This window comes from Clostridium niameyense (genome assembly GCF_001243045.1).
In the GTDB taxonomy this organism is placed as follows: domain Bacteria; phylum Bacillota; class Clostridia; order Clostridiales; family Clostridiaceae; genus Clostridium_F; species Clostridium_F niameyense.
Map to the genome: position 1 here is coordinate 1,026,718 of NZ_LN849007.1, position 57,671 is coordinate 1,084,388.

Here is a 57,671-nt window from a genome sequence, read left to right on the forward strand (position 1 = left end):
TATTTCAATGTAAATGAGGGGGTATATGTATATAAATTATTAAGAAAGAATAAGTGGAAGTATATAAAAGTTAGCGCAACGGATATGATTATTAATATATATCCTAAAATTGGGTGGATTATTCAAGGATTTATTTATGCAATATCATTGCTTATAATTGCATCTGAAGATAAAGATAAATTTATAGAATATTTCTATAAAATATTTAAATAAAAAGTGAGGTGAGTACATGACAGAAGAACAACAAAACAGATACTTACTATTTAAATATCTAGTGAATGAGTTTACTGTTGCTGGTGCGGATGATTCAGAAGAAAAAGCTGAAGAACTTATTTTAAATAATTCTAGCAATTTATTTGGTTATCATGGACTAGCCTGGCAACTCGGAAAATTAAATATGGAGTTTTTCTGCCTGTACTTCTTACAAAATACCTTTTTACCAAAGGACGATAATACTGCAGCACCTATAGCTAAAGTACATAAAGATATATGGAGGGATATAGAAAACTCCATTATTGGAGAAGGTTCTAACCAAATAGGGCGTATATTACCACGTGGTACTGGTAAATCTGTTTTTGGTACTTTTGCTGGGACTATATGGTCACATTGTTATAAGCACAAAAAATATACTTTAATATGCTCAGACATAGGAAGTACTGCCGAAAAATTTATAAGTGATATTAAAAATACATTATTAGAAAATGAATATATTAAAAAGGCCTTTGGAACAATCCTCGATGATAAGGACAAAAGATATAAATGTAATAGTACTCAACTGGAATTAACTAATAAAACTTTCATAGAAGCTATTTCAAGTGCCAGCCCCATGAGAGGACGTAAATATGATAACTGCCGTCCTGATCTAATTATTTTAGATGATTACCAAAGTGAGGATGATGTAAGGACAGAACAGGCTAGGGAGAATAAGTGGAAGAGATATAGTGATGATGTTAAATATGCAAGTCAGAAAGCAGTTATAAGAAATGGGAAAACAATTAAAAAAGGTACAACTTTTATAGCACTGGGAACACTCCAACATAAGGAGTGTTTTTATTCTAGGTTAAGAAATTTACCTACGTGGAAATTTAAACATGAAAAGGGTGTTTTAATTGATGATATAGATACTTATTTTACTACTGGTTTGTGGGGTGAATTTAAGGCTATATTATATAATTTTAAAAATGAAAATAGACTAGAAGATGCAAAAGAGTTCTATTGGGAACACCAGGAGAAAATGAAATTTTCGCTGTTGTGGGGAGAGTTTTGGGATTGCCTAGATATGGCACTTAGTTATTATGAAAATCCAAGTAGCTTTAAGCAAGAAGTTCAAGGTGATGTAAATTCTATAGGTGAAAAATGGTTTAAGGGAGTACGTACTGAAACGCGTACTGAAATAGAAAATCATACGTTTACTAAAACTATGCTACTTATTGATCCGGCTTCTGGTGGGGGAAAAAGAAATGACTATAGCGCTTTCTTAGTTGGTTCCATGGGTGATAATGATTTAAAATATGCACGTAAGGCTGAACTTGCTAAAATTAATGCTAGAACTGATTTTGATAAGTATGTTGACCACGCCATTGAATTGTTAATAGAGTATCCGGATATAACCCATCTTTATATAGAAAAAAATACTTTTAATGGTGCCGATGCTAATGCTATTGAAAATAAAATTAAAGATAATACAGTACTAAGGAATAGAAATATTACTATAATTAATGAGCACCAAAAGAAAAATAAAGATGATAAGATTTCCACTCTTATTCCTTACATTAATAAAGGTCAAATTATTTTTGCCGAGGAAGATGAAGAATTTATAAATCAAGTGTTGGATTTCAGAGGGCAAAAATATAGTGTGCATGATGATGCTCCGGATATAACTGCTGAGTTTGGCATAAGGATAGAAAATATAGAAATAGTTGAAAATATACAGTTATTAGATAAAAAATTATTTTTCTAGGGGGTTGTAAAATGAAGTATAGAAAGAAACCTGTAGAGGTTGAAGCTTTTAAATATAAGATAGATAAAGTGCCTAAATGGTTTAAAAATCAAATAGACAGATTAATCATTGAAAATGAAAGAAATTGTATTATAAAAACTTTAGATGGAGATATGGCTGCTAATTATGGTGATTATATTATAAAAGGTGTAAATGGAGAGTTTTATCCCCGTAAGCCAGATATATTTGAAAAGACTTATGAAAAAGTACAATAAAATTATTAAATTGCGATTAGGTAGGTGATTAAAATAATAAATATAGATTTACTTAAAAAAGCTTATGATGAATATACAAGTAATAAAGCTACTTATGATAAAATGTATGCTTATTATAAGGGTAATACTGATGCTATTAATAATTACCAGATGGTTACAGAACGTAGTAATAATAAAATAAATACCAACTTTATTAAGAAGTTTATTAAGGAAGAAGTTTCTTATAGTGTTGGTAATGATGTAACTTATATTTCTAAGAGTGGTAATGAAAATATAGTTAATGACATAGACTATTACCTTGACCACTGGAGCGAAGGACATGACAGTAATTTAGCAAAGAATATGCTCATATATAGTTTAGCTTATGAACTATATTATATAGATAAAGAAGGGCAATTTTCCAGTAAAATAATAAGTCCAAGAGAAGGGTATGCTGCTATAGATGATTTTAGTAACATATCTTTTTTTATGCACATTTTTAAATTAAGTTTTGATGATACAAACTATATTGATGTGTATACAGATAGGGAAATTTACCACTTTAATGATAAATTTGAGGAAATTAAACCACTAACAAAGCACATATTTGGACAAGTTCCAGTTGGAATATGTCAATTAAGTGATGAAGGTAAGGATGATACATTATTTAAGGATTTAAAAGGACTTCAAGACGCTTATGAAACAAATTTATCTGATATATCCAATGAGATCAGTGATTTTAGAAACGCTTATATGGTGCTTACTGGAGTGACTATAAATGAAGATGATATTCCTAAAATGAAAAAACTAGGCGTTATGCAAATTAAGGATAAAAACGGTACTGCCGCATGGCTTATAAAAAATATTAATGATACTTTTATTCAAAATACCCTTAACACCATGGAAGATAAGATGTATCAATTAAGTTCACACATTAATCATAATGAAAAAATGCAAAGTAATTTAAGTTCTTTGGCACTTAGAGCAAGGCTCATAGCACTAGAAGAAAAATGTAAATTAAACCAAAAATCCATTGCTGATTGTATTAAAATAAGATTAAAATTCTTATTTACTTATTTAGAGGTAATAAAAAATATAACTTATGACTTTAGAGATATTAAAATTAAATTTACACCTAATATACCACAAGACGACCTTATGACGGCGCAAGTAATTAGCCAGCTTGGAGATAAGCTATCTACTGAAACTGGATTGAGTTTATTGAGTTTTATTGAAAATCCTAAAAATGAACTTAATAAATTAAAAACTGAAAATGAAGAAAATGATATAGGTGAAAGATTACTTGATGGTGATGTAGATGAATAAGTTATATAAGGATTTATATTTACAGTTTGAAAAAGAAGGTTATAAAACCGCTGAAAAAAAATCTAAAAATATTTACAAGCAGCAGAAGAAAGATAGAGAAGAATTATTAAATAAAGTAGCTAGAGTTATTTTAACTTATACTGTGATAGAAGAAGTTTTGTCTATTGGAGATAAAGAGAAGAAAACTCTAACTAAAGAATTTAATAGTATTATAAGTGAAATTTGTACTGGTGAATACAAGACTGAAAAAACTATAACTAAAAATGTCCTTAATACTGTTACTAAAGATAAATATTATAAGGATACCTATTTATCTAATATTGGAATAGACTTCAATCTTAAAAAACTTACTGATAAACAGATTGAAAGAATAGTTAATGAAAAAATAGAGGGGAAAGTTTGGAGCAACAGATTATGGAAGAATAAAAGGCAATTAGAGAAAGAGTTAAAAAAAGAAATAAATAATTTTATGAATGGTAAAACAACAATTAATAAGATAGAGAAAAATATTAAAACTAAGTTTAACCAAAATGCCTATAATACAAAGAGATTAGTTGAAACAGAAGTGTGTAGATGCCAAAGTTTGGTTAATGATGTATTTGCAGAAGAACATAATGTGACTAACCAAATGTTTATGGCTACTTTGGATAATCGTACTTCTGAAATATGTAGAGGTTATGATGGTATGGTGTTTGATATTAACGATTCCAATAAACCAGTGCCACCATTACATCCTTTTTGTAGAAGTTGTTTGGTCAATATTCCAACAGATGATTGGAAGCCAAAACTAAGAAAAGATAATGTTACAAAAGAATATATTCCTTATGTGAATTATAAGGAATGGGTTAAGAAAAATAATATATAAATGAGGTGAGAATAATGGATATTAAGTTAGGAATTAATAATACATTTACTACAGAAAATGGTGAGAAATTAATTTGTTATGAGAATAGTAAAAGATTTGCTTTTCTATGTCCATATAAACTACTTAGTGACAACGAAGTTGAATTATATATTGCTCAAACTAGAGTATATTGTCTTGAGGAAGGAGATACAACAGTTGAGGCTATTGAAACAATGTTAGTATCTAATAAATAATAAATATAAAACGTGTTAGTAGTCTTAAATAGGTTACTAGGACAAATGGAGGGAATGAAATGTTAAAAAAAGAATTGTTGGAACTTGTAAAAGATATTAAGGAAGATGAAAATATAGATGAAATATTAGCTACTTCTGAATTGGCAACTAAGTTTGGTGGTTTAGATATGTTTAAGCAGAAAATAAATACTGATAAAGATTTTAAATCTTTTGTAGATAGTTTAAAAGACCAGCACTTAAATAAAGGATTAGAAACTTGGAAACAAAATAATCTTCAAAAATTAATAGATGAAAAAATAAAAGAATTATATCCAGAAGATGATCCTAAGGATACAGAATTAAAAAAATTACAACAAGAAATGGAGAATATGAAAAAAGAGAAAATAAAAGAGCAGTTAACCAATAAAGCTCTTAAAATAGCTACTGAAAAAGGTCTACCTACTGATTTGGTAGATTATTTTATTGGACAAGATGAAGAAAGCACAAATAAAAATTTAGAAACTTTAGAAAAAGTATTTACTGATAAGTTAGAAACTACAGTAAAGGAAAGATTAAAAGATAATAGTTACACACCACCAAGTGGAGGAAGTGATCCAGAAGGTGGCTTAGATTTTATATCTGTAATAAAAGAAAATCAAGTAAAAAGAGATTAAAGGAGAGATGTATAAATGACAGATACAACATTTTTAAAGGACAATTTAACTGGTTTTGTACCAGTAGAACAAATGAAAGGAATCATGAAAGACGTGGCTAGAGGTTCTTCTATACTTAGATTATCTAAGGTTGAGTCTATGACAAGTGACAAGAAGAAATTTTCTATAATGACAGATGGTCCTGGTGCTTACTGGGTAGGAGAAACTGAAAGAATTAAGACTTCTAAAGCAGAATGGATATTCCCAGAAATGGAAGCTAAGAAATTAGCAGTTATTATCCCAGTAACAAAAGAAAAATTAAATGATACAACTATAAATGTATTTGGAGAAATGCGCTCAGCAATAGCAGAAGCTTTTTATAAAGCAATAGATAGTGCTTGCTTATTTGGTACTAATTCACCTTTTACCAAATCAATTTATAGTATTGCTAATAATTCTGGTAATAAAATTGCACTAGGAACTAATAAAACCTTAGATTTAGATATATCTGATGTTATGGCATTAGTTGAAGATGCTGGATTGGAGGTTAATGGCTTTGCAGCACATTATGGACTTAGAAATTCTCTTAGAAAATTAAGAGATACAAATGGAAATGCGCTATTCGTTCCAGGAGTAGGACAAAATGAGTTATATTCTAATCCTATTGAGTTCGTTCGTAACGGTGCTTTTGATAAGCTTAAAGCTGAATTAATAGGTGGTAACTGGGCATATTCTCTAGTTGGTATGAGGGCGGGAATTGAGTACGAAATACTTAAAGAAGCCACATTACAAAGTGTTACTATGGGCGATGGTAAAGCGTTATCTTTAGCAGAAAATGACATGGTAGCAATCAAGGCAACTATGAGATTAGGATTTTTACCTATAAAAGATAAAGCTTTCGCTTTATTAACACCTAAGGTTAGTGTGTAATTGAATAGTGGGGGATTAAATTCTCCTACTTTTTTTTTTATTTTAAGGAGGGGTTGAATTGAAAAAATATACTAATGGTAAAAGGGAAATTATAGCTACTGAAAGAGCTTTTGAGATTTTATATAAAGACCAAGGATTTAAGGAAATTGAAGAACACGAGGAAACTACTCAAGGAGATGAAGAAATTAATTTAGAAGATTTAACAGTGAAAGAGTTAAAAGAAAAATGTGAGGAACTAAGATTGGAGGATTATAAAAACTTAAAGAAAGAAGAATTAATTGAGTTACTTAAGGGTGTGAATTAGAATGTTAGAAGATTTACAAATTTTAATACCCAATGCTGATACTGCTATTTTAAATATCTATATTAGAAAAGCTATAACTCTAATACAAAACTATCTTAACAATCAAAATTTTACTTTTGATTATATCCAAACTAATTTCCAAGATGCAATTATTGATATAGTTGTTAATGCTTATAATTTTAAGGATAATAAAAATATTAAGTCTATGACACAAGGTGCTAGAAGTATAACATATAGCGATAATACTGCTTTTGCAATAACCGATAGTGTTGCTAACTTATTGCCAATGCCCTACATAAGGATGTGTTAATATGTTTTATAACAAAGAGATTGAAATATGGAAAAAAGGTACTTCTAGTAAAAATTCTTTTGGGCAAGTTGTGAATTTACCATCAATACATATTAAAAATCTTATGGTAGATATTCAACCATATTCTAGTGAAGAAGCTAAAAAGGATTATGGATTTACTATAGAATGTACTAAGAGAATGTTTTGTAATATAGGGAACATAAATATTAACACCAACATTATAAAATATAAAAATAAATCTTATGAAATTACTAAAATAATTGAATGGGATGATTATTTGGAAGTGATGTTAAATGAAATATGAAGCACATTTTGAAGAAGTTGAAAAATGTCTTACTGAAAATATATTTAAGGCACTAACTGATATTGGCAATTTAGTGAAAGCAGAGTCAAAATTGAGATGTCCTGTTGAAACAGGTATTTTAAGGCGTTCAGTTGGATATAGGACAAATAAAGAAGATGCTTATGTTGTAGTAGGAACTAATGTAGATTATTCACCATATGTTCATAATGGAACTAGTAGGCAAAAGGCACAACCATTTTTAAAAGATGCTATTATGCAAAATATAAATGAAATTAATAGTATAATTAAAGATAATTTATCTAAAGTAGGTGATAAATAATGAAAGAATTAATGGAATGGTTATATAGATACCTTACATTATATGGAGATGTATATTTTGAGGATTTACAAAGGGATGAAGAAGGAAAAGCTAATATAGATGATATAAAAATAGTCTATAATATCTCTAATGTATTAAAGATTACAGATAATAAATGTAGAAATGATATACCACTTACAATAGATATTTGGGGTAGGAATGACCAAGTAATAGAAATAGAAAATATAATTGAAAAATTAGAATTGTTAGAAAATGAAGTTTATCGTAGTGATAAGCTTTTTTTAATTATCAGTAAAGATAATTTGTTTAGGGTAAATATGAAAGATGAAGATAAAAACATAAGACGAGTACAAGTACATTTTATAATAAGAAAATTTAAATAGAAAGGATTGATTAAATGAAAACTATAACTGGATTTAATGAAAATACAGCAAAGAATTTAATGGTTGATGCAGGGGCAGTATTTGTTAATTTTGATATAGAAAAAGACACAATAGAAACTGCCAAAGGTAAATTAATAGGAGCAACAAGCGGAGGAAATGAATTTGAAGCTAAACCAAAGTTCCGACAAATAAAAGTTGATGGAGTCAAGGGCAAAGTTAAAGGATTAAATTTGCTTGAAAGTTGGGAGGTGAAATTAAAAACTCATCTATTAGAATTTAAAAAGGAAACCTTTGAATATGCGCTTGCAGGTGCTAAAGTAACAGATGCAACTATACAGACAGATAAAAAATATAAGAAAATAGAAGGTAAAAATCATATATCTGAAAGTGATTATATAGATAATATTACTTATGCAGGTAATATAAGTGGAAGTAATGAACCAGTAATAATTCAAATTTTTAATGCTTTAAACAATGAGGGTTTAAAAGTTAAAACTAAAGATGCTGATGATATAGTAGCAGAATTAGAATTTGAAGGATATTATTCCGTTGATAAATTAGATAATCCACCTTTTGCTATTTATTATCCGGATAGAATGGTTGAAAAATAAGATAGATTAATTTCTATCTTATTTTATTAAAAAAAAAGAATAAGAAGTACAAATATAAGGATAACTAAATTCTAAATACAAAAATTTTAATAGAAAGAAGGATATTAATATGGAAATAAAATTACAAACAAGTGATATGTTTAAATTATTAAAAATAACTAAAAAAACAGGAATGTTTGAAAATATAAAAGGTTTATTTAAAAATGTACAAGGTAAGAGTAAAGAAGAATTAGAAAAAATACAAACAGAGGTTGGTATGGATATTATAATAGGAATTTTATCTGGATTAGATAATGCTGAAAATGAAATATATCAATTAGTGGGTGGTTGTACTGGAAAGAAAGCTAAAGAAGTTGAAGAACAAGATCCAATGATAACTATGGAAGTAATACAAGAAATATTAAAGAGTGAAGTGTTTAAAAGTTTTTTATCTTTTTTCTCCAAGTAGATGAATTTGAAATTTTAGACTTATTACTTAGGAGATATGGAAGTATTGATTATATAATGTCTTTAGATGTTGAAGATGGTATAAATTTGATTACTAAGGCTATTGAAGGTGATAACAAAGATAAACTATATATGCAATATGTACAAATGGTTTGTTGGATGTATAAAGATAATTATATAAGTTTTGAGGAATTTTATAATAATAGTGTAAGAAAAATGACAACTAAAAAAGTAACTAAAGAAGAAGCATATAAAAATGCTGAAAATATATTGAAAACAATTTTTAAGAGTTAGTTTAGGTAGCTAACTCTTTTTATTTTACCTAGGAATGGGGTGAATATATGGAAATATTTAAATTGTTTGGGAGCATATTTATTAAAGACAAAGCTACTAAACCACTTGAAGAGATTGGAAAGAAAACAGACGAAACAAAAAGAAAAGTTGAAATGAGCGAAAAAACATTTGGTAAAGTATCTGATGGACTTAATAAAGTCGGTGGCAACATGATGAAATTCGTTACTGTACCTCTTACAGCGTTGGGAACTGGTGCTATAAAGGCTAGTTCTGATTTTAGTGGCGGTATGGCAAAAGTAAGTACAATTGCAGATACAACTAAAGTTCCTATAAATAAATTATCTGAAGGTGCTTTAAAACTTTCTAAAGATTTTGGAGTTGGTGCTACAGAAATAACTGAATCTATGTACCAAGCTATGTCTGCAAGTGTTCCAACTGAAAAGGCAATTGGATTCGTGGCAGTTGCAACCAAAGCAGCTAAAGGTGGTTTTACAGACACATCCACAGCCGTTGATGGTTTATCTACAGTTTTAAACTCTTATGGCATGGAAGCTGATAAGGCTGATAAAATAGCTAATCAAATGTTAATTACACAAAATAAAGGTAAAACAACATTTGGAGAATTAGCTAGTTCTGTAGGTAAGGTTACACCAATAGCATCACAATTGGGAGTTACTACAGAGGAATTATTCTCTAGTTTAGCTAGTACAACTGCACAAGGTTTAGCAACTTCTGAATCTGTTACAGCACTTAAATCAGCTATGTCTAACGTTATAAAACCTTCTAGTGATGCTAGTAAAACGGCACAACAATTAGGAATAGATTTTAGTGCAAGTGCTTTAAAATCTAAAGGTTGGTCTAAATTTTTAAGCGAGATAAAAGAAAAAACAGGTGGAAATACAGAAGTTATGGGCAAATTATTTGGTAGTACAGAAGCTTTGAACGCTGTATTAATGTTAACTTCTGATAATGGTATGAATATTTACAATGACACAATGAAAGAAATGAAAACTAATACTCATGCTTTGGATGATGCTTTTAATAAAATGTCTAATACACCTGGGGAAAAATTTAAAAAGGCATTAAATAGTATGAAAGTTGCGGCAATACAATTTGGAGATGTATTAGCACCTGCTTTTGCTAAAGTAACAAATGTAATAAATAATTTTGGAAATAAATTAAGTAATATGACACCACAACAAAAGAAATTTATTATTGAAATGAGCAAAATGGCAGTAGGAATTAGCACATTTGTTTTTGCGGCAGGAAAAATAATGAGTGCTGTTATATTCTTTAATAATTTTAAAAAGGCAGTAAAAGGTATAACTATAGCAGGAAAAGCATTAAGTATGGGGACTGTAGGATGGGTAGCTATAATTGTAGCAGGAGTTGCCATGTTGGCTGTTTTTATAATTAGTCATTGGGATCAAATTAAATCTGTAACTATAATAGTATGGAATGCTATTAAGAGTGTTGTAACTACAGTAGTAAATGCTATTAAAAGTGTCATAACTACAGTATTTGGTGCTATTAAAACAGTAATATCCACTATATGGAATGGAATAAAAACAATTATAACAGTTGCAGTAATGGCTATAAAATTTGTTATAGAAACTACGTTTACATTATTGGTAACTATAATTAGGGTACCTTTAGAAATTATAAAGTCCATAATACAAACAGTATGGAATTATATAGGAGATTATATTAAAACCAAAGTCGAGGCTATTAAAGCCGTAGTTAGTGCAATGTGGAATGCTATTAAAGGTGTGACATTGGTAGTGTTTAATGCAATTAAATCTTATTTTACTATGATATGGAATGCCTACAAAATGATATTTACAACAGTATTAAATGCTATATTAAGTGTAGTAGTTCCAATATGGAATAAGATTAAATCTGTTACTACCACAGTATTTAATGCTATTAAAGGTGTTACTAGTTCTGTATGGAATAGTATTAAGAGCGTTATAGGTGGAGTAGTTGAAAATATTAAAGTTAGAGTGTTGGCAGTATGGAACGCTATAAAATATAAAACTCAATCTACTTGGAATAATATAAAAGAATCTATGATAAGACCAGTAAATGCAGCTAAAGAAAAAATAAGTAATATTATAAATACTATAAAAGGATTCTTTAATAATTTAAAGTTAAAACTACCTAAAATTCAAATGCCTAAAATGCCACATTTCAAAATTACGGGTGAATTTAGTTTAGAAAAGAAAAGTGTACCACATATTGGTGTGGATTGGTATAGTGAGGGTGGTATATTCACACAACCAACTGTATTTGGTGGTATAGGTGTAGGAGATTTAAATCATGGATTTGGAAACAATGCCGAAGCAGTATTACCACTTAATGTATTATGGGACAAACTAGATAAAAACTTTAATAATTTGGTACAAAATTTAAATAATAATAGTAGTAATAAGGGTATCAATCAAAATGTTACTATTAATTCTCCAAAAGCTTTAAATCCATCTGAAATAGCAAGAGAAAATAAAAGAATACTACAAGAATTAGCATTGCAATTATAGAAGGGAGTGGTATCATGTATGCTAAATTTATAAATTCTTTAGGAGCAGAAATCGAATTTACTGATACTGCTCCATTAATTTTACAAGAAATAGATATAAGTAATAGTGTTAACATATATAATTCTAAAGGTATGTGTCAAGATGGTAGTAAATATAATGGCAATACTTTAGATGTCAAGGATATAACAGTACAAGTTGCTTTAAATGCTAGTAATCCAATTGAATTAGATATGTTAAAGGATAAAATAAATATTATATTTAATCCTAAACTAAATGAGGGTTATTTAATTTATAAAGGTAAGAAAATTAAATGTATTATTAATAAACTACCTTATTACAATGAAAATGTTAATAATATATATTGTGAATGTTTAATACACTTAACTGCATATAATCCATTTTGGAATGACATAGAAGATAGTAAAAAACAAATAGCACTTTGGAAAGGTGATTTTCACTTTCCGCTTATAATACCACAAGGAAAAGGTATTATTATGGGACACAGGGAACCTTCTTTAATAGTTAATGTTGAAAATAAAGGGCAAGTAAAAACAGGTATGATAATAGAATTTTATGCTAGAGGTACTCTTAAAAATCCAAGCTTATTTAATGTGAATACTAGAGAGTTTATAAAAATAAATAAGTCTATGGTTGCGGGAGAAAAGATTATTATTAATACTAACTATGGAAAAAAGAAAATATTAAGTATTAGTAATGGAATTGAAACAGACATATTAAACTACTTGGATATTATAGGTGGTGGAGATACCTTTCTACAATTAAATGTAGGAGATAACCTTTTCCGTTATAATGCAGATGAAAACTTAGATAACTTAGAAGTTAATATCTATTACAACAATAATTATTTGGGGGTGTAGAAGTATGGAATTATATATATTTAACAGAGATTTAGAATTAAAAGGTATATTAGATACTTTTACATCTTTAAGGTGGATCAGAAAATATCATAAGAGTGGGGAATTTGAGTTACATTGTGATTTAAATTCCAATACTTTAAATTTATTACAACGTGAAAATATCGTCTATAAAAAAGATGATACAGAAGCAGGATACATAGAAACTAGACAATTAAAAATAGGGTTAGATGGACAAGAATACTTAGAAGTTAAAGGTAAATTTTTAATGAGTTATTTAAGTAGACGTATTATTTGGGGAAGAGTTAATTTTAATGGTAAGACAGAAGAATTAATGAGAAAACTTATTAATGATAATGCTATAAATCCAACTAATGGCAATAGAAAAATAAATAATTTAATTTCAGGAGAAATAAAAGGATTTAATGAAGATATAAAATATCAAAATAGTTTTGGTAATATATTAGATCAACTGGAAAATATATCTAATACTTCTAATTTAGGTTATAGAAATTTACTAGATATAAAAAGTAGAAAAATAGTGTTTGATATTTACAAAGGTGTTGATAGAACTATTGAAAATGGTACTATAGCACCTTGTATTTTTAGTAGAGATTTTGAAAATATACTTGAACAGGAATATACAGATAGTTTAAATAATTATAGAAATACAGTTTTAATTGCAGGAGCAGGTGAGGGTAAAGATAGAAAAATAACATTTATAGAAGAAGGGAATGGTTTAGATAGATATGAGTTATATGTAGATGCTAGGGATTTACAGAATACTGAACAAGTAGAAAAAAAGGATAGTGAGGGGAATATAAATACAGAAGATGTGTTAATCCCAGATAGTAAGTATATGCCTATGCTAATTCAACGTGGTAAAGAAAAATTAAGTGAGTGTTATAAAATACAGACATTTAATTCTAAGATAAACACTAACGGAAATAATATATATAAAAAAGATTATGATCTTGGTGATATAGTAACCGTAATAGATAAGAAGTGGGGAATACAACTAAATACTAGAATTACAGAAATAGAAGAAGTTTATGAAGAAAAGGGATTAGAAATTAATATTGTTTTTGGTAATGATATTCCTACGATTATAGATAAAATTAAACAGAAAGTGAGGTAGTGACATATGGAAAGAAGTAGTTTTTTTAATGCGGTATTAGATAGTAGTGGAGTACCAGACACAGTTTATTTAGCGGAAGATTTTGCTAGATACTTTGCTACTTTTATAGGAAATGGTGTATTTCCGAACCCCGCTACAGGATTACAAGTAGTAGCAATAAATAATGATATGCAAATAATAATCAAATCTGGATACGCATGGATAAACGGCTATATGTATGAAAATACAGACGATTACATATTTAAATTAGATGCAGCTGATGGAGTATTAGATAGAATAGATAGAGTAGTTTTAAGACTAGATTTTTTAGAGAGAAAAATAAAAGTAGGAATTAAAAAGGGTGAATGGAGTAGCAACGCAAAAGCTAAAGATTTACAAAGAGATAATGATGTATTTGAATTAGCACTTGCAGATGTAAAAATATCTAAAGGTGCTATTTCTATATCACAAGCAGACATAACTGATTTACGATTAAATAAAAATTTATGTGGTATAGTACATGGTACTGTGGATCAAGTAGATACAACTGCAATATTTGATCAATATAAATCGTGGTATGAACAAACCAAAGCTAAATATGAAAAGAATATGTTATCTTGGACTACTCAAAAGAAACAAGAGTTTGAGGATTGGTTTGATAAAACTAGTAAAGAATTACTCCAAGAATGGACAGAATGGTTTAGTAAAACCAAAGTATGGGAGCAACAATGGTTAGATTGGTTTAAGAATACAGAAACTTGGGAAAAAGAATTTAATAAGTGGTTTGAAGATATTAAAAAGATATTAGATGACAATGTAGCTGCTAAACTAACAACACAAGTTTTAGAATTGCAATCCAAAACTAAAACTTTAGAAAGTCAATTACAAACTGTAGAAGGTAAAATAGTAGATATTGATAATAAATTAGATACTAAAGCCGACAAATACATCATTGATAATATAAGCAAAGATAAATATAAAATAGGTATTGACAATGGATTAATTTATATAGAGGAGGTAATAAATGATGTCTAAGATATTTATAGCAGATAAGAAAACATTAGATATTGTAAACAATACAACTTGTAAAACAAATGCTGTTACTAATAGCGTTAAAGAAGATACTAATAATATTTTAAATAGTATAAAATGCAGTAGTGGAAGTTATAATCCTTTAAATTATAAAACCTTTACCATGGCTTATAAACAAGCACCACGTAAGTTAGGTTTAAATAATATATTAACATTAGAAGGGGAAGGGTATTTATCTAATTTTATATATAATAGAAACGGGGTAACAAGTTATGGTACGTTAACAATTACAGTTGATGATAATATTATATATAAGCAAGTTAATTCAGTAGGCAAAGAGTGTATTGGAATTGTCAAAGCATCTGATATATGCAGTTTACCGATGTATGATAAAGTTAAAGCTTTTGTTCTAGATCAACCGATTGATACATCATTTTCTGACTTACCATATGATTCCACTAAAGATAATAATTCATCAGGTATAACTGTTATAACAAACGATCTATATTTTAAGAAATCACTTAAAATAGAATTAGATCGTAAAAATATAGATTATAATTTTTATTGGGCATTCCAAGGAGGTATAAAAGGATAATGAAACAGTATATTAAAGGTGATCATATAATAGTAGAATTTGATAACGGTTCAAAATTTCAATATTTACAAAGTGAAAAAAGTGAAGATGCTATTAAAGATATTGTGGAAAATACTCCACCCAATCCTATATTAGAATTACAAAAGCAAGTAAATACTTTAGGACAGGAATTAGCACAAGCCAAAGTAGAAAACATAAAAAAGGATAATATAATAAATACTTTAGGACAGGAATTAGCACAAATTAAAATACAATTAGTAGGAGGTGATCAATAATGAAATTTTGGACATTAGCATGGGAATATAAATGGGTTACTTTAGAACAATTAAGAATAGTGGTTAAAACAGAAATTAATAAGTTTGGAGAAATAACACCAGAAGAATTTAAAAGTATTACAGGACAAGAGTTTATTGCACCGTAGAAAAATAAGGCAACACAATTAAACAATTTATAAAGGCAAAGTAGGGACTAGGGATAGTCTTTTTATTTTGCCTATTTTTGTAATAAGAAAGAAGGTTAAAAAATGAATAAGGAAAATATTTTTAATGGAATTGTAGCAGCCATAGGTACATGGTTTACTTATGTTTTTGGTGCATGGGATACTCCTTTAGCGGCATTAGTAGGATTTATGCTTGTAGATTATGCAACAGGAATGGTTGCATCTTATATAACCGATAAGCTTAATAGTAAAATAGGATTTAAAGGTATTTTAAGAAAGTGCCTAATTCTACTAGTTCTTATTTTAGGAGTATTATTGGATAGGTTGCTTAACGATGGAACATGGGTATTTCGTACACTTATTTGCTACTTCTACATAGCAAATGAAGGATTAAGTATCATAGAAAATGTAGGTAAATGTGGTGTTAATTATCCACCAGCATTGAAAAATGCACTAGAGCAGCTACAAGAAAAAGAAATACATAAAGAGCAGAGCAAATAGTTCTGTTCTTTTTTAATTAAATTTATAGGAGGTACATAAATGGGATTAGTATCTAAGGAATGTATAGATTTTGTTAAGAAATTTGAAGGATTTTATCCTAAACCTTATTATGATATAGTTGGAGTTAAAACCTTAGGTTATGGAATGACAGGAAAAGAAATAGAGGGACTATCTAGTGTTACAGAAGCACAGGCAAGTACCATGCTAGAAAACTTATTAAACAATAAATATGCAGCACCAATTAAAAGGGATTTAGATAATCGAGGAATAAGTTTAAAACAAAATGAATTTGATGCGTTAGTAAGCATGGCCTACAATGTTGGTGTTGGTGGGGTATTAGATTCTACTCTTTACAGAAATATATGTAATGGGGTTAGAGATAAGAGTACTATTACATCTAACTTCGAGATGTGGAGCATGGCAGGAGGAAAACAAGTCTATGGATTATTACGTAGACGTAGAGAAGAAGCTGCAATGTTTTTTGGAGATGGTAATGTAGCAACTGATAATAGTACCGGGGGAAGTTATTATAATGTAAAAGAAGTACAAGAAATGCTTATAAAAATAGGTTATCCTTGTGGAAATTATGGTGCAGACGGAAGTTGGGGCAATTCTACTAAAGCAGCAGTAGAATGTTTCCAAAGAGACTGTAATTTAAAAGTAGATGGCTGGGTTGGGGGCGATACTTATAGAAAAATAAAAGAGGAATATAATAAAAAATTAGCGATAAATAAAGAAGTTAAACAAAAAGTTAAGGAGGAATATGATATGGATAAAATAATATTATATTATGGAGATATGGATGCATTATCAGCTTTATTAGTAGGACAAAAGAATAGTTGCCCTGTGATGAAAGAATCTGATTTCGAAAAGAGTGGACTAAAAGCTAAAAAAGTAATAAGAATAGGTGGCCCTAATGGAGATGCAACAGGAAAAGATAGATTTAAAACATTCAAAGCAGCAGCAAATTTAGTTTAATTATATAGATTGTTTGTTAGAGGTAGTTACTATAAGGTAATTACCTATTTTTTTATTTTTTGAAGGAATTTTAAATATACCTATGATTATAAATTTACAAAAGTGTAAAATTTGTTATAATTAAATTATATTACCAAGGAGGGGATTTATATGAAAAAAATATTATCTATATTAATGGTGTTAACATTAACATTTGGACTAGTTGCTTGTGGTTCTAAAACTACAGATAATAAACCAAAAGAAACTAAACAAGAAATAGCTGAAGATGATAAAGAAACCAAACAAGAAATAGATAAAGATAAGAAGGAAGATCTTAAAAATAAAATAAAAGATGCTTTGAAGGATAGAGAAGTCGTATCTATAGATATATTAACATTTAATAATGGTGAACCCAAAGCATCTGTACAATTAAAAGGTAACATATTAAAATCAGACATTAAAAAAGATGAAGCTATTGAACTATGTAAAAAAATTGGAGAAAAAATTAAACCAATTTGTTCAAAATATGATATAGAGCTAATAGATAAGGACAATCAACTTATAATTTTATGTGATCAAGATGGAAATACTAATGAATAAATAAATAAAAACTCTAAAGGTTAATCCTTTAGAGTTTTTATTTATACTTTTCTATTACTTTTATTATATCTATTATTAAATCTTTATTCTTTTTATTTTCTAAATTAAAAAAATTAATTATAAGGGAATTAAAATTATAATAGGGTATAGTAAATATAAATTCAATCATTACATAACTAAAACTAAAAACAACTTAATAATAATTTATGGTGTAGAATGTAATAATAAAAGTAAAATTTTGCATAGAGCAATTAAGGGAGTTTCTTAATAATAAATAATTAATTTCCAAATATAAGAAATTTTAAAGGTATACTTGGGCATAATGCTAAATATACCTTTAAAATTTTTGCCGTCAAAAATACGGCAAAAATTATTTTCTAAAATATAGAGATTTTTTCTAATAATATATTTAAAATATTCCTTAAAACCACTGATATAACTACATTATATTAATAATTTATAATATGTTATTTTAAAATTTAGATTCTAAGACAGGATACAGATATTATTCAGCAAAACAAATTCCGAGATTAAATAGGATAATGGCATTAAAAGACTTGGGACTTTCATTAAATCAAATAAATAATGTAATTGATAATGAAATGTCTAGAGAGATTATGATTTCAATGTTGGAAGAAAAGCGAAAAGAAATTAATAACATAATAAAGTATGAAAAAAGAAGATTAATAAGATTAGAAAATCTTATTGCAAGAGTTAATGAGGAGGAAACTTTTATGTTAAAATATGATGTGGTTTTAAAACAAGCTGAAAGTAGAAAGGTAGCTTTTTTAAGGGATGTAATAGAGGATTATAGTAAACAACATGACTTATGGAAAGAACTTATGGCATATCTTCAAAAAAATAAAGTAAATATAGTTGGAACATGTATGTCAATGTATTATGATGAAGGTTATAAAGAAAATGATGTAGATGTAGAAGTTATGTCAGGTATAGACAAGGACATAAGGGAAACAGATAGGATTAAGGTAAAAGAAGTTTCAAAAATAGAAACAGCAGCATGCACAGTACACAAAGGAAATTATGAGGATATAAGTATGGCTTATAATGTTTTGCTTAAATGGATTGAAGAAAATCAATATAAAGTAGTAGGTCCTAATAGAGAGATGTATTTAGAGGGACCTTGGTCAACTAAAAATCCTGAAGAATACATTACAGAAATACAAATACCTGTTGCAAAAATTTAAAATATCATATAAAAAAATAGAGCACTGAATTTATCAGTGCTCTTGAGGAAATCGCGTGAAGAAAAAAGAATTTACATTAACATTATAAACAATAGTTTAAGTTTTTATGCAAAATTTTATAGCAAATAAAATATATAATGAATATAATAAAATGATATAACTATAAAACTTTGTTAATCTATATTAATAAATATGTGTCTTTTAAATAAGAGGGAATGGGATTTATGAAGTTTTTAAAAGAATTTTTACAAATAAAAAAGATAATAGCTTTAATGTTAACTATAGTATTCTGTGTTTTATCTTTTAAAGGAGAGATTTCTTCATCTGAGTTTCTAACTATTTTTAGTATGATTATTTCATTTTATTTTGGACAAAGTTCTGTAAGACAAGCAGCTAAAGAAGGAAGAGACATAAAAAAATAAAAATAGATAATAAATTATAATAATTAAAATTTTATATAAAATAGAGATTAGACTTCTCATACTGTATTTTTATACATTGTGAGAAGTTCTTTTTTATATTTGAGGAGGTGTTAATACAACCTAAATATTAAGAAATAAGTAGTTTCATTTTATATAGAAAAATTTATATATGTGTTATGTAGTTTAAGTATATTAATTTCAAAAGATTATAGTTTAATAGTAATTTTAAAATTCTTTAGATTTTCTTTATTTTATATTTCTTTTAACTTTAGTTTTATTGTGTATATTAAATTTATAGGAATAATTTAGCACATATTAAATTAAAGAGGTGGAAAGCATGAAGGTTCTTGAAGTTGAAAATGTTTATAAAAAAATTAGAAAGAAGGATATTATAAAAGGAATTAAATTTTCTATAGAATCTGGAGAAATATTTGGATTTTTAGGGCCTAATGGAGCAGGAAAAACAACTACTATAAGAATGTTAGTAGGACTTATAACCCCTAGTTATGGAAGTATTAAAATAATGGGACATGATATACAAAAGGAAAAGGTAGAAGCCTTAAAAAATGTAGGATGTATAGTTGAAAATCCAGATATGTATAATGATTTAACAGGAATGCAAAATCTAAAGTTTTATGGAGATTTATACGGAAATATTAGTTTAAAGAGAATAGATGAAGTTGTAGAGATTATAGGATTAAAAGATAGAATTAATGATAAAGTTAAAAATTATTCTTTAGGAATGAAACAAAGATTAGGACTTGGACAAGCTATAATGTCAAAACCTAAATTATTAATACTGGATGAGCCTACAAATGGATTAGATCCTATAGGAATTCTTGAATTTAGAGACATAATTAAAAATATAGCAAAAGAATATAACACTACAGTTTTTATATCCTCTCATATTTTATCTGAAATTGAACAAATTTGTGATAGTTTTGCAATTATAAATGAAGGCGTTATACAAACTATAGAAAAAGTTTCAAAAGAAGAAGATACTGTTATAGAAAAATTAGAAATTCGTACTAATGAATTAAAAAAGATGGAAAAAGTATTTTCTAAATTAAGTTATGTAAATAATATTGTTGTGGATAATAAAAGAGCTTTTATTGAGATAAAATATGGAAATTTTTCTGAAGTTATAAAAGAGATAGGAAAAAGTGATATAGAGGTAGATGACATACACAAAATTCATGACAATCTTGAAAATAAATTCATGAAAATATTAAAGGGAGGTATTTAAGGTATGAACCTTGTAAAAAATGAAATAAAGAAGATTATACTATCTAAAAAATACATAATTGCCATGAGTATATTTCTTATATTATACTCTGGAGTTACTTTTTTAATTTGTAGGGATACTATGAATTTGAAGCCTGAAATATTACTAAATAAAAATAAAACATATATGGAGTATTTAAAAAAGGAAAAGAAAAGTGGAGGTGCTTCACAAAAAAGAAAGGCGGAGATAGATAATACTATAACGGAAATAGAAATGCATAATGAAAGTTTACGGTTTGAAGTGAAAAATAAAAATATAAATTGGAGAAAAAGATTAATTAAACAAAATAAGGACTTAAATAAACAGTTGAATTTAGAGAGAGAGAAAGATAATGTTAGAAAAGTAGCTACATATAATCAAGAGGTAAAAACTAATGAATATTATTTAAAGCATAATATAGAACCTACATTAAACTATGAAATAACTGCTTTTAATATAATGCCTAAGGTGAATATTTTTGTTGGATTATTAATAATTTCAGTAATAATTGCAATAATAGTTTCTGATTCTGTATCAGGAGAATTCAACTCATCTACTATAAAGCTTCTATTAACGAAACCAGTTTCAAGAGAGCAGGTATTATTTTCTAAATTTTTAGCATCAATTATAACTTGTGTTTTATCTTTTATGATAGTGGAGGTTTTAGTATTTATAATTTTAGGTATGGTATTTAAATTTGGTTCTTTTAAGGAGCCTATAGTTTTTTATAGCAATTATATTAAGGATAGGGATATGATTGCAAAAACTGGATTTGGTGTATTGCCAGATTTAAATAGTTTAAAAATATGTTCTATTATGAAATTAACTGTTTTAAGTGAGCTTTTTAATATATTATTTATTACTTGTATGGTATCTTTATGTATTTTATTTTCTACTTTAGCTAAAAAGAGCTCTACATCTATTAGTATAAGTGTCATATTGTTTTCTATAATATCTGTATTAACCACATCTCAACTAGATGGTGGCGCAAAGAAGAATGGGATACTAGGAGCATTTATGCCTTATTTATTTTCAAGTTATAGTAGTGGAGAATTTATAGTTACTAGAGAAATAGTAAAGAAGCTAGGGGTGGATTTTGTTAATGTACCTTTTATTATAGGCATTCTTATAGCGTGGACAGTAGTTTGTTATGCAGTGTCCAACTTTATCTTCACGCGAAAGGATATACTATCTTAACAATAAGTATATTAGGGAAAAATAAAGCCTATTTTAAATTATAATAAATCACTATAAGTAGCTGCTTTAAAATAAATTATTACACAAAAATTTTTAAAAATGTATCTAAATATATTATAAATGCTTAAGTTTTTAAATTAAATTGTGTTATAAAACAAAAAAGAGCTATCTCATATTGCGTTTTTATGTATTGTGAGATAGCTCTTTATTTTTTATAAATCTTTAAAGAATCTTTAAAATTGTATATTAACATAAAAGTAACAAATAACAGGAGGGGTTCGTATGGAGAAATTAATTTTAGAAACTAAAGATTTAATTAAAAATTTTAATAGGGTTAATGCTGTAAATAAGGTTAACTTAAAAATTAAACAAAACTCTGTGTATGGTTTGTTAGGACCAAATGGTGCTGGAAAATCTACAACTTTAAAAATGATTACAGGACTTTTGAGGAAAACATCAGGAGAAATTTTATTTAATGGACATTCTTGGTCTAGAAAAGATCTTAATGAAATTGGAGCATTAATAGAAAATCCTGCATTATATGAAAACTTAACAGCAAGAGAAAATTTGAAGGTATACACTACTTATTTAGGATTAAAAGAAGATAGAATAGATGAGGTCTTAAAAATTGTTAATTTGGTTAATACAGGAAATAAAAAGGTTTCACAATTTTCTATGGGAATGAAACAAAGACTAGGGATTGCAATTGCTTTAATTAATTCTCCTAAGTTATTAATATTAGATGAGCCAACTAATGGATTAGATCCTATAGGTGTAAGGGAGTTAAGGGATCTAATTAAAAGATTTCCTAAAGAGGGGATTACAGTAATTGTATCTAGTCACATTCTATCTGAAATTGAATTGATTTGCGATCATATAGGAATTATTAATAATGGAGTTTTAGGCTATGAAGGAGAAATTAACCCAGAAGAAAATTTAGAAAAATTATTTATGAAAATAGTTGAAGAAACAAGGGGGCTATAATAACTATGAAAAAATATATTATCTGTGAGAATCTTAAATTAAAAGGTAATTTTATTAAGAAAATGATTTTTATTACACCTTTGTTAACTGCAGTTATGGCATTTTTATTTGGTGGGGCTTTAAATATGCAAAATATGATTTTTTATTGGTGGTATACTTTTTTCTTACCAGGAATTATGGCTGTTTCTGCTGCACTTATGAATAAAAATGAGAAAAAGGCTAGTAATTATCATGGAGTATATTTGCTTCCTATAAATTTAAAAAAGGTATGGATTAGCAAAAATATAGTTTTAGCTATATATTTATTTTTAACAGAAATAATTGTATTTTTAATGATTTTACTTTCTAAAGGATTAGGATTTAAAGGACTAAAGTTTTCAACAGGGCAAATGATTTTAGGTTGCATATTAATATGGTTTGGTACTCTTCCTCAAATACCTATATTATTACATGTAGGTAAGAAACTTGGATTTGCAGTTATGGTGTTTATTAATGTTGTTTTAAATTTCGTAATACCACCTTTTTTTGCAGATAAATCTATATGGTATCTGTTTCCTCATTGTTATTCTGGTAAATTAATGAAAGAGGTTATAGGATTAAATATTAATGGACTATGTATTACTCCAAATATAAATAAAGGAATTAATACAATGATTATTACATTTATTATTATCCTAATATTAGTTGCAATTTCTTTATATTTTACAGCTAAAGACTTTTCAAAACAGGAGGTAAAATAATATGGATACATTTATTAATGGATTTAAAGCTAATTTTATAAAGCAGAAACATTCTAAGATTTCATTAATTCATATAATCTTACCATTAATAGGAGCACTTATATTTTCATTGTTTTTTTATAATTATCCACAATTTAGTAATGAAAAAAAATTGCAAGTTATAATTGAAATCGCAACTTCAATATTCCCACTTTTAATAGGAATTGTAACTACCATTTTCCTGAATATAGAAGAAAAAAACGGTAGATATAGATGGTTTTTATCTGTAGGAACATCAAGAACTGTTAATTTTTGTTCTTTTATACTATATATTTTATTTTGGGGGAGTATTTCTTCATTTATACTATGGTCATTTACCTTAATAGGTCTTGTATGGCAAGGAGTATTTATAGAAGAAGCAGTAAGATTATTTTTTAAACTTATGGTATTTTTTATGATAGGAAATATATTTACTTATATTTTTCATGTGATTATAAGTATGCGTTTTGGAATGGGAATATCTTTAATATTAAGTATTTTTGAAAGTGTTTTTGTAGTATTTATAGGCAATATGAATAATTTGGATAAATGGGAGGCTTGGAAGTTCTTACCCCACGCTTTTTCAGTGAAAATATCCCAAATTACCTTGTGGAAAGACTTTGGACAAAGTATAAATGTAAGTTGTATTACTTCTTGGATTATGATATTAGCGTATACTATTATATTGTTAATTTTCTCCATATTGTGGATAAATAGATGGGAAGGTAAAAGAAGTGAATAAAAATTGTAAATTATTTTTCTCAGAAATATATGGTATAATTGATTGAAATGAAGGTATCTTCAATGGAAAATAACGTTTATGATATTATATTGATATAACAAGAATTATTAATATCTAAAAATTTTAATAAGAAAATAATAGTTAGAAAAACAATGGTTATTAAGGTTTTAATATAATAATTAGGGGTGGTCTTTTGGCAAAAATATTAGCAATTGATGATGAAAAAAACATTCTAACATTAATTAAAAATGCATTAAAAAAAGATGGACATGAGGTAGTGTGCATAAGTGAACCTATAAAGTTAAAATTAAACGAAATAAAAAAATATGATTTAGTACTTCTAGATGTAATGATGCCAGACATAGATGGATTTACATTATGTGAAAAAATCAGAAATATAACAGATGCACCTATAATATTTTTAACGGCTAAAACTTTAGAAAATGATATTTTAAAGGGGTTAAGTATTGGTGGAGATGACTATCTTTTAAAACCTTTTAATATAAAGGAACTTAGAGCAAGAATTGTAGCACATCTCAGACGAGAAAATAGGGAAAAAAAGAATGCTATTTTAGTATCAGGGGTTCTTATTGACTTGAATGGTAAGGAGATATTTATAAAAGATGATAAGGTTTATTTAACCAAAACAGAATATGAAATTTGTGAATTTTTAGCTAGAAATAAAGGTGTTGTTTTTACAAAGGAACAGATATATACACAAATATTTGGTTATGACGGAGAAAGTGATAATATAACTATAGCTGTTCATATTAAAAACATTAGAGGAAAGTTTGAAAAGTTTAATGTTTCTCCTATTGAAACTATATGGGGAATAGGTTATAGATGGGAGTAAAATAATGAAAGATATAAAAAAAGAGAAGAGCTTAAAACAGGTTTTTATAAGCTGTATTTTAACTTTAGTTTTGACTATTGGTATATCTATCATTATACCTTTAATAATATTTGCTGTATTCATAAATAAGGAAATAATTTTGCCAGCTAATTATTATGAATTAAAGGCAAAAAATATTGAAAAAAGGTTAAAGAATTTTACTGTAATTAAAGATGAGGATATACCTAAAGAGTTATCTTATGTAATTTTTGATAAGAAAATGAATATAACTTCTACTAATTTAAATAATAAGGAGATTAAAGAGACCATAGAATATATTAGAGGAAATAGAGAGGGAAGGGTAAATTGTTATATTTATATTCAAACTTCTAATAATTCCTGTGTATTACAATATTCTATTAAACCTAAATACAAGAATAGAACATTAAATAGGTTATTACCTAATCCTATGACATTAATATTTATTATTATTATATTAAATATTTTAATTTCTTGTATAATTACTATAATTATATTTTCTAAAAAATTAAAAGAAGAATTATTACCACTTTTAAATACTACCAGGCAAATAAACATACAAAATTTAGATTTTGTGGTGGAGAAATCTAAAATAAAGGAGTTTAATGAAATTTTAGACTCTATAATAGATATGAGAGAAGAATTAAAAGATACATTAAAAAAGAAATGGGAAGAAGATAAAATAAAGAACCAGCAATTATCTGCATTATCTCATGATATAAAAACTCCGCTTACAATTATTAAAGGAAATACCCAGTTACTTTTAGAAAGTGATTCCATAGAGGAAGGAAAGGAATATGGAAATTTCGTTTTAGATGGGGCTACTGAAATAGAGCAATATATAAATATATTAACTACCTCATTGAAGGCAGAACGTAATTTAGGGGTACAAAAGAATAAAATATATACAAAGGATTTTATTAAGAAAGTAGAGAAATCAGCATATTCTTTATTTCAAACTAAGAAAATAATCTTAAAAGTTAATTATAAGGATATTCCAGAAGTTATTGAAGGTGATGAAACTTATATTTATAGGGCAGTAACTAATATTTTAAGCAATGCTTTCGATTATTCAAAAGCAAATGGAAATGTGTATTTACATATTTATTCTAAAGATAATTACTTGTATTTTAAAATAATAGATGAAGGTACAGGTTTTACTAGTGAAGGAATAAAATGTGCTAGTAAAATATTTTATCAAGAAGATAAAAGTAGATCTAAAAATAATCATTATGGAATAGGGTTATATTTAGCTGCCTTAGTTGCAAAAGAGCATGGCGGGGATTTAATTTTAAATAATTCTAATAAAACCTTAGGAGCAGAGGTTACATTTAAAATGAAAATAAAATAGTTATGGTTTATATATAACTAGGTTAATGTTGTTTAAAATTTTATTATAAGTTTGGACTTCTCTACTACAGAGGAGTTTATTTTTATGTAATTTATTTGTTATAATTATATAGGTTACAAAAGGAGGATATATATGGTATATAAAATATTAATAGTAGATGATGATAAACCTATAGTAGAGTTTTTAAATATATTTTTAACCAAAGAGGGTTATGAAGTGGAAACGGCTTATAACGGTAGAGAAGCATTAGAAAAAATAAATAATGAAAAATTTAATCTAATTTTAATGGATATAATGATGCCTAAAATGGATGGATTTGAGGCTATTAAAAAGATAAGAGAAATTATGGACATACCTATTATATTTTTAACAGCTAAAGATAGCCAACAGGATAAAATTAAAGGTTTCATATCCGGTTGTGATGATTATATAACTAAACCCTTTGATTTAGTTGAACTTTCCTTAAGAGTAGGAGTACTTCTTAAGAGAAGCTCAAAGTTAGAAGTTGTATCAAATAAGAATATTATAAAAATAAAAGACTTAAAGATTAATGTAAAAGAACATACGCTACATAAAGATCATAAAGAAATAAAACTTACCCCAAAAGAATTTGATATTTTACTATTACTTTCAAAAAATAAAGGTAGAATTTTTTCTTCTAATGAAATATATGAGAGGGTTTGGGAACAGGAGTTTTTAGAAAATGATAATAGCTTACTTACTCATATTAGAAATTTAAGAGAGAAGCTTGAGGATACAGTGAAAAATTCTAAGTATATTAAAACTGTTTGGGGAGTAGGTTATAAAATTGAAAAAGAAGTTTAAAACTCATTTAGTAGGAGAACTTATAGCAATTTTTATTATATCATTAATACTTACAACTATTAGTATATCTATGACCTTTAAAAGTTTAAATATTTCTGCTTTTAATATTAATAAAATATTATTTCCAAAGCATTATGAGAAGGACTATATAATTGGACGTTATAAAAGATTTGTTGGAGATAATGTAGAACAAATTATAAAGAAAAATACAAAAGAGATTAAAGTGCCACATAAAATGGATAATATACTTAAAGAAAAAATCCCTTATACTTTTAATGGCAAAACTTTAGTGTTTATTGTTAATTCTAAGGGGCAGATATTAAGTTCTAACATTGACAAGGATTTATATGGTATAAAAAGTTTTAAAATAAATGAAGGCTTGGCACTTAAAAGATATGACAAAATGTTACTAAATATTAAGGAAACAAAGAAAATAAGTGATGATTTATATATGATAATTTTAAATGACTCTGTTATAGATGGAGAAATTACTATAATTTATATAGAAATAATTATATTTATGATTATAGCTGCCATATTGGCCAAAGGAAGATTAAAGTACATTATAGATATTGAAAAAGATGTAAATAAGCTTTATGAGTCAGATTTTCAAGAAACTATAGCTTTAAAATACAATAATGAACTTACCTCCTTAGCTATTTCTTTAAATGATATGGCCACAAAAATAAAAAAGAACAAAAAAAATGAAGAAGAGTTCTTATTAAATATATCTCATGATTTAAGAACACCATTAACTTCTATATTAGGTTTTTTAAATCTTTTGAAGAATAAAAAATATGAAAAATCGGAGGAAAAAGAAAAATATATTAATATTGTAGAAGATCAATGCTTGTATTTGAAAACTCTTATAGAGGAGTTTTTCGATTTTTCAAAACTAAAATGGAAAAATGTTAAATTGAATAAAAATAATATAAAGTTACAGGAATTTATACGTCAAATAAGTGATGGTTTTTATCCTCAATTAAAAGAATACAATATTAAGTTAACCATGAATTTTACTAAAGAACCTTTATATATACAGGTTGATATTGATAAATTTATGAGGGTAATAGAAAATTTATTTTCTAATGCTATAAAATATAGCAAAGAGGATACGGAAATAATTTTAAATTTATATAAACATAAACAAATAATACTTATAGAATTTTGGAATATTCCTAAAGAAGATATAAATAAAGGGGAATTGAAATATTTGTTTAAAAGGTTTTATAAAAAAGATTCTTCTCGTGGTAGTAAAGGAGCGGGACTTGGACTTGCTATAGCTTTAGAAATAATAAAGCTTCATAAAGGCAGTATAGAGGCGAAGATAGAAAATAAAAAACTAGGAATTATAATAAAATTATAAAAATATATGTGTTTTATGAAGAAATATAAATTAAATAATATTTTTTTGTTAATAAAACTCTTAGTGTATAGATTAGATAAATAGTCTAAAAGCACTAAGAGTTTTTAAGTTTAAAGATTACTCTCTATATAATTTAGCGCATAATTTTTTAATAGAGGGGTTATTAAGTTAGAGAAAATAAAATTAGACAACAGTTTAATAAAAAATAGTGCACTATAAATTTATAGTTTAAATTATATGGGAGTGATGCTTATGGAAAGCAACGGAAAGGATAATATAAGAGGAATAGATATTTCTAGTTGGCAAACAGGAATAAATTATAGAAAAGTCAAGGAATTTGGAGATGTAGTTATAATAAAGGCTACAGAGGGAGTAGATTATGTAGATAGCATGCTAGAGAAACACTATGAAGGTGCAAAATCTGCTGGACTTAAAGTAGGATTTTATCATTTTTTTAGTGATAAAACAAATCCCATAGAGCAAGCAAAGGATTTTTGGAATGCTATTAAGAATAAAAAATTTGAAGTAATACCTGTATTAGATATAGAAACTTCAAAAAGGTCTAAAAAAGAAGTAACAGATAGATGTATATTATTTTTAAATGAAATGAAAAGACTTAGTGGATTTGATTGTATAATATACACTTATACTAACTTTGCAAGAACTAAATTAGATACAAGACTTTCAAAATATTTATTATGGATTGCGGAATATGGTGTAAATTGGCCCGGAAGCAATGGTATTTGGACAAGCTGGGTAGGATTTCAATATACAGACAAGGCCAAGGTACCCGGAGTACCAAACTTGTGTGATGCGAATAAATTTACAGAAGGCATTTATATAAATGGGGGGAGAAAAAAAGTGAAATATATAGTTATTTATAATAATGGTGCAGATCAAAGAGCAGCAGAATATTTAGCAGATTTTTTAAGCTGTCCTACTATAAGTAATAGTAGAGCATTTGATTATTCCACTGTAGAGCATGTATATGCTGTAGGATATACAAAGGAACATTATACAAGTTATGTAGAAAAGGTTATATCTGGAGATGGAAGATATTCAACCTTAGAGGCTGTATTAAAATATATTAGAGAAAATAGTTAATAGGGAAGTGAATTTTATGAAAAATTTAGTATTATATAATAATTCTATAGATGAAAGAGCAGCAAAATATTTAGCAGATTTCTTGCAATGTCCTTGTATGTTTAATTTTACAGATAGTAAATATGATGATGCGGAGAATTTATATGGCATAGGAGGAGGAAACTTTCCTTACAAAGCAATAGTTCTAAAAGGTTCAGATAGATATGCTACAGCACAAGCGGTTTTAAACTATATAAATAAATAAAAATAATTTTGTATACAGGAAATAAGATAGATGTTTGTAATCTATCTTATTTTTTTATTAAGAAATGATTTAATATTCAATGTAAATATTTTAATAAACAAACCACGTGACTTAAATTAAAAAAAGACAACAAAATACTTATTTTGTAAATATAAAAAAATTTTTTTAAGAATATTTAAATTTGTTTGAAAAATAACATAAAATGATGTATAATAAAAACATAAATATTAAATTTGTGTTAACTCAATATTAATTCAATGTTAATTTAGTGAGAAATCCATATTAGGTTGATGAAGAATTAAATTATTATTAGATTTAGTTAAAGTAATTATTAATCTAATTCGGAACTAAAGGAGGTTGGAATGTTAAAAAATAGACAATCCCTAAGATGTAACATAAATATTTTTGTGGTCAATTGTAAATTTACATTTAAAAATTATATAAATTATATGAAAATTAAGGAGGGAATACAAAATGAGATTCACTAAGAAATTTTTAAAATCATTATCAAGAGTAATATTAAGTGTTATTATTATAACTGGATTAACAAGTAATTATAATTTTAACGATACTATGAACAAAACTTTATTGGCAAATGCAAAAAATGAAAATAATCCTTCAGTTAAAAATAATAGTGATGAAATAGATAAGAATATTTATGGATTAACTTATGATCCAAATACTATATTATCATCTAACGGAGAAAAAGTTGGAAGCTTTATACCTGCAGAAAGTTTTGAAAACCCAGGAAAATTTATTGTAGTAAAACGTGAAAAGAAAAGTATCTCAGATGCAACTTCAGATATTTCTGTTATAGATTCAATGAATGATAGAACTTATCCTGGTGCTATACAACTTGCAAATAGAGATCTTGTAGATAATAAACCAAATTTAGTTTCATGCGAAAGAAAACCTATTACTATAAGTATTGATTTACCTGGTATGAGTAAGGACGGAAAAAAAGTTGTAAAATCACCTACTTATTCATCAGTTAACGCAGCAATAAATTCAATACTTGAAAAATGGAACACAAATTATTCATCTAAGTATACTATACCTACAAGAGTAAATTATTCTGATACTATGGTATATAGTAAATCCCAATTATCTACAATGCTTGGATGCAACTTTAAAACTTTAAGTAAATCTTTAAATATAGATTTTGATTCTATATACAAAGGTGAAAAGAAGGTTATGCTTTTATCCTATAAACAAATTTTTTATACAGTAAGTGTAGATGCACCAAATAAACCATCAGATTTATTTGGAGATAGTGTAACTTTCAATCAATTAGCTTCAAAAGGAGTAAATAAGGACAATCCTCCTGCATATGTTTCAAATGTTGCATATGGTAGAACAATTTATGTAAAATTGGAAACAACTTCCAAGAGTGCAAATGTTAAAGCAGCCTTTAAGGCACTAATAAATAACCAAGATATAAGCAGCAATGCAGAATATAAGGATATATTAAATCAAAGTTCTTTCACAGCAACTGTTTTAGGTGGAGGAGCGGAAGAACACAACAAGATAATAACTAAAGACTTTAACGAAATAAGAAATATTATAAAAAATAATTCGGTTTATAGTGCTAAAAATCCAGGATACCCAATTTCCTATACAACTACTTTCTTAAAAGATAATAAAATAGCAACCGTAAATAATAAAACAGAATATATAGAAACAACTTCAACAGAATATACAAATGGTAAAATAGTACTTGATCATAGTGGAGCTTATGTAGCTCAATTTGAAGTAACTTGGGATGAAGTAAGTTATGACAAAGATGGTAAAGAAATAATTGAACATAAAGCTTGGTCAGGAAATGATAAAGATAGAACAGCTCATTTCAACACAGAAATATATCTAAAAGGAAATGCTAGAAATATATGTGTAAAAGCATGGGAATGCACAGGACTTGCTTGGGAATGGTGGAGAACTGTTATAGATGAAAAAAATATACCATTAGTAAAAGAAAGAGTAATTTCAATATGGGGAACAACTTTATATCCTAAGACTTCTAATGAGGTTAAAGAATAAACTAAAATTTAAAATAATATAATTTTTAAATGTAATATAAGATTAGGCTTGTTTTTTAAGATATTTAAGCATCTTAAAAAGACAAGCCTAATTTTTTCAAATTAATAATATTAAAAGATTTTTAATTGATAATATAGTTTTACAAAATAAAGTATATTGAAGTAATCTATAAGAAAAATAAAATCATAATATAGTAATTAAAGTAAAATAGTATTTAAAAATTATATTGATGTGTGAAAAGAAATGTCAGATTATCCATTGCGATTAGGATAATTGAAAATTAAACATAATTGGTATATTATATATATAAATAAAATGCTTAAAATAAGTTCTATTTTTGGAGGTGAGCTGATGCATAATATAGTAGATTCTTCAGAAAATTATCTAGAAGCAATTTATAGAATTAAATTAAATCAACAATGTGTTAGATCAATAGACGTTGCTAACTTTTTAGACCTTAGTAAAGCTTCTGTAAGTAGAGCAATGAAAAAATTAAAGGATAGTAAATTAATAGATATAAATAATGATGCTTTTATAGAATTAACTGAGGAAGGAAAGAAAATTGCAACATCAATATATGAAAAACATATGTTTCTTAGGCAGTTTTTTATTAAAATTGGAGTTGATGAAGCAGTAGCTGACAAAGATGCCTGCAAAGTGGAACATGTTATTTCAGAAGAAAGTTTTGAAAAAATGAAAAAATACTTTAACCCATAATATTAAGAAATAAAACTTTATGATAAAAGAATTATAGTTTATCATAAGGTTTTTTACATATAAAATTAGGAATTAGTTTATTGATAATAATTATTATATATGTATAGTATCTCATTTTTATCAAATATCTATAAATCAAGGATTTGATGAATAAAGGAGAAGTTTTAGGTTTATAGCAAAATTTATAGTTACGAAGGAGTTAAAGTTTTGGAAAAGACGTTAATAAAAAACATAGTAAAGTTGGCAGCACCAATATTTTTAGAAACCTTACTTATAATGTTATTAGGATTTGGGGATATCCTTGTATTAGGACATTATTCTGACAATGCAGCTATAGCAGTAAATACGGCGAATCAACCTATAAACATATTGAATATAGTTTTTACACTTGTAGCTAGTGCAGCCTCTGTTTTAATATCTCAAGCGCTTGGAGCTAAAAATAAAAAACGAGTTTCTTAAATAGCTATAGTTTCTTTAATATTTACTTTTATATTAGGAATTTTTTGCACTCTATTCTTTTGTTTTCTGGGAAAAGAAATTCTTATGCTTATAGGGCTTAAAAAGGAATTATTAGAATATGGACAAACTTATATATTAGTTGTAGGTGGATTTTTATTTCTTCAAGGAATAATATCTGCATGTACTGCAATAGTAAGAACTCATGGTAAACCTAAGCTCTCTCTTAACATTACATTTTTTATGGTAATATTGAATCTTTTATTAGACTATGTTCTAGTTTACGGAATTGCTATATTTCCGTCTTTAGGAGTAGCTGGAGCTGCAATTGCAACAATCATTAGTAGATTCATTGGGGCAGTACTTTTATTTATATATACGTTTAAAAATATTGAAAAACTATCTTCTTTTAAAATTATCAAACATTTTCCTAAAAACATATTAAGGGAATTGATGAGTATAGGAATTCCCTCAGCGTTGGAATATTTAAGTTATAATATAGTACAAATTATATTAACATCTTTAATATTACGATATTTATCAAAAGAAGCCATAGCTGCTAGAACTTACATTTTCCAATTGACTATGTTTGTATATGTATTTTGCCTGTCTATATCTCAGGCAAATCAAATATTAATTGGTTATTCAGTTGGAGAAAAAAATTATGATATTGCAGATAAAACTTGTATGTTATCTATGAAATTATCATTAATTATTACTATGATAATGAGCTTAATAGCTATAGCATTTAGGTATAAATTAATAGCTATATTTACAGTGGATGAAAAAGTTATTTTAATAGGAGCCGGAATTTTAATAGCGGATATTGCCATAGAGTTTGGGAGAACTTTTAATTTGATATTTATAAGTGGACTTAGAGGAGCTAGTGATGTGATTTTTCCAGTAGTTATGGCTTTAATATCTATGTGGGGAATTTCATTAGGTTTAGCAATAGTTAGTATACATAATGGATGGGGAATTATAGGTATATGGATAAGTGTAGCACTAGATGAATGTTTTAGAGGATTTTGTATGCTAAGTAGATGGAAAAGTAAAAAGTGGATTAGTAAAACGGCTTAAGAAAGTAAGATTATAAATATTTAAGTATTTAATTATATGAAAAATAAAAAAGATTTTGAATAAAAAGCATCTACTTAGTAGATGCTTTTTTAAATTATGGGAAGGTAACATTTTATTGAAATTAATTACTAAAGATGGTATAATGATAATTGATTTCAATTGAAAATGAAGAGTGTTAAAAAGCTAAAAATATTTTTTAAATCATAAAAAAGTCAAGTTCATATAAATAAAGTGAAAATTAATATGTCTAAAAAAACTATGTGGAATGTGTTGACATTGTTGGTGTAAAATGTTAACGTATAATTGTAAGTACTTAGTGAACGTTTTCAAATCAAGTTTTAGATTATGAAGGTTCATCATTATTTGTATTTTTTTTCACAATTATTCGGCCGAATAGTTAATATTTAAAAATTATGATGAGGGGTGTTAAGTATGGAAAATTTAAAGACAATGTATATTGATTTACCTACTATGGCGCAATACTTAAAATCAGTTGGTGCGGAAAAGGTTATGGAACGTCTTGTACCATATTTAGAAGAAGATTATAAACGTTGGGAAGATTTTGATAAAACTCCAAGAACAGCACATCATACGGATATCGGTGTTTTAGAATTAATGCCTATAGGTGATTCAAAAACTTATTCATTTAAATATGTAAATGGTCACCCACAAAATCCTAAACATAACTTTTTAACAGTAATGGGTATAGGTCTTTTAGCAGATGTATCAACTGGATTTCCATTGCTTTTAGGGGAATTGACATTAACAACTGCTCTTCGTACAGCAGCTAATTCAGTAATGGCTGCAAAATATTTAGCTAAACCTAATTCTAAGAAAATGGCACTAATCGGAAATGGTTGCCAAAGTGAGTTCCAAGCACTTGCTTTTCATCACATATTAGGCATAGAAGAAATTTATTGTTATGATGTAGATCCAGCTGCTACTGACAAATTGATGGACAATCTAAAACATGTAAAAAATCTTAAATTAATAAAATGTAATAGTACAAAAGAAGCTTGTAAGGGTGTTGATATTATAACAACTGTTACTGCAGACAAGAGAAACGCTATAGTTATCACACCAGATATGGTTGAACCTGGTGTGCATATAAATGGCGTTGGAGGAGATTGCCCTGGAAAAACAGAACTGGATTCTGATGTTCTTCGTATGGGAGATGTTTATGTTGAGTTTGAACCTCAAAGTCGTATAGAAGGAGAAATTCAACATATGGATAAAGACTTTAAAGTAATAGAAATTTGGAATGTAATTAAAACAGGAAAGCCTATAGACAGAAAACCTGATGAAATTACTATTTTTGATTCAGTAGGTTTTGCTATAGAAGACTTTTCAGTTTTAAGATTAATGTATGATATTGCAAAAGAAGAAAATGTAGGGGTTCCACAAACTCTTGTACCAAAATTAGAAAATCCTAAGGATTTATATAGTATGCTAAGATAAAAAAATAACAATTAAAAATCCGGGTAATTAATTATATACCCGGATTTTTTTGTGCTCATTATAATAATGTTTTCTAAATTTCAGTAAATATTTAGATGATTCTTATAATAAATCTTATTAAGTTAAAGAATTATAAGTTGAATAAAAAACTATAAAAACATAATATATTATACTATGAAAGATAATTTATATAATTAAAAATTAAAATATAATAAAAGGAGGATAGTATGAAAGAGTCTTTTTTTTGCAAAGAATGGATACAGAAAAATAATATTAAAATTGAAAAACATAAGGATTATTCTATTATAAAGTATATCTGTGATGATGATGGCTATGGTAGAGTTATAAGCTATAATTTATTTACAGGTATTAATATAATATTTATGGACTTTCATACATTACAATCTTTTAATGAAACAATATTAAATAATGAAATTATAGAAATAAGACATTCTAATAAAGGAAGAGTAGAATTTGAATTTGGTGATAGGGGAGTATTTTATCTAAAAGAAGATGAATTTTGTATAAATAAAGCAAAAAATTTACCAGTAAAATATTCATTTCCATTTGCCTATAATAGTGGAGTAAGTTTAGTTATAGATAGGTCAATAATCAATGAAAAAACTCAACAAGTATTGAGTTTATTTGGAATAAATATTAAACAATTATGTAGTAATTTAGATTTAAATTTACAAAACTTTATATGTAAAACTCCTTCTCAATTAACTCATGTATTTAGTGAGCTGTATACTGCTAAAAACTCTAAGGATATTGATTATTTTAAAATAAAAAGTATTGAAATTTTACATTTCGTTTCTAAATTAAAGAATGTAGATAGATTTGCTACAACATATTGTGTTAGGAAACATATTAATATAGTTAAAAAAATTCGAGATAAATTGGTGTATAATCTTGAGGAAAAAGTTTCTATAGAAGAACTTGTTGAAGCAGAGGATATTAGCTATACAACCTTTAGTACTGTGTACAAGCAAATCTATGGTAAAAATCCTTATACATATTTAAAAGAGTATAAGATGAATTATGCAGCTATTAAACTTAAAGAAAGTGATATGAATATAAGTCAAATAGCATTATCTTTAGGTTATAGCAATGCTAGTAAGTTTACCAAAGCATTTAAAGATATTTTTGGAATTTTGCCAAAAGACTATAGAAAGAAAATAATAAATTGAAAATGATGTTTTAAATAAAATTATATAAAATATTAAGATTATTTTAAGACTGCTTAACTCTAAAAATATTAATTTATAAATTAATATTTTTATAAAATAGTTTTGGGCTATTTTACAAATAAAAATATTTTTATGGAGTAGAAAAAAAAGATAATAAGAAGTATCATATAAAAAAGAGTTGACTATAGCTAACTTAATTGATGGATTTATTTGTGAATATTATAGAAAAATATTTTATATTTTGAGAATGAAGAAGAATTGTTATATGAGCGAAGGGGGATATAAATGTTTCAACCTGGAAAATTAATAAAAGATTTAGATACAGTAAAGGAAACGGATTCTATAATGTATTGTTTTCCTTACGCAGGGGCAGGAGCAAGTACATTTCGTAATTGGAATAAAGCTTTAAACTCAATTTTAAAAGTATGTCCAATACAATTACCAGGAAGAGAAGAAAGAATATTAGAAAAACCTTATCTAGATATGGAAAAATTAGCAGATGATATTGCCCAATTAATTCTTCATACATCTAATAAATTTTTTTTGTTTGGTCATAGCATGGGAACAAAAATTGCTTATGAAGTTGAAAAAAGATTAGAGGCAAAAGGAAGGATTACAGAACTTTTAATAGTGTCAGGTGGTAGAGTTCCACATATATCAGAGCCACATCCAATATATAATTTACCAGATAAAGAATTTGAAGAAGGCTTAATTAGATTCGATGGAATGCCAAAAGAAATTATAAAAAATAGACAACTGTTTCAGTTTTTTCTACCTATAATTAGAGCGGATTTTATATTAGATGAAAGTTATAATTCTACAAACACAAAACCTTTAAAATGTCCTATTTTATCATTAGGAGGAAATGAAGATAAAGATGGGAATTTGGAGGAGATAAAAAAGTGGGCGTATTATACTGAGAATGATTTTAATTATCGTATATTTAAAGGTAAACATTTTTTTATAAAACAACAAGAAAAAGAAGTGCTTATGGAAATTAAGAAGAAAATAGTAGGGTTATAAAAGTGTTAATTAAATATTATTACAATGACAATTTAAAAAATATAGGAAAGCTTTGTTTATCAGATTGTGAAATTCATATTTGGATAATCAATTGGAAACTTTTAATTAAATGGTCATTAAGTTTACAGCATATATTAACGGAAAAAGAACAACGATATATATTAAAATTTAGAAATTATTGTGATAGAATGCGGAGTCTTACAGGTAAAGTAATTTCTAAAATGTTGTTATCTCAATATATTGGGATAAAATATAGTGAAATAGATATAAAAATTGGAACATTCGGTAAACCAAGTTTGTTTATAGGAGCTAATAAAGATAATATTCACTATAACATATCACATTCAGGAGAATTTGTGGTACTTACATTTACTAAATTAGAATGTATTGGTATTGATATTGAACTTATTAGAAATATTGATAATTTTGAGGAAGTGGCATTAAGTTGTTATACAAAAGAGGAATGTAATGAGATTATAAAAAATAGAGATTATAAAATTTTTTTTAAATATTGGACAGCTAAAGAGGCCTATGTAAAAGCTTTAGGGTTAGGATTAAATAAGGATTTTAAGTCTTTTTCAATAAGAGAAAATAAGATTATAGAAAAGGGACAAATATTACCTAGGTGGAAAATATTCAAGCTAAAAGTTCATGATCAATATTCAGCTCACATAGTTGTAAAGCTATAAACCATAAGGGGAGGGTATTTTGAATTCAATAAATTGTTATAATAAAAAGATTTATCCCAATAGGCAATATACAATAATATCATGGCTTTATAAAGTAATAGGAGATAATAAGGACAATATTGCGATTGTTGATGGAGATGAGTGTATAAGTTATGAAACCTTACAGAAAAAAATAGAACAGTATGCTAAGTTTTTCTTGCGAATAGGTATTAGAGCTAAAAATAATGTAGTATTACAAATACCAAATAGCAAAGAATATGCATTTTCATTATTTGCATTGGTAAAAATAGGTGCAGTACCTGTAATTACAAATTCTCAATTTAGAGAAAAAGAAATAATAGGAATTATTAAAAAAACAGCAGCAGTAGCATATGTTTATTGTGGAAAATTTAGTGAAATTCCTTATAGGGAACTAGCAACTAAAGTAAAGAAAAAATACTGCAATGTAATTTTATGTTCAACAGATAATATAGAAAATGAAAAAGATGGTATATGCAAATCTTATAATGCAAGTGTTAATGAAACTGCTATTTTAATGATGTCTGGGGGAACAACAGGTTTTCCTAAAATAATTCCTATAAGTCATAGTATGATTTTTTTACATCTTTTCTGCTACATAAAAAGATTTAATTTAACTTCTGATGATGTTTACCTTGCAGCATTGCCCTTAACACATAAACTTGGCCTGTATTCACCAGGTTTCCTTAATATATTGTTTATAGGGGGAAAATCGGTAATATGTAGGGTAGGAAGTTGTGATGAACATTTTTCTATAATAGAAAATCAAAAAGTAACAGTTACATCAATAGTACCTACAATAGCTCGAATATGGATTGATTTTTTAGAATATGATAAAAGTTATGATTTATCAAGTATTAGGTTGGTTTCTATTGGAGGTTCAATGATAGATTCAGAAACGATATCAAGATTTATTAATAAAATTCATTGTAATGTTGGAATTATATATGGTACTACAGAAGGATTTTCAATGTATGGAATGTACAATAGAAATAGCAAAAGTATTTATAATGCTTATAAATATTTAATATCAGGATATGAAGATGTGAAAATTATTAAAGATAATGGTGCAATAGCAAAAGAAAATGAATGTGGTGAATTAGTCATAAGGGGACCTTATACAATTAAGAATTATTATAATTTATCAGATAATTTGGGTGATAAGTTTACTCATAATGGATATTATAGAACGGGAGATAAAGCATGTTATGATAAAGAAAAAGGTTATCAGATAATTGGTAGGATTGTAGATCAAATTAATAGGGCAGGAGAAAAAATTGATCCTAATGAGATAGAAGAATGTATATGTCATCATCCATACGTGAAGGAGGCTATTGCTGTTGGAGTAGAAGATTATTTTTTAGGAGAAAAAAACTGTTTGTTTATAATACCTAAAAATAAATCAATAACATTACAAGAAGTACGGGTTTTTTTGAAGAAAAGAGGTTTAGCTTATTATAAAATTCCTGATAAATTAGTTCTTATTGAGAGTTGGCCACTTACACAAGTTAATAAAATTGATAAGATTAAATTAAGAAAAATAGCAAAAAAATCAGACTATGCAAAGGAGGCGTAGATAAATTGAGTGATAAAATAAATTACTTAGATTTTAAAAAAATTATTATTGACATTTTACAAAATTCAATTAATGAAGACATAGAACAAAGTAACTTAGTTGAACTTGGATTAAACTCATTGAAAACAATGTTAATAATTAATGAATTAAGAAAAAGACAAATTAAAGTTTCATTCTCTCAACTTATGTCAGCTCCCTATGTTAAGGATTGGTGGAAAATAATTAAGGAACAATTTAAAAATAGTACTTTTGAAGAAATTAATTTAATGAAAAAGCCCTATTGTAGGGAATATCCTTTAACAGATGTGCAATATGCGTATTGGCTAGGAAGAGATAATAATCAAATTTTAGGTGGAGTATCTTGTCATATATATTTTGAATTTAAGTGTGGTGCAATAGATAAAAGTAGATTAAATGATGCTTGGAATAAGGTGCAAAATCATCATTCTGTATTAAAAACAAAATTTCTATCTCAGGGTAGACAAATAATTTGCGAAAATACATATAAAAATAACATAACTGTTTATGATTTAAAAAAGTTAAGTAATGAAAAAAAGAATGAAAAACTAAAGGACATTAGAGAAAAGATTTCTCATAGATTAATGAAGGTTGAAGAGGGACAGGTAGCAGATGTAATTTTATCAAGTCTTAATGAGAATGAAAGTATAATTCATTTTGATGTTGAATTGTTAGTAGCTGATTTAAGAAGTATTAAAATAATATTAAAAGATTTGTTAGCTGCCTATGAAGGTAAAGCTTTATCAACAATACCGTTAGAATGGGATTTTTCTAATTTTATTTATGATAAATTACAGGAAGATACAATAGATTTTCAAAATGCACAAAAATATTGGAAAAACCAAGTAAAGGATTTACCTGGGGCTCCGCAATTACCTTATTGTGGTAATCCCTATAAGATTAAATCACATAGGTTTATTCGTAGAAATTATATATTAAATAAAAATAGACTAGATTTATTAAAAAAATATGCTTGTCAAAATCATGTGACTCCAGCAATGATTTTCTTAACTATATATGCAGAAATATTAAAAAGGTTTAGTACTTCAGAAGAATTTTTGATAAATGTTCCCATTTTCGATAGACCACCAGAATTTGAAAATGTTGTAGCAGATTTTACAAATACAGTATTGTTACCTATAAAAAATGTAGAACAGAATAATTTTATAGAAAATGTATTGCAAATTAAAGATGAATTTTTGGAAGTGATGCAATATTCATCTTATTCTGGAGTAAGGGTAATAAGGGATATATTAAAAAATAATTTAGGACAAGAGGTAATTGCACCAGTTGTTTTTTCGTGTGACTATGAAAATTCTATAATTAATGAGAAATTTGAAAAAGCATTAGGAAAATTAAGTTACATCAGTTCTCAGACGCCACAAGTGTTGATTGATTTTCAAATTATTGGAGTTGCTGAAGGGTTAATGCTTTCTTGGGATGTTGTAGAAGAGGCATTTAATGAAGACGTTATTGAAGTTATGTTTGATTGTTATATTAAAAGTCTAAATTGGGTGATTGATAATTCTCACAAATGGAATGAGACTTTATCTATAATTGATGAGAATTTTTTTATTAATAGATATTTAAATATGAATAACTTAAATCAAAGAAAGTCTAAATGTATTCATGAAGAAATATTTAAAAATGCTAATTTAACTCCTGAAAAGATAGCAGTAATTGAATCAGATACAGGTAAGGAAATTTCATATAAAGAACTTATTAAAAAATCTAAAAAATTGGCTACGGTTTTAATAAAAAATAATATAGGTAAGGGAGATAAAATTGGAATTAGACTGAAAAGAGGAAGTAATCAAATTATAGCAACGCTAGCAGTGCTTGCTGTCGGTGCAAGTTATGTTCCTATAGGAATAAAGCAGCCAATTAATAGGGTGGAAAATATAGTATTAAAATCAAAAATAAAATATGTAATAACAGATTTAGATGATATTACTCCTATTGATACTAATATTAAAATTCTTACAATTGATTCAAAATCTTTAGAAATGGAAGATGAAATACAAAATATTATTATTTCAGATCCCAAAGATATTGCTTATATAATATTTACATCAGGAACAACGGGAGAACCAAAAGGCGTTGAAATTACTCATTCTGGGGCTTGGAATACAATTAATGAAGTAAATTTAAAATGTGATGTAAAAAAAGAGGATAAGCTACTTTCTATTTCATCAATGGAATTTGATTTATCAGTATATGATATTTTTGGCGTTTTAGCACGAGGGGGAACAATAGTATTAATTGGTGAAGGTAAAGAAAGAGATTCATCTATATGGGTTTCATTGATGGACAAATATGAAATAACTTTATGGAATTCAGTTCCATTTTTATTGGATATGTTATTATCTATGGCTGAAGAGGAGAAAAAAATATTCCCATTTTTAAGGAAAGTTATGTTATCAGGAGATTGGATTGGTTTGGATCTACCAGAAAGGTTAAATAAAATAGCACCAAAAGCAGATATATTAGCCATGGGTGGAGCTACAGAAGCATCAATTTGGTCTAATTTTTTCGAAGTGAAACTGCCTATACCAGATAAGTGGGTATCTATACCTTATGGAAAACCGTTATTTGGTCAACTGTATAGGGTTGTTGATAAATATGGTAGGGATTGTCCTGACTGGGTTCCCGGTGAATTATGGATTGGAGGTAAAGGAGTAGCTAATGGATATGTTGGTGATGAAGTTTTAACAAAACAAAAATTTGTAAATTTTAAAGGTATTAGATGGTATAAAACTGGAGATACAGGGCGATTTTGGAATGATGGTACTATTGAATTTTTAGGAAGAAATGATACGCAAGTAAAAATAAAAGGACATAGAATTGAGCTTGGAGAGATAGAAAATTCAATAAATAAATATAAAGGAGTAGTTAATTCAGTAGTTTGTTCTATTAAAGACATAGAAGGAAAAAATAAAAATCTTGGTGCTTATATTGTTATGAAGGATAAGTATATGGAAAGTGGTATTTCTAATAAAAAAGAAGAAAATATAGATAAAATTAAAGAGTTTTTAAGATTATATTTGCCGGAATATATGATTCCATTAAAGTATTATATTGCAGAAAGTATGCCGCTATCAGGAAATGGAAAAGTTGACAGAAAGAAAATTGCAAAAATTTTAAGCGAATGTCAGGGTATTTCTCAATCTAAATCAAATTTTGAACTGCCTAAAGGTAAATTGGAAAAAGAACTGGCATCTATTTGGAAAGAAGTTTTGAAAATAAAAAAAATATTTAGAAATGATAACTTTTTTGAAATAGGAGGAGATAGTCTAACAGCAGTATCCTTGATATCAAGAATAAAAAATATGGATATGCTTCACTCAGATATATCTATACAAATATTATTTATACATCCAACCATTAGTTTGTTAGCTGAAGAAATCCAAAGGATGAATAAAGAGTCGGAATTAGAAGTAGAAATTGTAACTATATAAATTAATATTTTCAAGTAAAAACTATTGAATGCTTTTATTGATGAATGAAATGTAAAAGGAGGATGGTCCATGGGAATTCAAGACTATATTGATGAATTAACCGAAAAAAATATCATTATATGGACAGAAGGAGACAATATAAAATATAAGGCTCCTAAGGGTACAGTTACATCTAAGATATTAGAAAGTATAAAATCTAGAAAAGCTGAAATTTTACAATATTTTGGTGAAAATGATGATATGAAATTCACTAAAAACCACAAACTTAGATATGAGAAATTTCCTTTAACTAATATACAAAACTCATATGTGATGGGAAGAAATAATTTATATGAGTTAGGTGGAGTAGGTTGTCATGGATATATTGAAGTGGTTTTTGATGAGATACTTGATAGGGATAAAATAGAAACTGCATGGAATAAAGTAATTCAAAAGCATGATATGTTAAGAGCAATTATATTAAATTCTGAATATCAGATAGTGCAAGAAGCAGTGCCTTATGTTAAAGTTCCTTGTATAGATTTAAGAGAAGCAAATGAAGGAGTTATTAAAGAAAGAGAAGATCTATGTAATAAATTAGCTAATAAGCAGTATGAACTAGGAGAATGGCCTATGTGTGATTTAGCTCTTAGCATAGAAAATAAAAAAAGTATAATTCATTTTTCGTTAGATATGCTTATTGCGGATTTTGTAAGTATGAATATTATTTTAAATGATTTAGAGTTGTTTTATAGAAACTCAGATATGATTATTATACCAACTACACTTTATAGGGATGTTGTAATTTATCAAAGTAAGCAGAAATCATTAAAGTCTATGGCTAGACGTGAAGCTGAATTATATTGGAATAAAAAGATACGAGAAATGGGTGAAGCACCCGATTTACCAGTGTTAAGTAATAATAATGATAATTTTAAATTTTTTCAGAAAAAGGTCTTTATAGATAATAAATTATGGAATAGTTTTTGTAGCAGTGGGAGTAAGCATAGGGTAACTCCATCAGTACTAATTATGTCTTGTTTATCAGAAATTATATCTTTATGGTCTTCCAATAATAAATTTTGTATTAATACAACACTTTTAAATAGACCTAATATCTCAGATGACATAGACAAAATTGTTGGTGATTTTACTGATGTTAATATAACATCAGTAGAGCTTAACTATAAGAATAATTTTATAGAAAGAGTTCAAAGCTTGCAAGAGACCCTTTGGAATGATTTAGAGCATAATGCGGTTTCTGGTGTAGAAGTATTAAGAAAACTTACAAAACAAAGAAAAAAGAATGTTATTATTCCTGTTGTATTTACAAGTACATTAGGTGTAAGTTCAAAAAATGATATGACAGTTAAAAAAGCTATTGGAAATAAATTAAGTCAAACTCCACAAGTATATATAGATTGTCAAGCATCAGAAGAAAATTCAGGAGCAACTATAAATTGGGATATTAGAGAAGGTATATTTGATGAATGTGTAATAGACGATATGTTTGAAAGTTTTAAAGAATTGATACTTTCAATTTGTAAAGAAGCAGATAAAATATTTTTACTAAAACATCCGGCTAAACTACCATATGAAACAGTAGAAATAAGAACTAAGGTAAATAATACACAAAAGAACATACAGCCAATGATGTTAGAAGATGGATTTTTAAATTCCCTAAAAAAATATCCTAAAAAAACGGCCCTTATAACTGAGGATGGAGAGTATACTTATAAAAAATTATCTAAATATGTTGTAAGTATTATAAATATTTTAAATCAAGAACATGTGAAAAAAGGAGATACAGTAGGAATTAATATAGATAAAGGGGTATGGCAAATTGCTGCAGTTTTGGCAACATTGATTGTTAAAGCAACATATGTGCCAATTGATTTTACTCAGCCAACAATAAGAAAGAAAAAGATCATTAATAAGGCAGGAATAAAATTAGTTTTTTCACAGGAAGAAGAAATAGAACTACAAAAAGATTGTAAATTAGTTAATGTAAGTAGTATTAGTATAGGGAATATGGAAGATATGGAAATTATAAAAATTAATGATATAAAAACTGATAAGGATTATGATAGACCTGCTTATATAATTTTTACATCTGGAACAACCGGTGAACCTAAAGGAGTAATAATTAGTCATAGAGCTGCAATGAACACAATATGTGATGTTAACCAAAGATACAATATTAATAAAAATGACATTTTTTTAGGATTGGCAAATTTATCTTTTGATTTATCTGTATATGATATTTTTGGTTGTTTTATGATTTCCGGAACATTAGTACTACCTAATTCAGATAAAATTAAGGACTCTAAATATTTAGCTGACTTGGTTTTAGTACAAAAAATAACTATATGGAATTCAGTGCCAGCACAAATGCAAATGTTTATAAATTACTTAGAATCAGTAGAATATAATTCAAATATTAATATTAAATTAATATTACTTTCAGGTGACTGGATACCAGTTAATTTACCAAAAAGGATTTATAGTATATTAAATAATACCAAAGTTGTTAGCTTAGGTGGAGCAACAGAAGCATCAATTTGGTCTATATTATATGACATTGAACAAGATAAGTCTTTTGAAAAAAGTATACCATATGGTAAACCTATGTATAATCAAAAATTCTATATTTTAGATGAGAATATGCAACATTGTCCCAATTATGTAGATGGTAGCTTATATATTGGGGGAGTAGGATTATCCTTGGGATATTTAAATGATGAAAAACAAAATAAAGAAAAATATTGTATTTTACAAGAAACACAAGAAAGAGTATATAAAACAGGTGATAGAGGCTGTTATAGAAAAGATGGTGTAATTATATTTAAAGGTAGAGACAAAGGTGATGAACAAGTAAAGATTCATGGGCATAGGGTTGAGTTACCAGAAATACGTTCTGTATTAAATGAACATCCATCAATTAATTCAGCTGTTACTTTAGCAATAGGAGATACTCCAGATAATCTACACATTAATGCTGTTGTTTCACCAATGATAAAAAATAATTTAGGGGATATTGTTGATGACGAAGAGGAAAATAAATTACTTAAAGGTATAGGAAGTCATTATGAAAATAGTATAGATGAAAATTTATTTAAATCTTGGCTTCAAAAGTCAGATATGGTGGTGATAGCTGATATCTATAATACATTTAAAACTTATGGAATCTTTAATTATGCTAATATTGCATATAGTTTTGATGAAATTATAGAAATTATGAATACTCCTAAAAAATTATATAAGTTAATTAAAAGATGGCTTAATGTATTAGTTGAAGAAAAAGTTATTATTTTATGTGATGAAAAATATAAAGCAATTAATACTGATCATGAAAAACTAAATTCATCAAAATTGTGGAATGAATTTTATAAAATAGAAGAAAAGTTTAATTATAGTAAATCATTCTTAGATTATTTAAAAAAGTCTAGTGATTTATTACCTCAACTGGTACAAGGAAAAGAGAATCCATTAGATGTATTATTTCCCAAAGGTGATGTGGGACCAGCTATGGCAGCATATCATGATAACAAGATAAATAAAATGCTAAATTATATAACTAAAAAGGAAATACAATATCTTTGCAAAAAGCAAAATAGGGAAAATTCATCAGAAGTATTTCGCATATTAGAAATAGGTGCTGGTGTAGGAGGAACTTCTATTGATGTTATACCTGAAATAGATGGTTGTAAAGTTGAATATTACTTCACAGATCTTTCAACTTTCTTTCTTAATAAGGCTCAGGAAAATTTTAAAGATTATAATTGGGTAAAGTATGGAATCTTTGATATAAATGAAGAATTCGGATTACAAGGATATGAGGCATTTTCTTTTGATTTGATTTTATGTGCAAATGTATTACATAATTCTAAAGATGTACATTATGTAATGGAAAATTTAAAAGGAATGTTAAAAGAACAGGGAAGCATGATAATTTTAGAAGAAACACAAACAAGTTATATGTTATTAACATCTATGGAGTTCAAAGACGGATTAACGGGTTTCTTAGATGAACGTAAAGATAAAGATCAAACTTTTTTCACAAGATCACAATGGGAAAATATATTTAATAATCATAAAGGTAAAATTGTGTATGAATTTCCTAATAAAAAAAGTAAATTAGATCTATTAGGTCAGACAATTTATATCACACGTTTTGTTGGAGAGTATAAAGCTATAAATAAAAAACAAATTAAGGAGTACTTAGAAAATACGGTTTCATCATATATGGTACCAAATGATATCTTGGTATTGCCCAATATTCCATTAACAGCTAATAAGAAAATTGATAATAAAAAACTAAAAGACTATTTTATTAAAATTGAAAATAATGTGAGTACTAAAGAGCAGAGTGAATTGCCTCAAACAGATTTAGAAAGAAGAATTGAAGAAATTTGGTGCAAAGAATTAAATATTAAATCTATTGGCAGAAATGATAATTTTTATCTAGTAGGTGGAGATTCACTTTTAATTGCTCAGGTTATAGGTCAAATGTTAAAAAAATTGCCAGAAATAAAAGGGTGGGAATGGAGTACATTGCTTACAGAAATGATGCAAGCCCCAACAATAAGGCAAATTTCAGAGAAAATTGAAGAGTTTCAAAAGGATAAAAATTCCTTTATTGATCCTTGCTTAGTTCATGTAAAAAGAAGTAATGAATCTAATGATAATTCTGTTGCAAAAGTTTTATTTCACGCAGGAACTGGAACATTAACACCATATAATAATTTACTTTCTTATATAGAAAAAGATAGTAAAAATAATGAAAGTATTTTAGGATTTACCTTTGGTAATGATGCAGATTATATTTCTATGGAAACTAGTAAAACATTTAATTTATTGGGGGAAAAATATGGAAAGATATTATCAGATTTAGGATATTCAAAATATATTTTAATTGGACATTGTGTAGGAGGATTAATTGCTTTAGAAGCAGCACATTATCTAAAAAATAAAGGTAAATGTGTTTCAGATGTAACTCTTATTAGTGCTGGAATACCTAGAAAAAAAGAAAAAACCATACTTTCAGATACTACAGATGAAATTTATAAAAAAACTTTACAATCTAGTCTTGATAATGAACTTCTCTTGGAGAGAATTTTTGCAAAATTAATAAATGCTAATGAATATAAAGCTGGATATACAATTGATGAGGAGCGTTTGCAAAAATATATTGAATATTTATCACGAAAAGGTACAGGAGATATAACGGTTGAAGCCTTATGTAATGGTGAAGGTGAGTATGAGGATGTTGCAGCTGAATTTTGTAGGCAATCAAGTAAATCTATTTCTGAGAGATTAAATGCACTTTATAACACTATTGAGAAACCCGATGGCGAATTAATGGAGCATCAGTTAAAAATGTTAAATATATTGTTTAGAATCTTCTCTCAAAATTTTAGATGTGTGGCTAGCTATGAACCTGCTCCATATTGCGGAAATATGAGAATCTTTTGTTGTGAAATACAGGGCAATCACTTTTATCCTGGATTTTTCCAAGAAGACTACGAAACATGGAAGCCTTATGCAAAAGGTAAATTATATTATTCTACTATAGCAGGTCAACACTTTGATTGCATAACGGAGCCAAACTTAGAGGAAAATGTAAAGAAAATTTTAAAATTTATGTATTAATAATTCAATTAAGCAATTCTAAATTACACTATGCAGTTATAAATGCTGCGTAGTGTAATAGAAAGGATGAGTTTGTTATGAAAAGGATAGGTGTTTTAGGTGGTACGGGTAAAATAGGTAAAAGAATAATTAAAATTTTAAAAGATGATTATTTTATTTTAGCTTCATATAGAACAAATAAACAAGAATCAGATGAAAAGTGTAAATTTATACAACTAGATATATCTAATGTAGAAAGATTAAGAGAATTTTGCAGGCAATGTGACATAATCATTAATTGTGCTGGAGCATCATATATCAATGGAGAAACAGTTGCGAGAATAGCATCTGAGTTAAATATTCCATTAGTTGATCCTTCTGGAGAGTCTTTTTTAGAAAATAGAATTGATGATATAAAAAATAAAAATATATTTGTATTATCAAGTGGTTATTTTCCAGGAATGACAGGTTTACTTATGCGTTTTTTATGTGACAAATTTGATAAACCCAAGGAACTGTATGGTATGAGTGCAACAAGAGAAATTCCTAGTAAATCAGCCATTGAAGATTTTATTTTAACTAATATTGCTGGTTTTGGATTGGCTTTAAATTACTACGAAAATGGAGAATTTAAAAGAGATGAGAGCGAATTTATAGAGGTTTTAAAAAATCAGGAGTATAAATTCCAAAATTACTATACAGTGGAGCTTGATAGAGTTGTAAAAAAATATTCTCTTGAAAAAGCCAATTGGTATAATTCAGAATTTTCAAGTAATATCACGCAAAAAATGCAGGAGGCAATTATTAAATTCAGAATTAAAGAAGCTTCATATGAATTTAAAGAAATAACAAATGACATACAACAGGAGTTCAAAAAAAATATAAAAGATAAAGAGCCGTTTAATTATATACGTATTTGTGTTAAAGGGACTAATGGAAATACAGAACTTTGTAGAAAGGTAGAAATAACTAACAAATATAGTAGTGATATCAGTGCTGTAATAGCGGCGTATACGGCAAAAGCTATTTTAGATTTAAGTTTAAATAATGGCATATATTATGCAATGGACATAATTGATGTAGATACTATAATTAGGGATTTGCCTAAATTTAACATAAAGTTAAATTTAACTGAAAGCATAATAGAGGATGATGAATGTTATGAAGAAGGAGAAATCTAAACTTCATATAATTGGAGATTCACATAATAAAAAGGTTTTATTGATACATGGTATGGGATTTTACTGGGAAAAATGTTTTTTTAGTATTATTAATGAGTTAAAGAAAAAATATTGTTTGCTAATACCAGAACTGGAAGGTCATAATTTAGATTCTGTAGGAGAAATATCTTCAGTATATTCAAGTGCAAATAATATTATTGAATAAATTTATAATTATAAATTAAGTGATTTATACGCTGTTTATGGAATATCACTAGGAGCAAGCATAGCCCTAGAAATAGCTTTAAAAAGAAAATTAATGATTAAAAAATTAATATTAGATGGTGGACAATATGAATCAATGGGAATAATGAAAAAAATGTATGCCTATGTAATATCCAAGGAATTTCAAAAAGTAATTAATGGCAAACACATAAAAAGTTATATTCAAAAACAAATGGGTTATTTAAAAAATAATGATATTGATGTATTACAAAATCTTACATGTAAAAATATAAAATTTAATTGTTTGTATAAAGCCGCATTAGCAGCTTATAGTTATGATGTTGTTAATCGTCCCGAAAAATTGGATATGGATGTAACTATTATGTATGGGGAAAATGAAATATATGCTAAAAGATCTGTAGCAATAGTGAATAAGAAATGCTTAAAGCCATTAAATGTCTTCGAGTGTAAAGGAATGGGACATGGCGAAGCATTAAGCAAAAAGCCTATTGAAATTTGCAAATTAATTGAAAAATTATAATAAATTAATTAAAAAATTATTTTATATATTATTTATGAAAATGAGGGGGAATAATTATGAAAACAAAAAACAAATTCGGTATAAAGGATATAGTTACAGTAGCTGCAATGATGGTTCTATTCTTTGGGGCCTCAATGATAATTGGAATGGTAGCTTTACCTATACCAATAGTTTATTTATATGGAACAGCTGGCATTGAAATGTTTATTGGAGCAATTTTTTATTTAGTTGCTGCCAATAGGATAAATAAACATGGGTTGTTGTTTGTATGGGCAACTGTATATGGAATTATCAATGGGGTAATGGGCTATACATTTATGACACTTTATTTTGTAATTGTTGGAATTATTGCTGAGCTTGCAATGTTAGGAAAAGATACTTATAGAAATCCACTGAGAAATATGATTGGTTGGGATATATATAGTATAGGAATGGTAGTTGGAATTGCAATGCCAATTTGGGCAGCATGGGATAGTTATAAAAAAATGGCTTTAAGTGGGGGATTTTCCTTAGAAACTTTAAAGATGCAATATAATATGGTAACTAGACCAGAACTTATGCTAGTAGCAATAATTGTTACTGTAATTCTTTCATCACTTGGAATATTATTTGGACAAAAATTATTAAAGAAGCATTTTAAAAAAGCTGGAATTGTAGGTTGATAAAAGTGCAGAAAAGTAATAGAACAATAGAAAATTTAAATGGAGCAACAGGCTTAATTATTACAACATTTTCTTGTATAGTAACACTTTTTACTACAAATATTTATACTCATGCTTTATTTACTATATGGTTATTCATTTTACTAATATATTTTGGTCTTGTTAAACATGGATTAGTTTATCTATCTCTATATATATTTTCAGTATTATGGCTTATTTTAATTGCTCCTAAAGGGATTTCATTCCCATCACCCATGCTTTTTAGCATGATGTATAAGTTAATATTACCTATAATGCCAGCAGTATTAACCATAAAGATACCATCTGGTAAAGTATTAGCAGCTATGAGAAAAATACCAATATCAAAAAATGTAATGTTAGTACTAGTAGTATTAATAAGATTTGCCCCAACTGTATCTGGGGAATTTAAGGCAGTTAGAGAAGCTATGAAAATTAGAGGATTTATTGGACGTTTTAATATTTTATTTCATCCTCTAAAAACATTGGAATATGCTGTGGTGCCTATGGTGTTTAGGTCATTAAAAGTAGCTGACGAATTAGCAGCAGCTTCAATTGTAAGAGGAATTGAAAATCCGTGTCCTAAGGAAAGTTATTATACATGTAAGTTTACAAGAATAGATGTAATAATACTTTTAATAAGCTTCCTTTTAGGTTTTATATCAATAGGTTATAAAGGAGGCATATAATGAAATCAATAATTAATGTGAAAGATTTAGATTATTCTTATGATGACAATGGGCTTCAATTAAAAAATATTAATCTTGAAATTAAATCTGGAGAGGTAGTTGTTTTAATTGGAAAATCAGGATGTGGCAAAAGTTCTATAACTAGAGTATTAAATGGATTGGTTCCAAATTTTTATGAGGGAAAATTAACTGGTGCTGCAGTCATAAAAGGAAAAAATCTAAATGAATTGAAATCTTGGGAGATAGGAAAATTAGCTGGAAATGTATTTCAAGATCCAAGAAGCCAGTTTTTTGCAAATGAAGTAGCAGGAGAGATAGCCTTTGGATGTGAAAATTATGGACTTTCACATTCAGAAATAGCTAAAAAAGTTAATATGTCAGCTAAAGATATGAATATTCATGATTTATTAGATAAGAGTATTCATACATTATCATATGGTATGCGTCAAAAGGTAGCAATAGCATCTGCAAAGGCAATAAATCCAGATATTTATATTATGGATGAGCCTTCTGCCAATTTAGATATTCAATCTACAAGATTATTGGCTAATTTAATTGAGAATTTAAAGCAATGTGGAAAAACCGTAATTATTGCAGAACATAGACTTTATTATTTAACTCATTTAGTAGATAAATACTTATTTATGAAAAATGGAGAAATACAAAGGGAATTTAAACCAGAGGAATTATTAGCTTTAAAAAATGAACAGTTAATACAGTTAGGTTTAAGAGAAACAAATTTAATAAGATTAAAGAAAAGAAAATCTATAAAGCATAGTAGTAATTTGGTTTCACTTGAGCTAGAAAATGTATCTAAAAAGTTTGATGAGTATACTATTTTACAAAACATAAGTGTTAAGTGCAAGAGAGGGGAAGTTATTGCATTAATTGGAGGTAATGGTACTGGTAAAAGTACACTGGGCAAGATTTTAGCTGGTCTTTTAAAAGAATCATCAGGAAATATACTAGTTAATGGAGAAAAACTGAGATTTAAGAAACGTTTGAGTAAAATATGGTATATACCACAGGATCTAGATAGTCAATTGTTTGGAGAGGATCTAATAGATGAGTTATTAACTGGAGTAAGAAATAAAAAAGAATTAATCCATAAAGCCACAAGTATATTATCTGACTTAGGTTTATCTGAATTTGTAGATAAACATCCATCTACATTATCAGGGGGTCAAAAACAAAGATTAGCTTTAGGCGTGGCTTTAATTTATGATGCACCTATTATTATTTTAGATGAACCAACTTCAGGTCTTGATGGATCTAATATGAGAAGAGTAGCAAATATTATTAAAGATATGTCTAATAAGGGTAAGACTATTATAATTATTACTCATGATGTAGAGTTTGCACTAAATGCATGTAACCGTGTTTTAAAAATAAAAAATGGAAGTTTGATTGAAGACTATCCTTTGGAGTCAGCATCAAGGTTATTAGTTTCCATGGGATATGTACAGGAAAAGGAGGAAAAGTATGCAGTATATTAGAGAGTATATTAACCAGGTTATTATCTCAGTTATATTTGCAATTATTGGTGTGCTTTTGAGCATACTACCTTATTTTGCAATTGCAAATATAATTAGACTATTAATTGAAAATAAAACAGATATTAACGTATTTGTACCAATGATTATTTTAGCTTTAATTGGATTTATAGGAGGAATAGCTTTTCATGAAATATCTACTATTACATCACATAATCTAGCATTTAGAATTATAGAAAGTACTAGAAAAAAATTAGCAGAAAAACTAGATAAATTATCTATGGGTACTATTGAGAGTAAGAGTAGTGGAGCATGGACACAATTTATGGTGGAAACATTAGATAAAATGGAAAAGCCAATAGCCCATGTTATTCCAGAAGTTATTGCAAATTTACTAGTTCCTGTAGTTATTGTAATCTGTATATTTATTATGGACTGGAGAATTGGAGTTGCAAACCTTATAACTCTTCCTTTAGGAATGCTATTTAGTATGTTAATGATGAGTGGATATAAAGAAAAATCAAAGAACTATATTGAGGCATCAAAAAAAATGAATGCAACAGTTGTAGAATATATAAAAGGAATTAAGGTGGTAAAAGCATTTAACCAATCAGCATCATCTTATGAAAAATTTGGAGAAGCTGTTGCAGGTAATAGAGATGCTATGCTTAACTGGTATTTAACTGTATGTTTTTCTATGACAGCTGCAATGGAAGTATTGCCATCAACACTTTTATTTGTATTACCAGCCTCTTTAATGCTTTTTATGAAAGGAAGTATAGAGGCAGGAACTATGGTAATGTGTATTTTACTATCATATGCATCATATAAACCTTTGATAAAAGCCATGACCTATGTAGATACAATTGCAAATGTTAGAGTTATCTTTGCTGAGATAGGAAATATTATGAATCTTCCTGAACTTAAAAGACCTAAAGAAAATGTAAAAGTTAATGGAGCAACAGTAAAATTTTGTGATGTAAGCTTTGGATATGGTGAAAACATGGTTTTTGAAAATTTAAATTTAATAGCAAAAGAGGGGGAACTTACTGCTATTGTAGGACCATCCGGAAGTGGAAAATCTACTATTGCAAAACTTATAACAGGATTTTGGAATGTGAATAAAGGTGATATTAAAATTGGAGGATCAAAACTTTCTAATATGCCTTTAGGTCAAAATATGGAGCTTGTAACATATGTATCACAAGAAAACTTTTTGTTTAATCAAAGTATCATAGATAATATGAAAATGGCAAAACCTAATGCAACACTTGAAGAAATTCAAGAAGCTTGTAGGAAAGCAAGTTGTCATGATTTTATTATGAGCTTACCCAAACAATATAATACTATAGCAGGAGATGCAGGAAGTCATTTTTCTGGTGGAGAAAGACAAAGGCTTACCATTGCAAGAGCGTTACTAAAGGATAGTCCAATTATTTTATTAGATGAAGCAACTGCTTATTCTGATCCGGAAAATGAGGATTTAATTCAAAAATCTATTAGTGCATTGGTTAAGAGTAAGACAGTAATAATGATTGCCCATAGACTTTCTACTATAGTGAATGCTAATAAAATTTATGTATTAAATGAAGGAAATATAGAAGCAACAGGTACACATAAAGAATTACTTTCATCCTCTCCACTTTATAATTCTATGTGGAGGTCGCATTTAAGTGCCAAGGATAGAGGGGAGGAGATTAAATGCTACAGTTAATTAAAAGATTATATGAAATTGCTGGGGATCAGAAAAATAGAATTACTAAAATGCTTGTTTCTGAAGTTTTGAAGGCTATATTTGAAGGTGTAGCCCTAGGTGGTGTAATGCTGGTACTTCTTAAAATTTCTGAAGTAATATTTCAAAATAAAGTAGTTAAAAAATCAGATATTATTCTTGTTTTTGTTATAATGCTTATAAGTGTAGTAGGAAAAGTTATTTCAGGTTATATTGCTGATAGAAATAAGAATATAGCTTCTTATAAAATGGGTGCTGAAAACAGATTATATATTGGGAATCGTTTAAAGCAGGTTAATATGGGGTATTTTAGTAGTAATCGTTTAGGAGATGTAACAGGTGGATTAACTACTGTTATAGGAGAACTTGAAACAACAGGAATTTATATTATAGAAATAATGCTGGTAGGCATTATTCAGACAATCATAATGGCAATATTTATGTTGCCTTTTGATCCTATTACTGGGGTTATTATTCTTTCAGTACTTGTGTTTGGAATGATTTGCAATCAAATATTTCAAAATAAATCAGATTCACTTACTAGGAAGCTTCTAGGGCTAAAGCTAGATTTAAATTCTGCAACATTAGAATATGTTCAAGGGATTGGTGTGGTTAAGGCATTTGGCAAAAGCAATCAAGCGCTTAAAAATATTAATAAGTCTATAGAAGAAAATAGAAAAGGATACCTAGATGTAGAAAAGGCATTAGTACCTTCTCAGTTATTGTATATGTCAGTATTTAAATTAGGGAGTTGTATTATTATATTTATAACATTACTTAGATATTGCGGAGGAAGACTTGATATACAAAAAACTATGATGCTTTTGATTGCTAGTTTTATTGTATTTGGCGGATTTGAAATGGCAGGGACAATGCAAGCAGTTAGAGGAATTGCAATGCAAAATCTAGATACAATTTTTAAATTAAGAAATATGCCTATATTAAAACAGGGCAATGAAAAAGAATTTAGAGATTCAAATGTATTAGTAGAACATGCTAAATTTGCCTATGATAAAGAAGATGTTATAAATGATGTAAGTTGTGTAATTCCAGAAGGAAAAGTAACAGCAATTGTAGGGCCATCTGGCAGTGGAAAATCAACTTTATGTCATTTGATTGCAAGGTTTTGGGATGTAGATAAGGGAGATATTAAAATTTCAAATAAAGATGTCAAAGAATTTGATTATGATAGTTTACTTTCTAATATAACTATGGTATTTCAAGATGTATATTTGTTTGAAGATACAGTAAAAAATAATATTAAGTTTGGAAAACCAGAAGCATCAGACAAAGAAGTAGTTGAAATTGCTAAAAAAGCTTGTTGTCATGATTTCATTATGAAGTTACCTAAAGGATATGACACGGTTTTAAATGAAGGTGGTTCAAGTTTGTCAGGAGGAGAACGTCAAAGACTTTCAATTGCTAGAGCTATGCTAAAGAAAAGTAATTTAATCATTTTGGATGAAGCAACTTCAAGTATAGATCCAGAAAATGAAGAGAGCCTAATGAAAGCACTAAAAGAACTTCTTAAAGGAAAAACAGCAATTATTATTGCTCATAGAATTAGTACAATTAGAGAAGCAGATAATATAATTGTAATGGATAAAGGAAAGATTGTAGATCAAGGCGTCCATAATGACCTGATACAAAAAAATGGAATATATCATGACTTTGTAAAAATAAG

General features: G+C 27.2%; 56 protein-coding genes and 3 pseudogenes (2 of these 59 only partly in view). All 59 read left to right on the forward strand.

Features of this window, described 5'->3' with window-relative positions; all coding sequences use genetic code 11:
• Positions 1 to 213: the end of a hypothetical protein gene (locus BN1711_RS05905; RefSeq protein WP_050607252.1), read on the forward strand. The gene continues 639 nt to the left of window position 1, outside the view; 213 of the gene's 852 nt are visible here — the last part of the coding sequence; its start codon lies off the left edge, out of view; its stop codon occupies positions 211 to 213.
• Between the two features lie 16 nt (positions 214 to 229).
• On the forward strand, positions 230 to 1,960 hold the full coding sequence (locus BN1711_RS05910) for a hypothetical protein (protein WP_050607253.1): 1,731 nt from the start codon (positions 230 to 232) through the stop codon (positions 1,958 to 1,960).
• Positions 1,961 to 1,971: 11 nt separating this feature from the next.
• Positions 1,972 to 2,214, forward strand: a complete 243-nt coding sequence (locus tag BN1711_RS05915; protein WP_050607254.1) for a hypothetical protein — start codon at positions 1,972 to 1,974, stop codon at positions 2,212 to 2,214.
• A gap of 24 nt (positions 2,215 to 2,238) precedes the next feature.
• Positions 2,239 to 3,519, forward strand: a complete 1,281-nt coding sequence (locus BN1711_RS05920) for a phage portal protein (RefSeq protein WP_082174065.1) — start codon at positions 2,239 to 2,241, stop codon at positions 3,517 to 3,519.
• Positions 3,512 to 4,384: a minor capsid protein gene (locus BN1711_RS05925; protein ID WP_050607255.1), complete on the forward strand. Its 873-nt coding sequence runs from the start codon at positions 3,512 to 3,514 to the stop codon at positions 4,382 to 4,384. The genes BN1711_RS05920 and BN1711_RS05925 overlap by 8 nt, the downstream gene beginning before the upstream one ends.
• A 14-nt stretch (positions 4,385 to 4,398) precedes the next feature.
• Complete coding sequence (locus BN1711_RS05930; RefSeq protein ID WP_050607256.1) at positions 4,399 to 4,617, forward strand: hypothetical protein; 219 nt, start codon at positions 4,399 to 4,401, stop codon at positions 4,615 to 4,617.
• Between the two features lie 59 nt (positions 4,618 to 4,676).
• The gene (locus BN1711_RS05935; protein WP_050607257.1) at positions 4,677 to 5,270 is read left to right on the forward strand and encodes a DUF4355 domain-containing protein; all 594 of its coding nucleotides are present in this window, start codon (positions 4,677 to 4,679) and stop codon (positions 5,268 to 5,270) included.
• A 15-nt stretch (positions 5,271 to 5,285) separates the two neighbouring features.
• Positions 5,286 to 6,179 carry a phage major capsid protein gene (locus BN1711_RS05940; protein ID WP_050607258.1) on the forward strand — a complete coding sequence of 298 codons (894 nt, stop codon included), beginning with the start codon at positions 5,286 to 5,288 and terminating at the stop codon, positions 6,177 to 6,179.
• 58 nt (positions 6,180 to 6,237) lie between these two features.
• On the forward strand, positions 6,238 to 6,483 hold the full coding sequence (locus BN1711_RS12690; protein WP_050607259.1) for a Rho termination factor N-terminal domain-containing protein: 246 nt from the start codon (positions 6,238 to 6,240) through the stop codon (positions 6,481 to 6,483).
• A gap of 1 nt (position 6,484) precedes the next feature.
• Positions 6,485 to 6,793, forward strand: a complete 309-nt coding sequence (locus tag BN1711_RS05950) for a phage head-tail connector protein (protein ID WP_050607260.1) — start codon at positions 6,485 to 6,487, stop codon at positions 6,791 to 6,793.
• Between the two features lies 1 nt (position 6,794).
• A complete protein-coding gene (locus BN1711_RS05955) occupies positions 6,795 to 7,097 on the forward strand; it encodes a hypothetical protein (protein WP_050607261.1) in 303 nt (100 codons plus the stop codon).
• Positions 7,087 to 7,416 carry an HK97-gp10 family putative phage morphogenesis protein gene (locus BN1711_RS05960; protein WP_050607262.1) on the forward strand — a complete coding sequence of 110 codons (330 nt, stop codon included), beginning with the start codon at positions 7,087 to 7,089 and terminating at the stop codon, positions 7,414 to 7,416. The genes BN1711_RS05955 and BN1711_RS05960 overlap by 11 nt, the downstream gene beginning before the upstream one ends.
• Entirely contained in the window at positions 7,416 to 7,799 is a 384-nt protein-coding gene (locus tag BN1711_RS05965; protein ID WP_050607263.1) for a hypothetical protein, read from the forward strand. The genes BN1711_RS05960 and BN1711_RS05965 overlap by 1 nt, the downstream gene beginning before the upstream one ends.
• A 14-nt stretch (positions 7,800 to 7,813) precedes the next feature.
• The gene (locus tag BN1711_RS05970; protein WP_050607264.1) at positions 7,814 to 8,410 is read left to right on the forward strand and encodes a hypothetical protein; all 597 of its coding nucleotides are present in this window, start codon (positions 7,814 to 7,816) and stop codon (positions 8,408 to 8,410) included.
• Between the two features lie 109 nt (positions 8,411 to 8,519).
• A complete protein-coding gene (locus BN1711_RS05975; protein ID WP_050607265.1) occupies positions 8,520 to 8,858 on the forward strand; it encodes a hypothetical protein in 339 nt (112 codons plus the stop codon).
• A gap of 56 nt (positions 8,859 to 8,914) precedes the next feature.
• Positions 8,915 to 9,151 (forward strand): hypothetical protein, encoded by a 237-nt coding sequence (locus BN1711_RS05980; RefSeq protein ID WP_050607266.1) that lies wholly within the window; start codon positions 8,915 to 8,917, stop codon positions 9,149 to 9,151.
• 47 nt (positions 9,152 to 9,198) lie between these two features.
• Positions 9,199 to 11,688, forward strand: coding sequence for a phage tail tape measure protein (locus BN1711_RS05985; protein WP_050607267.1), 2,490 nt, complete (start codon positions 9,199 to 9,201; stop codon positions 11,686 to 11,688).
• Positions 11,689 to 11,699: 11 nt separating this feature from the next.
• Complete coding sequence (locus BN1711_RS05990; RefSeq protein WP_423243707.1) at positions 11,700 to 12,566, forward strand: phage tail family protein; 867 nt, start codon at positions 11,700 to 11,702, stop codon at positions 12,564 to 12,566.
• 4 nt (positions 12,567 to 12,570) lie between these two features.
• Positions 12,571 to 13,701: a siphovirus ReqiPepy6 Gp37-like family protein gene (locus BN1711_RS05995; protein WP_050607269.1), complete on the forward strand. Its 1,131-nt coding sequence runs from the start codon at positions 12,571 to 12,573 to the stop codon at positions 13,699 to 13,701.
• 6 nt (positions 13,702 to 13,707) lie between these two features.
• Positions 13,708 to 14,715: a hypothetical protein gene (locus tag BN1711_RS06000; RefSeq protein WP_050607270.1), complete on the forward strand. Its 1,008-nt coding sequence runs from the start codon at positions 13,708 to 13,710 to the stop codon at positions 14,713 to 14,715.
• Positions 14,705 to 15,307: a hypothetical protein gene (locus BN1711_RS06005; RefSeq protein WP_050607271.1), complete on the forward strand. Its 603-nt coding sequence runs from the start codon at positions 14,705 to 14,707 to the stop codon at positions 15,305 to 15,307. Before BN1711_RS06000 ends, BN1711_RS06005 begins: the two co-directional genes overlap by 11 nt.
• Complete coding sequence (locus tag BN1711_RS06010) at positions 15,307 to 15,582, forward strand: XkdW family protein (RefSeq protein WP_050607272.1); 276 nt, start codon at positions 15,307 to 15,309, stop codon at positions 15,580 to 15,582. Before BN1711_RS06005 ends, BN1711_RS06010 begins: the two co-directional genes overlap by 1 nt.
• Positions 15,582 to 15,728, forward strand: coding sequence for an XkdX family protein (locus BN1711_RS06015; protein ID WP_050607273.1), 147 nt, complete (start codon positions 15,582 to 15,584; stop codon positions 15,726 to 15,728). Before BN1711_RS06010 ends, BN1711_RS06015 begins: the two co-directional genes overlap by 1 nt.
• Positions 15,729 to 15,830: 102 nt before the next feature.
• Positions 15,831 to 16,247: a phage holin family protein gene (locus BN1711_RS06020; RefSeq protein WP_050607274.1), complete on the forward strand. Its 417-nt coding sequence runs from the start codon at positions 15,831 to 15,833 to the stop codon at positions 16,245 to 16,247.
• Between the two features lie 45 nt (positions 16,248 to 16,292).
• A pseudogene (locus BN1711_RS12695) lies at positions 16,293 to 16,745 on the forward strand (lysozyme); the annotation flags it as partial.
• Complete coding sequence (locus BN1711_RS12700) at positions 16,722 to 17,225, forward strand: peptidoglycan-binding domain-containing protein (RefSeq protein WP_279233084.1); 504 nt, start codon at positions 16,722 to 16,724, stop codon at positions 17,223 to 17,225. The pseudogene BN1711_RS12695 and the gene BN1711_RS12700, both read left to right, overlap by 24 nt.
• 150 nt (positions 17,226 to 17,375) lie before the next feature.
• Positions 17,376 to 17,804 (forward strand): ATP-grasp domain-containing protein, encoded by a 429-nt coding sequence (locus BN1711_RS06030; protein WP_050607276.1) that lies wholly within the window; start codon positions 17,376 to 17,378, stop codon positions 17,802 to 17,804.
• Between the two features lie 497 nt (positions 17,805 to 18,301).
• Positions 18,302 to 18,391: pseudogene (locus BN1711_RS12835) on the forward strand (MerR family transcriptional regulator); the annotation flags it as partial.
• A 39-nt stretch (positions 18,392 to 18,430) separates the two neighbouring features.
• Positions 18,431 to 19,009 carry a GyrI-like domain-containing protein gene (locus tag BN1711_RS06035; RefSeq protein ID WP_341472993.1) on the forward strand — a complete coding sequence of 193 codons (579 nt, stop codon included), beginning with the start codon at positions 18,431 to 18,433 and terminating at the stop codon, positions 19,007 to 19,009.
• Between the two features lie 224 nt (positions 19,010 to 19,233).
• Positions 19,234 to 19,431: a hypothetical protein gene (locus BN1711_RS06040; protein ID WP_050607278.1), complete on the forward strand. Its 198-nt coding sequence runs from the start codon at positions 19,234 to 19,236 to the stop codon at positions 19,429 to 19,431.
• A gap of 337 nt (positions 19,432 to 19,768) precedes the next feature.
• Positions 19,769 to 20,677 (forward strand): ABC transporter ATP-binding protein, encoded by a 909-nt coding sequence (locus BN1711_RS06045; RefSeq protein WP_050607279.1) that lies wholly within the window; start codon positions 19,769 to 19,771, stop codon positions 20,675 to 20,677.
• Between the two features lie 3 nt (positions 20,678 to 20,680).
• Positions 20,681 to 21,892: an ABC transporter permease subunit gene (locus BN1711_RS06050; protein ID WP_050607280.1), complete on the forward strand. Its 1,212-nt coding sequence runs from the start codon at positions 20,681 to 20,683 to the stop codon at positions 21,890 to 21,892.
• A 282-nt stretch (positions 21,893 to 22,174) separates the two neighbouring features.
• The gene (locus tag BN1711_RS06055) at positions 22,175 to 22,876 is read left to right on the forward strand and encodes a lantibiotic protection ABC transporter ATP-binding protein (protein ID WP_050607281.1); all 702 of its coding nucleotides are present in this window, start codon (positions 22,175 to 22,177) and stop codon (positions 22,874 to 22,876) included.
• Positions 22,877 to 22,881: 5 nt separating this feature from the next.
• The gene (locus tag BN1711_RS06060; RefSeq protein ID WP_050607282.1) at positions 22,882 to 23,616 is read left to right on the forward strand and encodes a lantibiotic immunity ABC transporter MutE/EpiE family permease subunit; all 735 of its coding nucleotides are present in this window, start codon (positions 22,882 to 22,884) and stop codon (positions 23,614 to 23,616) included.
• A 1-nt stretch (position 23,617) separates the two neighbouring features.
• Positions 23,618 to 24,376 carry a lantibiotic immunity ABC transporter MutG family permease subunit gene (locus BN1711_RS06065; protein ID WP_050607283.1) on the forward strand — a complete coding sequence of 253 codons (759 nt, stop codon included), beginning with the start codon at positions 23,618 to 23,620 and terminating at the stop codon, positions 24,374 to 24,376.
• A gap of 193 nt (positions 24,377 to 24,569) precedes the next feature.
• The gene (locus BN1711_RS06070) at positions 24,570 to 25,229 is read left to right on the forward strand and encodes a response regulator transcription factor (RefSeq protein WP_050607284.1); all 660 of its coding nucleotides are present in this window, start codon (positions 24,570 to 24,572) and stop codon (positions 25,227 to 25,229) included.
• A 4-nt stretch (positions 25,230 to 25,233) separates the two neighbouring features.
• The gene (locus BN1711_RS06075; protein WP_050607285.1) at positions 25,234 to 26,598 is read left to right on the forward strand and encodes a sensor histidine kinase; all 1,365 of its coding nucleotides are present in this window, start codon (positions 25,234 to 25,236) and stop codon (positions 26,596 to 26,598) included.
• A 132-nt stretch (positions 26,599 to 26,730) separates the two neighbouring features.
• Positions 26,731 to 27,423: a response regulator transcription factor gene (locus BN1711_RS06080; protein ID WP_050607286.1), complete on the forward strand. Its 693-nt coding sequence runs from the start codon at positions 26,731 to 26,733 to the stop codon at positions 27,421 to 27,423.
• Positions 27,407 to 28,789, forward strand: coding sequence for a sensor histidine kinase (locus BN1711_RS06085; RefSeq protein WP_129582133.1), 1,383 nt, complete (start codon positions 27,407 to 27,409; stop codon positions 28,787 to 28,789). The genes BN1711_RS06080 and BN1711_RS06085 overlap by 17 nt, the downstream gene beginning before the upstream one ends.
• Before the next feature lie 252 nt (positions 28,790 to 29,041).
• The gene (locus tag BN1711_RS06090) at positions 29,042 to 29,893 is read left to right on the forward strand and encodes a GH25 family lysozyme (RefSeq protein ID WP_050607287.1); all 852 of its coding nucleotides are present in this window, start codon (positions 29,042 to 29,044) and stop codon (positions 29,891 to 29,893) included.
• A gap of 16 nt (positions 29,894 to 29,909) precedes the next feature.
• On the forward strand, positions 29,910 to 30,137 hold the full coding sequence (locus BN1711_RS06095; protein WP_050607288.1) for a hypothetical protein: 228 nt from the start codon (positions 29,910 to 29,912) through the stop codon (positions 30,135 to 30,137).
• Positions 30,138 to 30,611: 474 nt separating this feature from the next.
• On the forward strand, positions 30,612 to 32,174 hold the full coding sequence (locus BN1711_RS06100) for a thiol-activated cytolysin family protein (protein ID WP_050607289.1): 1,563 nt from the start codon (positions 30,612 to 30,614) through the stop codon (positions 32,172 to 32,174).
• Positions 32,175 to 32,525: 351 nt separating this feature from the next.
• On the forward strand, positions 32,526 to 32,891 hold the full coding sequence (locus tag BN1711_RS06105) for a metal-dependent transcriptional regulator (protein WP_050607290.1): 366 nt from the start codon (positions 32,526 to 32,528) through the stop codon (positions 32,889 to 32,891).
• 240 nt (positions 32,892 to 33,131) lie between these two features.
• A pseudogene (locus tag BN1711_RS06110) lies at positions 33,132 to 34,427 on the forward strand (MATE family efflux transporter).
• Between the two features lie 432 nt (positions 34,428 to 34,859).
• Positions 34,860 to 35,885 carry an ornithine cyclodeaminase gene (locus BN1711_RS06115; RefSeq protein ID WP_050607291.1) on the forward strand — a complete coding sequence of 342 codons (1,026 nt, stop codon included), beginning with the start codon at positions 34,860 to 34,862 and terminating at the stop codon, positions 35,883 to 35,885.
• A 227-nt stretch (positions 35,886 to 36,112) separates the two neighbouring features.
• Positions 36,113 to 37,075 carry a helix-turn-helix domain-containing protein gene (locus BN1711_RS06120; RefSeq protein WP_050607292.1) on the forward strand — a complete coding sequence of 321 codons (963 nt, stop codon included), beginning with the start codon at positions 36,113 to 36,115 and terminating at the stop codon, positions 37,073 to 37,075.
• Between the two features lie 285 nt (positions 37,076 to 37,360).
• Complete coding sequence (locus BN1711_RS06125; protein ID WP_050607293.1) at positions 37,361 to 38,098, forward strand: thioesterase II family protein; 738 nt, start codon at positions 37,361 to 37,363, stop codon at positions 38,096 to 38,098.
• Positions 38,099 to 38,100: 2 nt separating this feature from the next.
• Complete coding sequence (locus BN1711_RS06130) at positions 38,101 to 38,787, forward strand: 4'-phosphopantetheinyl transferase family protein (RefSeq protein ID WP_050607294.1); 687 nt, start codon at positions 38,101 to 38,103, stop codon at positions 38,785 to 38,787.
• Between the two features lie 19 nt (positions 38,788 to 38,806).
• Positions 38,807 to 40,381, forward strand: a complete 1,575-nt coding sequence (locus BN1711_RS06135; RefSeq protein WP_050607295.1) for an AMP-binding protein — start codon at positions 38,807 to 38,809, stop codon at positions 40,379 to 40,381.
• 5 nt (positions 40,382 to 40,386) lie between these two features.
• Positions 40,387 to 43,857: a non-ribosomal peptide synthetase gene (locus tag BN1711_RS06140; RefSeq protein ID WP_050607296.1), complete on the forward strand. Its 3,471-nt coding sequence runs from the start codon at positions 40,387 to 40,389 to the stop codon at positions 43,855 to 43,857.
• Positions 43,858 to 43,926: 69 nt separating this feature from the next.
• Positions 43,927 to 49,488: a non-ribosomal peptide synthetase gene (locus tag BN1711_RS06145; RefSeq protein WP_050607297.1), complete on the forward strand. Its 5,562-nt coding sequence runs from the start codon at positions 43,927 to 43,929 to the stop codon at positions 49,486 to 49,488.
• A 77-nt stretch (positions 49,489 to 49,565) separates the two neighbouring features.
• The gene (locus BN1711_RS06150) at positions 49,566 to 50,648 is read left to right on the forward strand and encodes a saccharopine dehydrogenase NADP-binding domain-containing protein (RefSeq protein ID WP_050607298.1); all 1,083 of its coding nucleotides are present in this window, start codon (positions 49,566 to 49,568) and stop codon (positions 50,646 to 50,648) included.
• A complete protein-coding gene (locus BN1711_RS12705; RefSeq protein WP_243128198.1) occupies positions 50,629 to 50,853 on the forward strand; it encodes a hypothetical protein in 225 nt (74 codons plus the stop codon). Before BN1711_RS06150 ends, BN1711_RS12705 begins: the two co-directional genes overlap by 20 nt.
• Before the next feature lie 93 nt (positions 50,854 to 50,946).
• The gene (locus BN1711_RS12710) at positions 50,947 to 51,393 is read left to right on the forward strand and encodes a hypothetical protein (protein ID WP_243128199.1); all 447 of its coding nucleotides are present in this window, start codon (positions 50,947 to 50,949) and stop codon (positions 51,391 to 51,393) included.
• A 56-nt stretch (positions 51,394 to 51,449) separates the two neighbouring features.
• Positions 51,450 to 52,055: an MptD family putative ECF transporter S component gene (locus BN1711_RS06160; RefSeq protein ID WP_050607299.1), complete on the forward strand. Its 606-nt coding sequence runs from the start codon at positions 51,450 to 51,452 to the stop codon at positions 52,053 to 52,055.
• Between the two features lie 5 nt (positions 52,056 to 52,060).
• Positions 52,061 to 52,762: an energy-coupling factor transporter transmembrane component T family protein gene (locus tag BN1711_RS06165; protein WP_341472989.1), complete on the forward strand. Its 702-nt coding sequence runs from the start codon at positions 52,061 to 52,063 to the stop codon at positions 52,760 to 52,762.
• Entirely contained in the window at positions 52,762 to 54,258 is a 1,497-nt protein-coding gene (locus BN1711_RS06170; protein WP_050607301.1) for an ABC transporter ATP-binding protein, read from the forward strand. The genes BN1711_RS06165 and BN1711_RS06170 overlap by 1 nt, the downstream gene beginning before the upstream one ends.
• Positions 54,245 to 55,969, forward strand: coding sequence for an ABC transporter ATP-binding protein (locus BN1711_RS06175; RefSeq protein ID WP_050607302.1), 1,725 nt, complete (start codon positions 54,245 to 54,247; stop codon positions 55,967 to 55,969). The genes BN1711_RS06170 and BN1711_RS06175 overlap by 14 nt, the downstream gene beginning before the upstream one ends.
• On the forward strand, positions 55,957 to 57,671 hold the 5' portion of the coding sequence (locus BN1711_RS06180) for an ABC transporter ATP-binding protein (protein ID WP_050607303.1). 28 nt of this gene lie beyond the right edge of the window; only the first 1,715 of its 1,743 coding nucleotides appear in the window; the start codon lies at positions 55,957 to 55,959; its stop codon lies off the right edge, out of view. Before BN1711_RS06175 ends, BN1711_RS06180 begins: the two co-directional genes overlap by 13 nt.

Excerpts from the sequence above, each read along its gene's own strand:
- BN1711_RS05910 (WP_050607253.1), top strand. The coding sequence starts at position 230 with ATGACAGAAGAACAACAAAACAGATACTTACTATTTAAATATCTAGTG.
- BN1711_RS05915 (WP_050607254.1), top strand. The coding sequence starts at position 1,972 with ATGAAGTATAGAAAGAAACCTGTAGAGGTTGAAGCTTTTAAATATAAG.
- BN1711_RS05925 (WP_050607255.1), top strand. The coding sequence starts at position 3,512 with ATGAATAAGTTATATAAGGATTTATATTTACAGTTTGAAAAAGAAGGT.
- BN1711_RS05930 (WP_050607256.1), top strand. The coding sequence starts at position 4,399 with ATGGATATTAAGTTAGGAATTAATAATACATTTACTACAGAAAATGGT.
- BN1711_RS05935 (WP_050607257.1), top strand. The coding sequence starts at position 4,677 with ATGTTAAAAAAAGAATTGTTGGAACTTGTAAAAGATATTAAGGAAGAT.
- BN1711_RS05940 (WP_050607258.1), top strand. The coding sequence starts at position 5,286 with ATGACAGATACAACATTTTTAAAGGACAATTTAACTGGTTTTGTACCA.
- BN1711_RS05950 (WP_050607260.1), top strand. The coding sequence starts at position 6,485 with ATGTTAGAAGATTTACAAATTTTAATACCCAATGCTGATACTGCTATT.
- BN1711_RS05955 (WP_050607261.1), top strand. The coding sequence starts at position 6,795 with ATGTTTTATAACAAAGAGATTGAAATATGGAAAAAAGGTACTTCTAGT.
- BN1711_RS05960 (WP_050607262.1), top strand. The coding sequence starts at position 7,087 with ATGAAATATGAAGCACATTTTGAAGAAGTTGAAAAATGTCTTACTGAA.
- BN1711_RS05965 (WP_050607263.1), top strand. The coding sequence starts at position 7,416 with ATGAAAGAATTAATGGAATGGTTATATAGATACCTTACATTATATGGA.
- BN1711_RS05970 (WP_050607264.1), top strand. The coding sequence starts at position 7,814 with ATGAAAACTATAACTGGATTTAATGAAAATACAGCAAAGAATTTAATG.
- BN1711_RS05975 (WP_050607265.1), top strand. The coding sequence starts at position 8,520 with ATGGAAATAAAATTACAAACAAGTGATATGTTTAAATTATTAAAAATA.
- BN1711_RS05980 (WP_050607266.1), top strand. The coding sequence starts at position 8,915 with ATGTCTTTAGATGTTGAAGATGGTATAAATTTGATTACTAAGGCTATT.
- BN1711_RS05985 (WP_050607267.1), top strand. The coding sequence starts at position 9,199 with ATGGAAATATTTAAATTGTTTGGGAGCATATTTATTAAAGACAAAGCT.
- BN1711_RS05995 (WP_050607269.1), top strand. The coding sequence starts at position 12,571 with ATGGAATTATATATATTTAACAGAGATTTAGAATTAAAAGGTATATTA.
- BN1711_RS06000 (WP_050607270.1), top strand. The coding sequence starts at position 13,708 with ATGGAAAGAAGTAGTTTTTTTAATGCGGTATTAGATAGTAGTGGAGTA.
- BN1711_RS06005 (WP_050607271.1), top strand. The coding sequence starts at position 14,705 with ATGATGTCTAAGATATTTATAGCAGATAAGAAAACATTAGATATTGTA.
- BN1711_RS06010 (WP_050607272.1), top strand. The coding sequence starts at position 15,307 with ATGAAACAGTATATTAAAGGTGATCATATAATAGTAGAATTTGATAAC.
- BN1711_RS06015 (WP_050607273.1), top strand. The coding sequence starts at position 15,582 with ATGAAATTTTGGACATTAGCATGGGAATATAAATGGGTTACTTTAGAA.
- BN1711_RS06020 (WP_050607274.1), top strand. The coding sequence starts at position 15,831 with ATGAATAAGGAAAATATTTTTAATGGAATTGTAGCAGCCATAGGTACA.
- BN1711_RS12700 (WP_279233084.1), top strand. The coding sequence starts at position 16,722 with ATGTTTTTTGGAGATGGTAATGTAGCAACTGATAATAGTACCGGGGGA.
- BN1711_RS06030 (WP_050607276.1), top strand. The coding sequence starts at position 17,376 with ATGAAAAAAATATTATCTATATTAATGGTGTTAACATTAACATTTGGA.
- BN1711_RS06035 (WP_341472993.1), top strand. The coding sequence starts at position 18,431 with ATGTTGGAAGAAAAGCGAAAAGAAATTAATAACATAATAAAGTATGAA.
- BN1711_RS06040 (WP_050607278.1), top strand. The coding sequence starts at position 19,234 with ATGAAGTTTTTAAAAGAATTTTTACAAATAAAAAAGATAATAGCTTTA.
- BN1711_RS06045 (WP_050607279.1), top strand. The coding sequence starts at position 19,769 with ATGAAGGTTCTTGAAGTTGAAAATGTTTATAAAAAAATTAGAAAGAAG.
- BN1711_RS06050 (WP_050607280.1), top strand. The coding sequence starts at position 20,681 with ATGAACCTTGTAAAAAATGAAATAAAGAAGATTATACTATCTAAAAAA.
- BN1711_RS06055 (WP_050607281.1), top strand. The coding sequence starts at position 22,175 with ATGGAGAAATTAATTTTAGAAACTAAAGATTTAATTAAAAATTTTAAT.
- BN1711_RS06060 (WP_050607282.1), top strand. The coding sequence starts at position 22,882 with ATGAAAAAATATATTATCTGTGAGAATCTTAAATTAAAAGGTAATTTT.
- BN1711_RS06065 (WP_050607283.1), top strand. The coding sequence starts at position 23,618 with ATGGATACATTTATTAATGGATTTAAAGCTAATTTTATAAAGCAGAAA.
- BN1711_RS06075 (WP_050607285.1), top strand. The coding sequence starts at position 25,234 with ATGAAAGATATAAAAAAAGAGAAGAGCTTAAAACAGGTTTTTATAAGC.
- BN1711_RS06080 (WP_050607286.1), top strand. The coding sequence starts at position 26,731 with ATGGTATATAAAATATTAATAGTAGATGATGATAAACCTATAGTAGAG.
- BN1711_RS06090 (WP_050607287.1), top strand. The coding sequence starts at position 29,042 with ATGGAAAGCAACGGAAAGGATAATATAAGAGGAATAGATATTTCTAGT.
- BN1711_RS06095 (WP_050607288.1), top strand. The coding sequence starts at position 29,910 with ATGAAAAATTTAGTATTATATAATAATTCTATAGATGAAAGAGCAGCA.
- BN1711_RS06100 (WP_050607289.1), top strand. The coding sequence starts at position 30,612 with ATGAGATTCACTAAGAAATTTTTAAAATCATTATCAAGAGTAATATTA.
- BN1711_RS06105 (WP_050607290.1), top strand. The coding sequence starts at position 32,526 with ATGCATAATATAGTAGATTCTTCAGAAAATTATCTAGAAGCAATTTAT.
- BN1711_RS06115 (WP_050607291.1), top strand. The coding sequence starts at position 34,860 with ATGGAAAATTTAAAGACAATGTATATTGATTTACCTACTATGGCGCAA.
- BN1711_RS06120 (WP_050607292.1), top strand. The coding sequence starts at position 36,113 with ATGAAAGAGTCTTTTTTTTGCAAAGAATGGATACAGAAAAATAATATT.
- BN1711_RS06125 (WP_050607293.1), top strand. The coding sequence starts at position 37,361 with ATGTTTCAACCTGGAAAATTAATAAAAGATTTAGATACAGTAAAGGAA.
- BN1711_RS06145 (WP_050607297.1), top strand. The coding sequence starts at position 43,927 with ATGGGAATTCAAGACTATATTGATGAATTAACCGAAAAAAATATCATT.
- BN1711_RS06150 (WP_050607298.1), top strand. The coding sequence starts at position 49,566 with ATGAAAAGGATAGGTGTTTTAGGTGGTACGGGTAAAATAGGTAAAAGA.
- BN1711_RS12705 (WP_243128198.1), top strand. The coding sequence starts at position 50,629 with ATGAAGAAGGAGAAATCTAAACTTCATATAATTGGAGATTCACATAAT.
- BN1711_RS12710 (WP_243128199.1), top strand. The coding sequence starts at position 50,947 with ATGATTAAAAAATTAATATTAGATGGTGGACAATATGAATCAATGGGA.
- BN1711_RS06160 (WP_050607299.1), top strand. The coding sequence starts at position 51,450 with ATGAAAACAAAAAACAAATTCGGTATAAAGGATATAGTTACAGTAGCT.
- BN1711_RS06170 (WP_050607301.1), top strand. The coding sequence starts at position 52,762 with ATGAAATCAATAATTAATGTGAAAGATTTAGATTATTCTTATGATGAC.
- BN1711_RS06175 (WP_050607302.1), top strand. The coding sequence starts at position 54,245 with ATGCAGTATATTAGAGAGTATATTAACCAGGTTATTATCTCAGTTATA.